The organism is Spirosoma utsteinense, from assembly GCF_014282275.1.
Lineage (GTDB): Bacteria > Bacteroidota > Bacteroidia > Cytophagales > Spirosomataceae > Spirosoma > Spirosoma utsteinense.
Map to the genome: position 1 here is coordinate 1 of NZ_VFIA01000039.1, position 47,360 is coordinate 47,360.

39 protein-coding genes are annotated in these 47,360 nt (G+C 54.2%); 26 read left to right on the forward strand and 13 right to left on the reverse strand.

Annotated features, from left to right (window positions below):
• Positions 1 to 328: 328 nt before the first annotated feature.
• Positions 329 to 928, reverse strand: a complete 600-nt coding sequence (locus tag FH603_RS22620) for a chemotaxis protein CheB (protein ID WP_186740325.1) — start codon at positions 926 to 928, stop codon at positions 329 to 331.
• Between the two features lie 476 nt (positions 929 to 1,404).
• Here FH603_RS22620 and FH603_RS22625 point away from each other — a divergent pair, with 476 nt between their 5' ends.
• Positions 1,405 to 1,572 carry a hypothetical protein gene (locus tag FH603_RS22625; RefSeq protein ID WP_186740328.1) on the forward strand — a complete coding sequence of 56 codons (168 nt, stop codon included), beginning with the start codon at positions 1,405 to 1,407 and terminating at the stop codon, positions 1,570 to 1,572.
• A 98-nt stretch (positions 1,573 to 1,670) separates the two neighbouring features.
• Here FH603_RS22625 and FH603_RS22630 read toward each other — a convergent pair whose 3' ends face one another.
• The 4 genes from FH603_RS22630 to FH603_RS22645 all read right to left on the reverse strand — a co-directional run bounded on the left by FH603_RS22630 (position 1,671) and on the right by FH603_RS22645 (position 7,337).
• On the reverse strand, positions 1,671 to 2,270 hold the full coding sequence (locus FH603_RS22630) for a biliverdin-producing heme oxygenase (RefSeq protein WP_186740330.1): 600 nt from the start codon (positions 2,268 to 2,270) through the stop codon (positions 1,671 to 1,673).
• Positions 2,239 to 2,697 carry a response regulator gene (locus FH603_RS22635; protein WP_186740332.1) on the reverse strand — a complete coding sequence of 153 codons (459 nt, stop codon included), beginning with the start codon at positions 2,695 to 2,697 and terminating at the stop codon, positions 2,239 to 2,241. Before FH603_RS22635 ends, FH603_RS22630 begins: the two co-directional genes overlap by 32 nt.
• Before the next feature lie 5 nt (positions 2,698 to 2,702).
• Positions 2,703 to 4,943: an ATP-binding protein gene (locus FH603_RS22640; RefSeq protein ID WP_186740342.1), complete on the reverse strand. Its 2,241-nt coding sequence runs from the start codon at positions 4,941 to 4,943 to the stop codon at positions 2,703 to 2,705.
• Positions 4,944 to 5,207: 264 nt separating this feature from the next.
• Complete coding sequence (locus FH603_RS22645; RefSeq protein WP_235985542.1) at positions 5,208 to 7,337, reverse strand: alkaline phosphatase; 2,130 nt, start codon at positions 7,335 to 7,337, stop codon at positions 5,208 to 5,210.
• Between the two features lie 310 nt (positions 7,338 to 7,647).
• On the opposite strand from FH603_RS22645, the gene FH603_RS22650 reads away from it, so the two are divergent.
• Positions 7,648 to 7,854 carry a hypothetical protein gene (locus FH603_RS22650; RefSeq protein WP_186740344.1) on the forward strand — a complete coding sequence of 69 codons (207 nt, stop codon included), beginning with the start codon at positions 7,648 to 7,650 and terminating at the stop codon, positions 7,852 to 7,854.
• Between the two features lie 51 nt (positions 7,855 to 7,905).
• Here FH603_RS22650 and FH603_RS22655 read toward each other — a convergent pair whose 3' ends face one another.
• Together FH603_RS22655 and FH603_RS22660 are read right to left on the reverse strand one after the other, a co-directional pair.
• Complete coding sequence (locus tag FH603_RS22655; protein ID WP_186740346.1) at positions 7,906 to 8,289, reverse strand: iron chaperone; 384 nt, start codon at positions 8,287 to 8,289, stop codon at positions 7,906 to 7,908.
• 112 nt (positions 8,290 to 8,401) lie between these two features.
• Positions 8,402 to 9,592 carry a glycosyltransferase family 2 protein gene (locus FH603_RS22660; protein WP_186740348.1) on the reverse strand — a complete coding sequence of 397 codons (1,191 nt, stop codon included), beginning with the start codon at positions 9,590 to 9,592 and terminating at the stop codon, positions 8,402 to 8,404.
• Between the two features lie 155 nt (positions 9,593 to 9,747).
• On the opposite strand from FH603_RS22660, the gene FH603_RS22665 reads away from it, so the two are divergent.
• The 20 genes from FH603_RS22665 (at position 9,748) to FH603_RS22760 (ending at position 35,102) form a co-directional block, all read left to right on the forward strand.
• Positions 9,748 to 13,185: a carbohydrate-binding protein gene (locus FH603_RS22665; RefSeq protein ID WP_186740350.1), complete on the forward strand. Its 3,438-nt coding sequence runs from the start codon at positions 9,748 to 9,750 to the stop codon at positions 13,183 to 13,185.
• A 282-nt stretch (positions 13,186 to 13,467) separates the two neighbouring features.
• A complete protein-coding gene (locus tag FH603_RS22670) occupies positions 13,468 to 13,881 on the forward strand; it encodes a response regulator (RefSeq protein WP_186740352.1) in 414 nt (137 codons plus the stop codon).
• Between the two features lie 29 nt (positions 13,882 to 13,910).
• Positions 13,911 to 15,080, forward strand: coding sequence for a sugar transferase (locus FH603_RS22675; RefSeq protein WP_186740429.1), 1,170 nt, complete (start codon positions 13,911 to 13,913; stop codon positions 15,078 to 15,080).
• Positions 15,059 to 16,009, forward strand: a complete 951-nt coding sequence (locus FH603_RS22680; protein WP_186740355.1) for a glycosyltransferase family 2 protein — start codon at positions 15,059 to 15,061, stop codon at positions 16,007 to 16,009. Before FH603_RS22675 ends, FH603_RS22680 begins: the two co-directional genes overlap by 22 nt.
• 21 nt (positions 16,010 to 16,030) lie before the next feature.
• Positions 16,031 to 17,227, forward strand: a complete 1,197-nt coding sequence (locus FH603_RS22685) for a glycosyltransferase family 2 protein (protein ID WP_186740357.1) — start codon at positions 16,031 to 16,033, stop codon at positions 17,225 to 17,227.
• A gap of 37 nt (positions 17,228 to 17,264) precedes the next feature.
• Positions 17,265 to 18,770, forward strand: a complete 1,506-nt coding sequence (locus FH603_RS22690; RefSeq protein WP_186740359.1) for an O-antigen ligase family protein — start codon at positions 17,265 to 17,267, stop codon at positions 18,768 to 18,770.
• A complete protein-coding gene (locus tag FH603_RS22695) occupies positions 18,757 to 19,968 on the forward strand; it encodes a glycosyltransferase (RefSeq protein ID WP_186740361.1) in 1,212 nt (403 codons plus the stop codon). The genes FH603_RS22690 and FH603_RS22695 overlap by 14 nt, the downstream gene beginning before the upstream one ends.
• A gap of 36 nt (positions 19,969 to 20,004) precedes the next feature.
• Entirely contained in the window at positions 20,005 to 20,865 is an 861-nt protein-coding gene (locus FH603_RS22700) for a TolC family protein (RefSeq protein ID WP_235985543.1), read from the forward strand.
• A 4-nt stretch (positions 20,866 to 20,869) separates the two neighbouring features.
• Positions 20,870 to 23,104 carry a GumC family protein gene (locus tag FH603_RS22705; protein ID WP_186740363.1) on the forward strand — a complete coding sequence of 745 codons (2,235 nt, stop codon included), beginning with the start codon at positions 20,870 to 20,872 and terminating at the stop codon, positions 23,102 to 23,104.
• Positions 23,101 to 24,537, forward strand: a complete 1,437-nt coding sequence (locus tag FH603_RS22710) for an MOP flippase family protein (RefSeq protein WP_186740365.1) — start codon at positions 23,101 to 23,103, stop codon at positions 24,535 to 24,537. Before FH603_RS22705 ends, FH603_RS22710 begins: the two co-directional genes overlap by 4 nt.
• On the forward strand, positions 24,534 to 25,493 hold the full coding sequence (locus FH603_RS22715) for a hypothetical protein (protein ID WP_235985544.1): 960 nt from the start codon (positions 24,534 to 24,536) through the stop codon (positions 25,491 to 25,493). The genes FH603_RS22710 and FH603_RS22715 overlap by 4 nt, the downstream gene beginning before the upstream one ends.
• A gap of 246 nt (positions 25,494 to 25,739) precedes the next feature.
• A complete protein-coding gene (locus tag FH603_RS22720; protein WP_186740367.1) occupies positions 25,740 to 26,612 on the forward strand; it encodes an alpha-1,2-fucosyltransferase in 873 nt (290 codons plus the stop codon).
• Positions 26,613 to 26,650: 38 nt separating this feature from the next.
• Positions 26,651 to 27,748: a glycosyltransferase family 4 protein gene (locus FH603_RS22725; RefSeq protein ID WP_186740369.1), complete on the forward strand. Its 1,098-nt coding sequence runs from the start codon at positions 26,651 to 26,653 to the stop codon at positions 27,746 to 27,748.
• 6 nt (positions 27,749 to 27,754) lie between these two features.
• Positions 27,755 to 28,864, forward strand: a complete 1,110-nt coding sequence (locus FH603_RS22730) for an acyltransferase family protein (RefSeq protein ID WP_186740371.1) — start codon at positions 27,755 to 27,757, stop codon at positions 28,862 to 28,864.
• The gene (locus FH603_RS22735) at positions 28,861 to 29,721 is read left to right on the forward strand and encodes a glycosyltransferase family 2 protein (protein WP_186740373.1); all 861 of its coding nucleotides are present in this window, start codon (positions 28,861 to 28,863) and stop codon (positions 29,719 to 29,721) included. The genes FH603_RS22730 and FH603_RS22735 overlap by 4 nt, the downstream gene beginning before the upstream one ends.
• A 3-nt stretch (positions 29,722 to 29,724) precedes the next feature.
• Entirely contained in the window at positions 29,725 to 31,281 is a 1,557-nt protein-coding gene (locus FH603_RS22740; RefSeq protein ID WP_317171312.1) for a T9SS type B sorting domain-containing protein, read from the forward strand.
• A 54-nt stretch (positions 31,282 to 31,335) separates the two neighbouring features.
• Entirely contained in the window at positions 31,336 to 32,184 is an 849-nt protein-coding gene (locus FH603_RS22745) for a glycosyltransferase family 2 protein (protein ID WP_186740375.1), read from the forward strand.
• A gap of 121 nt (positions 32,185 to 32,305) precedes the next feature.
• Entirely contained in the window at positions 32,306 to 32,992 is a 687-nt protein-coding gene (locus FH603_RS22750) for a phosphatase PAP2-related protein (protein WP_186740378.1), read from the forward strand.
• Positions 32,993 to 33,417: 425 nt separating this feature from the next.
• A complete protein-coding gene (locus FH603_RS22755) occupies positions 33,418 to 34,233 on the forward strand; it encodes a phytanoyl-CoA dioxygenase family protein (RefSeq protein WP_186740380.1) in 816 nt (271 codons plus the stop codon).
• 95 nt (positions 34,234 to 34,328) lie between these two features.
• Positions 34,329 to 35,102 (forward strand): SDR family NAD(P)-dependent oxidoreductase, encoded by a 774-nt coding sequence (locus FH603_RS22760; RefSeq protein ID WP_186740382.1) that lies wholly within the window; start codon positions 34,329 to 34,331, stop codon positions 35,100 to 35,102.
• Positions 35,103 to 35,159: 57 nt separating this feature from the next.
• Here the strand turns inward: FH603_RS22760 and FH603_RS22765 are convergent, their stop codons facing one another.
• A complete protein-coding gene (locus FH603_RS22765) occupies positions 35,160 to 35,816 on the reverse strand; it encodes a deoxynucleoside kinase (protein ID WP_186740384.1) in 657 nt (218 codons plus the stop codon).
• Positions 35,817 to 35,905: 89 nt separating this feature from the next.
• On the opposite strand from FH603_RS22765, the gene trhO reads away from it, so the two are divergent.
• Complete coding sequence (gene trhO, locus FH603_RS22770; RefSeq protein WP_186740386.1) at positions 35,906 to 36,871, forward strand: oxygen-dependent tRNA uridine(34) hydroxylase TrhO; 966 nt, start codon at positions 35,906 to 35,908, stop codon at positions 36,869 to 36,871.
• Positions 36,872 to 36,952: 81 nt separating this feature from the next.
• Here the strand turns inward: trhO and FH603_RS22775 are convergent, their stop codons facing one another.
• A complete protein-coding gene (locus FH603_RS22775; protein ID WP_186740389.1) occupies positions 36,953 to 37,927 on the reverse strand; it encodes a 3-hydroxyacyl-CoA dehydrogenase family protein in 975 nt (324 codons plus the stop codon).
• Positions 37,928 to 38,491: 564 nt separating this feature from the next.
• Here FH603_RS22775 and surE point away from each other — a divergent pair.
• Positions 38,492 to 39,268 (forward strand): 5'/3'-nucleotidase SurE, encoded by a 777-nt coding sequence (gene surE / locus FH603_RS22780; RefSeq protein ID WP_186740392.1) that lies wholly within the window; start codon positions 38,492 to 38,494, stop codon positions 39,266 to 39,268.
• Between the two features lie 67 nt (positions 39,269 to 39,335).
• Entirely contained in the window at positions 39,336 to 40,883 is a 1,548-nt protein-coding gene (locus tag FH603_RS22785; protein ID WP_186740394.1) for a GH3 family acyl-acid amido synthetase, read from the forward strand.
• Positions 40,884 to 40,975: 92 nt separating this feature from the next.
• Here FH603_RS22785 and FH603_RS22790 read toward each other — a convergent pair whose 3' ends face one another.
• The 3 genes from FH603_RS22790 to FH603_RS22800 all read right to left on the reverse strand — a co-directional run bounded on the left by FH603_RS22790 (position 40,976) and on the right by FH603_RS22800 (position 45,551).
• Positions 40,976 to 43,879, reverse strand: coding sequence for a PQQ-dependent sugar dehydrogenase (locus tag FH603_RS22790; protein ID WP_186740396.1), 2,904 nt, complete (start codon positions 43,877 to 43,879; stop codon positions 40,976 to 40,978).
• Positions 43,880 to 43,889: 10 nt separating this feature from the next.
• Entirely contained in the window at positions 43,890 to 44,849 is a 960-nt protein-coding gene (locus FH603_RS22795) for a sugar phosphate isomerase/epimerase family protein (RefSeq protein WP_186740399.1), read from the reverse strand.
• 105 nt (positions 44,850 to 44,954) lie between these two features.
• Positions 44,955 to 45,551, reverse strand: a complete 597-nt coding sequence (locus FH603_RS22800) for a YceI family protein (RefSeq protein WP_186740401.1) — start codon at positions 45,549 to 45,551, stop codon at positions 44,955 to 44,957.
• Positions 45,552 to 45,833: 282 nt separating this feature from the next.
• Here FH603_RS22800 and FH603_RS22805 point away from each other — a divergent pair, with 282 nt between their 5' ends.
• Complete coding sequence (locus tag FH603_RS22805; protein ID WP_186740404.1) at positions 45,834 to 46,232, forward strand: hypothetical protein; 399 nt, start codon at positions 45,834 to 45,836, stop codon at positions 46,230 to 46,232.
• A gap of 253 nt (positions 46,233 to 46,485) precedes the next feature.
• Here FH603_RS22805 and FH603_RS22810 read toward each other — a convergent pair whose 3' ends face one another.
• Positions 46,486 to 46,965, reverse strand: a complete 480-nt coding sequence (locus tag FH603_RS22810; protein WP_186740407.1) for an FKBP-type peptidyl-prolyl cis-trans isomerase — start codon at positions 46,963 to 46,965, stop codon at positions 46,486 to 46,488.
• Positions 46,966 to 47,360 lie beyond the last annotated feature (395 nt).

Consider the following 47,360-nt stretch of genomic DNA (forward strand, 5'->3'; position numbering starts at 1 on the left):
TACTAGACCGTTTGAGCACCAGCATGACCCATCAAATGGACCGCTTTAGCGACAGAATAACTGAATTATTCGACTTCATGAGAGTGAAAAGGCTTTTATGAGAAAGCCCTGCTCTTTTATATAAGTGGCGATATGTTAACTAGGGTGATTTACGCTTCTTTAGAAACCACCAGAGAGCTATTGCAAGAACCACTATCACCAAAATTGGCACAATAAAGCCGCCTTTGTACACAGTTCCGTAATAATCACCGGGGGCCGGTTGGGTTTGTCTGGTCGTGTTCATACTGTTTGAGGTCAAGGATGTTGTATAATCGCCAAAACGATTAGCTCATGCCTTAATAGACTTTGTTTCTTTAGAAGAAACAAAGTCTATTAAGGCATGAGCTAATCGTTTTGGCGATAAAATCTCAACCGGATGATCCTTCATAATGGCTGACTTAGGCATGCCACTGAACTCAGCCGTTTGGGGGTCCTGGACCATGACGATACCCTCTTCATCATGGATATGAATGGACCCTAATGTTCCATCCGAACCTGCTCCCGAGAGAATAATACCAATAGCATTGGCTTTTTCGCCCTTGGCTAGTGAGTGAAAGAAAATATCAACGGCCCAATTGCTGAGATCCGCTGGTTGTCTATCCTGAAGTTGTAAACAACCAGCTTTGATCGTCATCATTTTGTTAATTGGCAGGAGGTAAACGCAATTGGGTTTAACTTCCTGCTGGTCGTTGGCCCAGCAGACTGGCATAGTGGTATGCTTGGCTAAGAGTTTATCGGCTACACTGATATACTCCCGGTTTAGATGCTGGATGACGATAAAGGCAATTCCTAAAGTAGGGGGTATTTGGTCGAAGAAGCTCCATAAGGGTTCTTGCCCACCAGCTGATACACCAATAGCTGCGATATAGAACTTAGAGTCGTAGGCCATAAGAGAAGTAGTGTTATATAATCAAACCTTAGGTTAACCTGAGAGAAAAGTTAAACAAAACTTAGTTTTGTTTAACATGCAAAATTGCGTTTTTTATTGAATAAAACCTGGCTGTCAGCTTGGCAAGCCGTTTTCTCGACTGAAAAGTGTTCAGCTTTATTGATACTACTCATTAGTTAAAAAAGTACTATTTTCAGTTTTGCTTAAGTTATGAAATACAAAGGGGAAATTTCTTGCAATAACACAATTACAGATGCTTACTAGTATGTTCATGAAAACGCTCCCTTATTTTAGCCAACTGCCTGCCCCTGAAGTATGGAAAAAGTGCGTTTGCTGCCTTAAATTGTGAAGCATTTAGTTGGCGGTCGGGCTGCTTCAGTCCCCGTCGGGGAAGTAGCATTCCGGCCGCCAACTAAATGGGGAAACCGGCGGACTTGCCGCAGCGCGAAAGCCGGCTTACTCGACGTTTACATTCAATGTCAGCATCCACTTTCCGGTTATCTACCGTGGATACCGCTATACTCGACCAACTGCCCGACGGGGTAGCGTGTTACGAAGCGATACGGAATACAGCCGGCGTTATCACCAACTTCCAGCAAACTTACTGCAATTCACTTTTTGAACAGCTTGCTCCGCCAGCCTAAAAACAGCCTGCGGGTAGGGCCTTTCACCGATGGCATCATCCTGACCCCGATGAAGGGTCTGTCTTCAAGGTCTTCCTTCCCGTTTACCCAACAACGCCTTAGGCCTGGGGTAGTTCACGACGGCTGTCGGCCTGCGTTTGTCCGAACAGCTCCTGGTAGACCTGAAACGCCCGTCCGGCAGCTTCCACAACCAGATCGGCCTGTCCGGCACCTTTCTGCGAAATAAACGCCCCAAACTCTTTCCATTTAACGCCCGTTTCGGGGCCGTAGCCCCGGTAAAACCGCGCTTTGTGGAGTAGCGGTTCCAGCGCGGGGCTTTGCTGCAGGTAGAGCCAAACGGTTTTCCCGCCCAGCATCGACCCCTCCCCCACATAAGCAGCTCCCAGTAATTGAACGGGCGACCAGTCGGCAAATACCGATGGGTGCAAGGAAGGTATAACCAGTTGAAGTTGGGCCAGATCGGCCTGTAGCCAGGGTGTTTTTCGGCGGGTATCGGGCTTATAGGCGTCGAAAAAATCCGGGTGCTGGTCTATGGCCTGCTCCAGCGCTTCGTGATAGGCAGCATGGGTAAGCAGCAGGTGGCGGTAGGCGTCAGGTGAGAGTGTACCTGCCCGTAAGTCATCGCTGTAGAGAAGGTGCTCCGTCTTTTCGTGTGACAGACGGGTCTCAGCCCGCAGCCGGTCTAGTAATGTAGTCATGGGAATCGCTACGGAGGTTATCGTCCAGCCAGAAATGACATAGCCGCTGGAGTAAGGTTCCGGTGGCCTGGTAGGTACCGGGTTTTACGATATAGGCATTGGTACCGGCTTCGTAAGCCTTTCGGATGTCGGTTGGATTATCGGATGTGCTGAACGCCACAATGGAAAGCCAGCGCGTCCGATCGGTAGAACGTACCCACTCAAGCACATCGAAGCCGCTCATGCCAACTAGATTGAGGTCCAGCAACATCAGTTTAGGCAGTGGATTGACCTGGTTCAGGTAACGCCCCTGCCCCGAGAGGTACTCGACCGCTTCGGAGCCGCTGTTTAAAATTGTGTACGTAACGGGACGGTCCAGCTTCCGGATCAGGCGGCTGAATATATCGGCGTCGTCGACGTTGTCTTCTACATATAAGATTTCAGCCATCTCGTTCAATCGACCGCTATAAGCGGAAAAGAAACAAAAAAAGTAGCGCCCCGGTTTGGTTCGCTCTGGTACCATATTTTGCCGTGATGACGGGTAATAATCCGCTTCACAATAGCCAGACCAACGCCGGTTCCTTTGAAAGACCGGGCATTTTCCAGGCGTTTGAACAACTCGAACATTTTGTCGGCTTCTTTCATGTCGAAGCCAATTCCGTTATCGGTTATCGAATAAATAACGTCCTCATCGGTTTGCTTGCCACTGACCTGTATGTGCCCGGCCGGGGTTGACCGCGTATATTTGGCGGCATTCGTCAACAGGTTCATGAACAGCTGCGAGAGCATCGTCGGGTCGGCATTGATAGCCGGCGTATCAGCGATATCAATGGCCAGGGAGCGGTCTTTCTCGGTAAGCAGAATCTCGTCCCGCATACTGGTCAACAGGTGATTCATGTCAACCAGCTGGGTGTTGACCTCGGTGCGGCCCATGCGGGAATAGAACAGGATGTGGTGAATGAGCGCCCGCATCCGATCAGTGGAATCGATGACTTTCTGGAACAGCGCTCTGGCATCGGGATTGAAGTCGTCGCCATACTCCTCAAGCAAAATTTCCGAATAGCACCGGATCGAGGACAGGGGTGTCCGTAAATCGTGTGAAACGGTATAGCTGAATGCATCCAGCTCTTCGTAGGCGGCCTGCAGGCGCTGGTTGAGTTGCCTGATTTCGTTGGCCTGCCGGGTAACGATCTGGAGAATATCTTCCCGAAGTTTTATAGCAGCAGCGACCTCCGCCTGCCCCCATGGTTCCGACGTGTTGTGTACCATTTCGGTCCAGGCTTCAAAACTTTTCCGGGGGCCGATCCGATGCTGACCGTCGTCACTAACGGTCACCGCCTTCTGCGGATTACCGGCCCAGGTAACCTCCTGAATCCGTTCGGGCTTGAACCAGATCAGGTATTCGTTGAGCTCCCGGGAGAGCACGACGGCGAGTATGCCCGCACCCTGGTGCCGGAATATCCCGGCGGGTGGATACAGGGCGGGGAGATGGCTGGTCTCCAGAAACGTATCACTGAGGGTGGTTTTAAGCCACTCAGCCAGATCCCGTACCGCAGCTTCGTCGGGGGTTGTTCCCAGTCGGTGCTGCTGGTTGTTAAACAGCAATACCGCACCAGAGGCCGCTACCAGATCCAGCGCGGTTACCGAACGTCGGGTGAGCGCCCGCACCACATCCTCGTCGGCCAGCAGTTGTTCGTGCAGGCGCTGGCCGTTTTCAAGGCTATGCAGAAGCAGGCTCTGGTCTTCTTCTCCCTTACGAAATTCCAGTGCCGCCGATAGCAGTTGACTCACGAACTTAGCGGCCTGCCGCGCTGCATAATCGACAAAACGGGGTGCATGGTGATGACAGGAGATCAACCCCCACAACTCGCCCTGGTAAAGCAGCGAAATGCTCATCGATGCCTGAACCCCCATATTGTTGAGGTATTCGATGTGTACCGGCGAAACAGCCCGCAGGGTCGAATGGGTCAAGTCCAGCGGTGCATCGTTGGGCCAGCCAGGTTGCGACAGGATGGGCGACGGCACACTGCCAGCGTCGGCAATGAGCCGGACGAGATTGATTTTGTATAGCTCACGAGCCTGCCGGGGAATATCTGAGGCCGGATAGTGAAGGCCAAGAAACGGTTCCAGCTCCGGCTCCCTGGCTTCGGCAATGACCTGCCCATGCCAGTCGGCACTGAACCGGTACACCATTACGCGATCGAAACCAATGATGGACTTTACCCGCTGGGCGGTGTTTTGCAACAGATCGGCCAACTGGCGGCTGGACTGAACCTCGGTCAGGGCGTCGGCAATAAGCCGCTGATTCATGGCCACTTTCGGCTGTTCATCGGTGGGTTCCCATTCCAGCAGTAGCAACCCCTTGAACGCGTGAACGACCAGATTCCAGAACCGCCCGTCAAGCTGAAGCCGATAGGGATTCAGTGTATCCCATGAATCGTTGCGCTTGCCGACATTCAGTAGTTCGATGAGTGTGGCGGCTGGCAGGTCCGTTTTGTTCAGAACTTCCGCCAGTGACTGCCCCAGCACGTCGGCAATGGGTTGCCCTACCAGATCGGCCAGGTTAGCACTTGCATGAACAATCGTGTACGTATCGGGGTGGATAGCGCATAGATAACCATGCGATTGGATGTGTCCCAGAATATGGATTGGCTCCTGTTCGCAGTTGGTTATATCAACCTCAAAATAAGTCATTCGTTGAGAGAAACAGCGCAGGCGTGTCGGTAACGGCCTGCAAAACCGATCGATACCAACAAACCTGAATGGATGCGTTAACTAAATACGCCATCTAGTAAAATCAACTAGATTACAAAGTACACTGTATAGCCGCAAAATACCGGCCCGGTCAGGCGAATTGTTGGCAAGCGCTGACCTATACAGGTATATTACTGGTACCGGTTACCCGTTACGGGATAGCCGTAATTGATCAAGAGGATACGTCTCATTCCGGAAAAGTTATTAATGGGAAACGGGTTGTCTGGACGCCTGGTAGGTCTGTAGAATCGTCATGATCTTACGCTGTATTTCGGCGTTTTCGTAAACGCCCCGAAAATCCAGCGAGTGGGGGCCGTAGGCAAAGACCGGCACCATTATGCCCGAATGGTCGTTGGTGCTGAAGTTTCCGTCGACGTACCCCCGCTTCAGGTTCCCATCCAGCAGGCTCAAACCACCCGTTTCGTGGTCGGCCGTGATGATGACCAGCGTCTCCCCGTTCGAATCGGCAAAGCGAATGGCATCCCCAACGGTCTGATCGAAATCCAGCATTTCCCGGACCACATAGCCCATCTCGTTGGCGTGGCCACCATAATCGATCTGAGCGCCTTCTGCCATCACAAAAAAACCGGCGGGGTTACCTTCCAGCTCATGCAGCGCTTTTTGAAGGCTTTTCTGTAAGAAGTCGGTCCGTCCTTTGTGGAGGGCAACAACCGACTGATCGTCGAGGAGCACGAAGGGGCGTTTCAAACCGGCCATCTGCTCGAACACGGTTCCCACCTGATAGCCCCGCTGACGCAGTGTGTCCAGCACCTTTTCTTCCTTGAAATACCGGTAACCGCCCCCAATCAGGATGTCGACCGGCTCGCGCAGGAAATCATGGGCAATTTCCCGTTCGAACATCCGGTCGGGCTGATGGGCGTAAAAAGCAGCCGGGGTTGCGTCGGTGATAGCACCCGAGGAGATGAGTCCACTGACCATGTTCCATTTCCGGATCAGCGTCGGGATAGCCGGCAGAGACCGACCCGTTGAGTCGACCCCAATGGCGCGGTTATTCGTTTTTTGCCCGGTCGCCATGGCCGTTGCTCCGGCCGCCGAATCGGTGATGTAGGTATCTGCCGCGCTGGTCTTCGAGAAACCGATATTGAGAAGCTTCGCCAGGTTCAGGTCACCCCGGTTGGCAGTCAGACCAGCGTAAATCTGGGCCAGGCCCATACCGTCGCCAATCAGCAGAATCACGTTCCGGACCCGGCTGCGGCTGTCGTTGTTGCGGTAGGTAGGCTGGTATAACGAATGGGGTGTGGGGTGTTGGTATTCAGCGGTCTGGCGCTGCCGCAGAAACTGCCCAAGCCCGGCTATCTGGTCGGTGTTGATGTAGTCGACATCCAGGTTCATCAGGGTCTTCCAGGTATTGATATTATCGGGTGTTGCCCAGAGCCGGATTTTTTTGCCTTGCTTGTGTACCTGCTCAATGACCCGCTGAATCGCTTCCCGCTCTTTTTTGACAATAAGTCCTTTCCCGTTCCAACGCGTATAGGTCGTGAAGGACTGACTAATCAGGCCAACGTGCGCCAGTTGATCGGGTGTGTAGGCCACATTGGGGCGTCCATCGAACTGAATCCAGGCCGGGTAACGGTCAAACTGGTCAGGGGCCGGAATATTGCCGCTCACGACGACCTGTATCTTTCCACCGGCACCAAACACGTCGGGATACGCGCTGAGCGAACGCACCAGCAGCGGTAATGAAATGTGAGCCGGTGTTTTCAAGTCGATGAGCCATTGCAGCCCATAGGCGGCATCGGCGTATGCCTTCCCCTTGTTGGCGCGCACTTTTTCAACCATTGGATTGACATAAAGAGCCTCCAGCGTCCGGTTGGCCGTGATAGCCGTAGAGTCATGAGCCACGTAAAGCCGACCATCGAGGGCATATATGTCGGCTTCGAGGGACCCGAACTGCTGGTCGTAGGCTTTCCAGAATGGAATAGTCTGCTCGTAATCATTATGCGAATGCGCCTGAGCCGGCGAGTAGGTTCGTGCCGGCTGGGCAACGGCCAGGCACACCGAGCCGAACCACATCAGCAGGGCCGGCAAAACGAGCTTATACATGGATTTATACAGGATTACCTTAGTTGTATTCGGGAGACGAATAGCCCGCTGATCGTTGAAGCCGCCTACCTCCGGCGATATACCTAACCGGTGATCGAAAGACCGATTTTCCGGCATCAGAAAAACAATGTGCCCGGCATCGTAAAAAGTACTGTTAACGGCCGGGTTGATAGCCAGTGCTTTCCCGATCGCAGGTGGCAAGGTGTTGGTCAGCGTGGCACCACCCGTGAGCAGGGTAGCTTTCTTTAAAAAATTCCGATGATTGTTCATTGATTACTCCTGTTCCTCAGCCCTTGTTTTTGGTAGGAACACAGGGCCAATCATCTGTTTGGTTGAGGGCTTAAAACTAACGCCGGGGAAGAGCAAACGAATCGAACAAGGTGTTACGAAACTATTATGTTATCCGGTTGCCAGATGGGTGCGTACGCCAGACTGGCGCTACCCAGCGATCACAACCGGTTGGTATCGGGATAAACACCCCCGATGGGCCGGTACCGGCAAGCGAATGATAATGGTGGGGTAACACCAATTGATACCCGGCCTGTGTTATCTCCCCAGCCAACAAAAAATTTGAATTCCAATGAATCTAGAAGAGGTGATTTATAAAGTAAACCGGTCCACCTTGTCGCACGATCAACAGCAAAGCTTTACGAGCTGGCTACAGGAGCGGCCTCATATGCAGACCAGTATCAGGCAGGCGCTCGACAAGGGCCGATCCATCAAAGCCCTGCTCGTTGGCCGATCGATTCCCGGTCGAGTCGACTACATCCTCCAGATTGAGCCTTAACCAACGATGTGTTTCCTGAACACGTTGGCACACGGAAAGCGTTTTACGACCCTATGAAGCGTTTACCTTGTTTTTCGTTGCCGATCGCTGGCGATTCTCCTCAACTCTGAACAGGACGAGTTTACGGATCAGGTCCAACGGCAGCGGTTTGTCAAGGGCAAAGCGGATTGACCCTTTCCCTGTTTTATACGGCGTTAGTTCTTCCGCGAAGGACTTGATACTCGTTGGTAACGAGTAAAAGCCGATATGCTGCCTGAAGGCCGCATAATGCACCAGGTTACCTTCCCAAACCAACGTTGGGATGGCATATTTAATGGTTTCTTCAGCCGCCGGAACCAGATCCCGCAGAAATTGACGCAGCTCTTTCAGTTTGTCCTGAGCGGGAACAGGGAAGCTGTCGATGTAGGAGTCGATGTCGGTAAAGTGGGTGTCCATACGGGGTTGACGTTAGGCCTGTTAACACGATAGCTACGGCCTGACCAGGCGATTTACGACAAACATACTCATCCAATACAGCCTGTACCAAACGCCGGCAGTGACAGCTTTCTCAACCCGGCTCCGACGTTTCGGCATGGGGCGTATGCAGAAATTTTTTGCCGGCCTGCTTAAACTTGAGCAGTGATTTGAACATGCCGAAAATGAGCGAGGGCAGGACAAGAAAATCCCGTGCCGATAGCTTTTGCCACAACGCCGACGGGATCGACAGCAACAAGCTGCCCAGCAACAGGGTCAGCAACCCACCGGTATACACTATCCAGGCGGGATTACCGATCAACAACGTCAGCAGGAACAGCACGCCCAGAATAGCCAGCAAAATCATGCGGGGAAAAAGCAGCGCCTTGACCAGCGCATTGAACGCATCCCAGTTACCTTTGCCCAGTTGCTGCATACCTGTCTTGAAGTACGCCTTGACAAAATACAATTGAGCGGCTACCCAGCGGGTACGCTGTTTGTGAAAGACAGCTACATTCTGAACTTTTTCATCGTAAATAATGGCATCCTGGAGGTACCCGATCCGAATACCTTCCAGCGCCAGCAGCATCTCAAGTTCCTTGTCGTAACCGCCTACCGTCTGAATCCGGCTTAGTGCCTGTTTCAGCAACGCCGGCTCGAACGCCATGCCCGACCCGATCAGGCTTGCCGATACGCCCAGGGCCCGCTGCCCCGCCCGAAAGAGGTTGTTGTTGACCTCTTCATTCATGGCGTCGAAAACGGCAACGCTGGTATTGGTATTCTTGGCCGTCCGATGCCCCTGAACAGCCCGCCAGCCCTGCCCAAACGCCCGGTTGATGCGCGTTAAGAAATCAGGAGCCATATGATTGTCAGCATCGGAGATCAATACGATGTCGTACCGGTTTTCGGGGAGCTGGTTCAGGGCGAAGGCGATGGACTTTTGAACGGTAGACTGTTCGAACTGGACCGGAACAACCTGAATAGGGTATTGAGCCAGTTTTTCCAGCGTGGCCGGTAAAAACGAATCGGCAATGACGATCAGATCATAGCGATCAGCGGGATAATCCTGCTGTAAGTTCACGATGACCGATCCGATAATGACTGCGTCCTCGCGGTAAGCAGGAATCAATACAGCAATTCGCCGGACTCGATCGACAGCCAGCGAATCAGGCTTATCGTCGGCGTTCCCCAAACGACCCGCTACGGCCGACACGAATAAATAGAGGGCATTGAAGGTCAGATAACCAACTAACACCAGGCCAATAAAGAGTAGTAAAGGAAACATTTATCCAATATAGGTTTCAACAAACTGACTTTAATTAACCAAATAAACGACTTAAATTAATATTACATGAAATTAATTACCTAATACGTTACTTTATTTCTTAAAACAAACAAAAAGGTTAATTTTTGCCTTATGATAATCCAACCATTCAATCCATGAAAAAAAATTTACCGACTATTCTTTTAGGTTCTGTACTGGTTGCCGGTGTATTACTGTCTGGCAGAAGTGCTTCAGCACCCGATGGATCGTCCTGGCCCTTCGCCCGCCCGACAAATATAGCGCTTCCTGGTCGGGTTGAAGCGGAAGCCTACTCCGCCATGCAGGGCATACAGTCCGAAACAACAAATGATGCCGGGGGTGGCCAGAATATAGGCAGCATCGACGCAGGTGACTGGCTGGATTACGCGATCAGTGTGCCGCGTACCGGCGTTTACTCATTCCGCTTCCGGGTCGCCAATGGCTACGGCGACGGCTCGCGATTACAGCTGCGGCTGGCAGATGGTACCATCCTGTGCACCGTCGATGTACCCCGTACGGGCGGCACCCAAAACTGGGAAACGTTCGGTACAACGGCCCGCCTGAACGCAGGCAATCAAACCCTGCGGATTTATGTCGTGAAAGGCGACTGGAACCTGAACTGGTTCGAAGCGACCGAAAGCCGCCCGCTGCCGGCCAAGCTGGAAGCCGAAAGTTTCGATACGGCAACTGACGTTCGACCTGAACAGACCGAAGATGCCGGCGGTGGAGCCAACCTGAGTTATATCGACGACGGCGACTGGATGGATTACAACGTATCGACCCCGGCGGCTGGCACCTACACGTTCAAACTTCGCGTGGCTAATAGCTGGGGAAATGGCCGGATCGATATCCGGAACCAGTCGGGGGCGGTGCTGAGCAGTGTCGACGTTCCCCGTACGGGTGGCTGGCAAAGCTGGTCTACCCTTACCACCACCGCTACGCTACCAGCCGGGAGCCAGATCATCCGTATCTTTTCGGTACGGGGTGCCTGGAATTTCAACTGGATGGACATAACCCAGGGAGGTACCGTGCTGTCACCAGCGGTGATCAACTTTGCCGCATTACCCGATAAAACCACCGACGACGGTGATTTCGCCCTGGTTGCTACCAGCATCAATACACAAACACCCATTACGTTTACATCGTCGAACCCATCGGTCATTGCCGTTTCCAACGCGTCGGGAACCTGGCGGGCGTCGGTGGCAGGTGCTGGCACCGCTACCCTCACGGCTTCTCAGGGGGCTTCGAGTTCCTTCCTAGCAGCGGAGAATGTAAACCGGACACAAGTCGTTCAGTCGTCATCAGCACTGTCGGCCGGTAGAAAAATCCCGATCGATCCTAAGCGCTGGTATCAGCTCACGAACGTGAGCAACGGGCTGGAAGGGCTGTTCGATGGCGTCACCAACACCAACGTCGAAACTGGCTGGGGTAAGGTCTTATCCCAGTACGATGCGTATTACCCGCTGCTGCCTGGCGAGACGATTACGCTGGAGAACGTAAAGTTTTACGACTTTACGGGCACCTGTACGGACAACCCGATGACCTTGTCCATCATCACCGACCAGTGGCAGCGGATTCCCGTTGCCACCTTTACCGGCGAGCAGTATGGCTCGTGGGTAGGCCCCTACCCCAGCCGCCAGACCACCGGAAACGCCCAGTTCAAGCTCGATCAGCCGATCAGCAACGCCCGCTATCTGGTAATCAATACCTACGGTGCTTTTCCTACCGAGATCGAACTGTACGGGTCCTATACCCCCTCAACGCAGGCGGTCACGCCCGCCCCGCCCAAAGCGGTCAAGCTTAAGGATATGCTGGGGGTAAATGCCTACGAGTGGAACTTCGAAGACGGTGACTCGCCCTGGAAGATCAACGAGACCAAGATGAACGTCATCAAAAGCTTTTCCGGGATCCGGCATTATATGGACTGGCATAAGCTCGAATCGACCGAAGGCAACTATTCCTTCAACCCTACCCTGAGCGGGGGCTGGAACTATGACGCCATCTACGAACGCTGCAAAGCTGAAGGCATTGAGGTGCTGGCTTGCCTGAAAACACTGCCCGAGTGGATGGTCGATACCTACCCGTCCGATCAGCGGGACGGCGAAAATAACCCGCTGCGCTATGGAAAAGACGTTTCCGACCCACTCTCCTACCGAGAACAGGCCAAAATGGGCTTTCAATACATGGCCCGGTATGGTAGCAATCCGAATGTGAACCCGGCGCTGCTGAGCGTAAACTCAACCCCCCGCTGGCCCGGCGACACCCCGAACTCGATCAAAATAGGGATGGGACTCATCAAGTACATCGAGTGTGAGAACGAACGGGACAAATGGTGGAAAGGCCGAAAAGCCTATCAGACAGCCCGCGAATACGCAGCCAATCTGTCGGCGTTTTACGATGGCCATAAAAACAGCATGGGTCCCGGCATCGGGGTCAAAAATGCGGACCCGTCGGTGAAAGTAGTAATTGGGGGACTGGCCTCGGCATCGAGCGGTTCCGACTATATAAAAGGGATGATCGACTGGTGCAAACAATACCGGGGCTACAACGCCAACGGAACCGTCAATCTGTGCTGGGATGTGATCAACTACCACATGTATTCCGATAACACGTCGTCATCCCAGAGCGGTACGTCCACCCGGGGCGCAGCTCCGGAGGTAACCCCTATCCACCGCATTGCCGAGGATTTCCGCAAGACCGCCCACCTCCAATCCTATGATATGCCGGTCTGGATTACCGAAGCAGGCTATGACGTCAACCAGGGCAGTCCCCTGCGGGCTATTCCCATTGGCAGCAAGTCGGCTCTGGAAACACAGGGCGACTGGATCCTGCGAACGGCCCTGCTTTATGCCCGGCAGGGTATCGAGAAAGTGTTCTTTTACCAGCTCTACGACGATAACTCGACGGGTGGCATGTTTGGCACGTCGGGGCTAGCCAACGGCGCCAATACCACCCGCCGGCCAGCCGCCGATTACTTATACCAGACGAACAAACTTTTTGGCGAATACACGTACCGGGAAACCCTTAACCGCGACCCATTTGTGGACCGGTATGAACGGAATGGCGTATCAGCCTATATGTTGGTCGTTCCCGATGAAGTAGGCCGAACAACGGCCTACACCCTGGACCTGGGAACGGCCACACAGGCCCGTATATACCGCCCAAAAGTTGGCAGCTCCGATATGACGATGGAAGTAGTCAGCACGATCCAGGGCAAGCTGGTTGTGCCCGTAACCGAGACGCCCCTGTTCGTTATGGCTGGTGGAGCGCCTAACGCCCGAAAGGAAGCGATGGCGCTGACAGACGTGAAAAGCCTGGAGGAAGTTGTGCAGGTATACCCCAATCCAACAACCGATTTTGTGACCGTTCAGTCGGAGCGGGCTTCAAAATCGTCGCTGAAGGTGAGTGTCTTCAACGCTGGCCTTAGCCAGCTGCACCTACAGGTGAAAATTCCCAGAACGGGCGACCAGTTTTCGGGCAAAGTCGATCTGTCGTCACTACCTGTTGGCACTTACCTGCTGGAAATAAGACAGGGTGATGAGCGAGTGGTACGAAAAGTATTAAAAATGAATTGATCCGGTAACAGTATCGACACAGACAGCACTGGAGGGTGGGGAGCTTTTAGAAAGTTTCTTGCCCTCCGGTTCTGTTTAGGGGCCAGGTGAACGGCAGTTACTATTGGCGGCTAATACCACTGAATAGTAACTGCCTTGGTTTATAGTATCCTTTTTCAATTAAAAGGGATATTTTATTTACGCTAATCAAAATTCATAAACATTTAATTATCTTTACAAGCAACAGTACCCCACATAATCATCGCAAATCAAACGTTCCTCGTACAATAACAGCTGTTTCGTATGCAACCACTTTACCATGTATTGATTGCCGAAGACGATCCTTTCATCCGCAAGGTTTTGCGGCAGACGTTAAAGGATGAGTTCACGGTTATCACCAAAGAGAACGGAATTGAAGCCGTAAGCTGGCTGGAGGAGGGCAACCCTGTCGACATCATTTTATCTGACATTCAGATGCCGCATATGGATGGGAAAGACCTGCTACGGACACTCCGCGCCAGTCCGACTTTTCAGAATTTGCCTATTATCATTCTGTCGACTTTTGCGGACAGCGCCACGCGTATTTCCTGCCTGAAACTGGGTGCTGATGATTACATCGTCAAACCCTTCAACCCCATTGAAGTCAAGACAAAGATTTCAACCGTACTACGCCGACTCGAAGCCACTAACCCACGGCTGCCTTTAAGCCATTCCTAATTATTAACGAGCTATAACCTGTGGCAATCATGCAGGCCGTGAAAGAAGTTGCTCAACCGTTTCGAGTGCTCTACGTTGAAAGCAACAACCAGTTGGTTGAGTCATTCCAGCAAGCATTCAGTGCTCAAATCGAGGTAACCAGCGTTCCCGACGGGCAGGCTGCTCTGGCCTATTTAAAAGAAAACAGGTTCGTCGATCTTGTTCTCTACAATGAAGACCTGGGCAGCAGTGTTTTTCTGAATGGATTGGCCCTTTCACGCCATCTGCCGCATGTACCGGTCGTGCTGCTAACCGATCGCCCTGGCATCGACCTGAAAGCCGACCCGTTCCATGGGCATTTGATCGATGCTTTTCCGCATAATTACGCTGAAGACGCCCTGCGTATCCGGCTCAGTTACCTGATCCAGAAAAAGGAGTACAGTCAGGACGGTCATGTAGTGCATAAGTCAGACTCGATGCGTATTCCGGTGGGAAAACGGGCGTTCGACATTGGCCTCTCGCTGCTGATACTGCTGATGATTTCGCCGATTCTGCTGGTGGTAGCGATCCTGATCAAGTTCGACTCCAAAGGCCCGATTTTCTATAGCTCCAAACGGGTTGGAACCGGCTTCAAAATCTTCGACATGTACAAATTCAGAACCATGAAAACCGGTTCTGATCAGCTGCTGGCCAGTATGGCGTCACAGAATCTGTACAACACAGCCAGCGAAGAGAAACCGGCCGATACACGATGCGAGACCTGCCAGCTGGCCAATACAACCTGCCAGCGGCCCCTTTACATGGACCAGCAGGAAATTTGCGAGGTCCTTTACCAGCGGGAGCAGAATGCGAAAGCCATGTTCTCGAAGTTCAAAGAGGATCCACGGGTAACGCGGCTGGGCAAGGTACTCCGCAATACCAGCATCGATGAGCTGCCCCAGCTGTTCAACATCCTGCGGGGCGACATGTCGTTTGTGGGTAACCGCCCGCTTCCCGTTTACGAAGCTGAAAAGCTCACCACCACCGGCTATGCCCGCCGGTTTGCGGCCCCCGCTGGCCTGACCGGCTTATGGCAGGTTACCAAGCGGGGCAAAGCCAGCGTATCCGATCAGGAACGTATCCAGCTCGACGTGCTGTATGCTAAAAATTTCTCGCTTCGCACCGACTTACTGATTCTTCTGAAAACGCTTAAAGCAGTATGGCAGAAGGAAAACGTATAGAGCCAACGCCCCTCATTTCGCTCATCACGGTCAATTACAACCAGGCCGCCGTAACCTGCGACCTGCTGGAGTCGACCCGGACGCTCACGTACCCCCGTTTTGAAATTATCGTTGTCGATAACGGCTCGAAGGAAGACCCCACCGAACGGATCAGGCAGGGTAATTACCCCAACGTGACGGTCATCGTCAGCCCCGACAATCTGGGCTTTTCGGGCGGCAACAACCTCGGCATCCGGCACGCACGGGGTGATTATTATTTCCTGCTCAATAACGACACCATCGTTACCCCCACCCTCCTGGAGCTTCTTCTGGAGCCTTTCCGGCAGTTCCCTGCCGTTGGGGTTACCTGCCCCAAAATCCGGTTTCACGATCAGCCGAACATCATTCAGTATGCGGGCTACCGGCCATTGAACGAGTATACGGGGCAAACCTGGGCGGTTGGTCTTATGGAACCCGATGAAGGGCAGCATGACAAGTCGGGACCCACTTATTTTGCCCACGGTGCGGCCATGATGGTTAGCCGGGCCGTGCTGGAGAAGGCCGGTACACTCGATGAAAGCTTCTTTCTGTATTATGAAGAACTCGACTGGTCGGCCCGGATACGGCGGGCCGGTTTCCAGATTTATTACCAGGCCGATGCGCTGATTTTTCACCGCGAGTCCATGAGTGTGGGCAAGGCCAACGCCATGAAAGTCTATTATCATACCCGCAACCGGCTCTGGTTCATGCGCCGGAACGTGGTGGGGTTTCCCCGGCTGATCTTTTACCTCTATTACTTCTGCCTGGCCCTTCCCAAAGCGCTCGTCCAGTATACGCTGCGCTGGCAACCGGACTACCTCAGGGCCATACTCAGGGCAATTGTATGGAACGTAACCCACACCCGTAACCAACCGGCATCAACTACCCCATCCGTTGCGATGGCTGCCTGATACGACATCATTGACCAACGTATGGAACTACTATTACTGATCAGTATAGTGCTTGTACTTTACACCTACCTCGGCTACGGCCTGGTCGTCTGGGCCCTGATCCGGCTGCGGCCACGCCGACCGGCGGCAGCGCCCGCATCGGACGAGTTTACGCCCGATGTCACGCTGATCGTGCCTGCCTACAACGAACTGGGTTGCCTGGCGGCTAAAGTGACGAACTCACTCGGACAGGTGTATCCCCGCGAACATATTCAGCACCTGTTCGTGACCGAAGGCTCAACCGATGGGTCGGACAACTACCTGCAAACCTTCTACGCCGACTCGGTAACCATACTGGGCGGCACCGAACGGCGGGGCAAAGTAGCGGCCATGAACCGCGCCATGCAGCAGATCAAAACCCCTATCGTCATCTTTACCGACGCCAATACCCAGCTGAACCCTGAAGCGGTGCGAAATATTGTTCGTCATTTCAGCGACCCTAACGTGGGGGCGGTAGCGGGCGAAAAGCGGATTCAGACAACCGACAGCGATTCGGCTGCGGGCTCAGGCGAAGGTATTTACTGGAAATACGAATCGCAGCTGAAGAAATGGGACGCCGAGCTTCACACGATCGTCGGCGCAGCGGGCGAACTGTTTGCCGTTCGAACAGAACTCTACGAGGCCGTACCGCCCGACACGATCCTCGACGACTTCATGATTTCGCTGCTCATTGCCAAACGCGGCTATCGGGTTGCCTACGCCCCGGACGCCTATGCCCTGGAGCGGCCTTCGTTCTCGATCATCGACGAACAGAAACGCAAGATCCGGATTGCTGCGGGCGGCTTTCAGTCGATGGCCCGCCTGACGAGCTTGCTGAACCCCTTCCGGCACGGCTGGCTGGCGTTCGAATATGTCTCACACCGCGTGATGCGCTGGGCCGTAACGCCCCTGTGTTTGCCACTGATCTTTCTGCTCAGCCTGGGACTCGTCCTCCGCGACGGCTGGCAACCGGTCTGGACGATGCTGCTGGCAGCACAACTCCTGTTTTACGGGGCGGCCTGGCTGGGCTACGGACTCGAAAAGCGGCAACTGCGCTGGAAACCTACGTTCATCCCCTTCTACTTCACGTTCATGAATGTCTGCGCGCTGGCCGGGTTGGTTCGCTACCTGCGGGGCAATCAGTCAGGCACCTGGGAAAAAGTGCGTCGGGCCGAAGCCGTCGATGTCCTTACCCACTGAGTTCATAGGCATCTTTTCCCTGCGGCACTAATCAGCTATGGCACAATCCGCTTTTTCGTTAAACAGACCCGTCTCGTCGAACCAGTTCTGGTTATACAGTCTCCTTGGCGGACTGTATACCGTTGGCGTGGGCTACCTGATTAGCAAAGTGGGGGCCGTAGGAGTCGTACTGGCCATTGGCGGACCTATTGCCGGTGCGCTGGCGGTTATGGTCTTGCTACAACCCCGGGTTGGGTTACTGTTATACGTGCAGTTAAGCTTTATTGTAGGGTTTGCACGCTTCGCCCAGGTCGATGTGCCCGTTGGATTATTCGTCGACGGCTTGCTGGCGCTGACGTTACTGAGCCTGTTTGTCAATGGCCAGCAAATGGCCTGGCATCGCATGCGGAGTCTGGCCTTTGCGCTGATCGCGCTGTGGTTTCTCTATACCGTCATTGAGTTTATCAATCCGGAAGCCCCTTATCGCCCCGCCTGGCTTTACCACGTGCGCCCGTTCTCGATGCACTGGTTCATGGTAGCCTGTATCGTTCTGGTGGCCCCCATCACCCGCAACGACATCCGTATCTTCGTCAACTCCTGGCTATTCTGGTCGTTTCTGGCTGCTCTCTGGGCGTTCAAGCAACAGTACATTGGCCTGACCCCGGCCGAAAACCAGTGGCTTTTCGAAGGGGGTAACGCCAAGACCCACATCCTGTTCGGGCAGTTGCGCAGCTTTTCATTCTATTCCGATGCCGCCCAGTTCGGGGCCGAGATGGCCGGGGTAACCCTGGTCTCCATTATCCGGATCTTTGAAGAGAAGAAGCTGACGCTGAAGCTGATCTACGGTTTTCTGGCCCTGGTTTTCTTCTGGGGGTATGCTGTTTCGGGTACCCGCTCGGCCCTCTTCGTGCTCATAGCGGGCTTCCCGTTCTACCTGCTGCTGAAGCGGGATATCCCCAAACTCCTCATAGGTCTGGCGGTAGCCATTCCGTTGTTTCTGTTGCTGATGTATACCAGCGTGGGCAGTTCCAACTACCAGGTTCAGCGGATGCGGTCGGCGCTTACCCCGATGAATGATCCGTCATTCATTCTCCGTCTGCAAAATCAGGAGAAGCTCAAGACCTACCTTAAAGACCTGCCGTTCGGGGCGGGTATCGGCACCTCTACCGACATGGGCGCGCGGTTTTCACCCTGGCACTGGGCGGCTCAGATACCACCCGACAGCTGGTATGTCGAGCTTTGGATCGAGACGGGCCGCGTGGGTGTCTCCCTCTATATCCTGATGCTGCTGGGCCTGGTCGGCATCGGGGTTTACAGGGTCTGGCAGTTGAAAGACCCGTGGCTGGTCAAGATCATGTATGCCTTCCTGGCCGAGTTCGTCGGTATTGCCCTGATGGGGTACTCCAACCCGGTACTGGGCCAGTTCCCCACCAACAGCGTGGTTTTTATCAGCACCCTGCTGGTGGCTACCTGCTACCGATGGGACATTGCCCCGCCCGGTGCTGCCGAAATCGCCACCGCCCATATCTATCCACTCAACGACACCGATCATGAAGCAATTTGACAGCATCATCTGCATCGCCCAAACACCCTGGAAAGGCGATTTCCAGAAAGCCGCCGTACAGCTTATGACCGCCCTGTCGGTGCGGCATCGGGTGCTCTTTGTTGACTACATGTATACCCTCAAAGATCTGGCGGAAGGACTGGCAGGCCGTAAGGATGTTCCCGTGAAGGCGCTGCTGCACCTGACCAGTTCGCTCACCAGCATACCGACCCAGCCGGGCGGGGAGCTTTATGTCTGGATGCCCCCGGTGATGATGCCCTTCAACTGGCTTCAGGCTAAAGCACACGATCAGTTGCTGCCCCAGAACACCAACCGGCTGGCAGGAGGTCTGCGCGCTGTGATGAAGCGGTTGGCCATGCAGCGTCCTCTGGTCGTGAACGCCTTCAACCCGGTCGTGGGCCTGCCCCTGCTGGGCCGACTCAACGAGTGTGCCACCATCTACTACTGCTTCGATGAGATCACAACGGCAGGCGACTGGATGAGCCGCCACGGACAGCGGTACGAAACCGATTTCCTTCAGCGCGTCGACGCCGTGGTAACCACCTCCGAAACCCTGCGGCAGGATAAATCAGCCCTGCAACCCCACACCTTCTGCGTAAAAAACGGCGTCAACTTCGATCTGTTCAACCAGGCACGTCAGCTGGCCAAACGGATGCCCCCGATCAAACAGGTCGTGGGCTACCTCGGCACAGCCGACAACCGCGTCGACCTCGACATCATGGAATACTGCGCCCGGACGATGCCGGAGGTGGAGTTTCAGTTTATCGGCGAAGTCCATGAACCGCAGCTCACCTACCGGCTGGGTGTTCTACCGAATGTAACCTTCATCCCGCCCCGTCAGCCTGCCGATCTGCCACCCCTGCTTGCCGGGCTCAGCGTTGGCATTATTCCCTTTGTCTGCAACCGCCATACCTATACCATCTACCCGCTCAAGATCAACGAATACCTGGCTGCGGGCCTGCCGGTTGTATCCACGCCGTTCTCCATACTGGATGAGTTCAGGGATATTATCGAACTGGCCGACACACCCGAACGGTTTGCCCAGGCCCTCCAGCGAGCCCTCGCCGACAAGGATAGCCAGCGCCTGCAGCAACGGGTCGACATGGCCCAGCGCAACACCTGGGAGCAACGGGCGCTGGAGTTCGAAGCGGTTATCGAACAAGTACCTAACGCCTGGAAACAGGATCAGCCAGTTTAAGCCTACGTCAATAAACGCTGCTTTACTCAATCACCAATGGGTTCATTTAACGTGCAGGGTCGCCCGATAAACATCGGCCTGGCCCACTTCAACCAACAATTCAGGCGGGCCATCCCGGTTGCGCTGGGCATGGCACTGCTCGTGGCAGCAGGCCCGGCAGCCCACGCCCAGAGCCAGCCATTACCGGCGGCAGCGGCCAAACCGGTGGTAACGGCTGCCGATGGCCTTCCTGTCGACAGTATGACTTTCGATTTTAACCGGGACATTGCCATTCAGCTGGTCTCGTTCGAAGAGATGTACAAACTTGCCCTCGCCTACGCCCCCTCGGTGAAGTTTGAAGGAGCCGTTTCCAGCGCCCAGCTGTCGGCCTTCCAGCTCTCCAAACTGCAGGTGCTTCAGAACGTGACAGGCTTTGCCAACTATTCGACGGGCAACCAGGCCATTCTTTCTACCGGCACGAACGTTACCGATCAGCTGGGGCAAATTTCGAACGGCTACCGGGCGGGTGTCAACGTAGCCATCAGTATTCATGACGTGTTCGGCAGGCCGCATCAGATCCGGCTGGCCCGGGCTACCTACGAAGCGACCCGGGAACGTCGGCGAACGGCCGAAATCCAGCTAAAACGCGACCTCTTCAATCTCTATCAGGATCTGATACTGGCCCAGCGGGTGCTACAGATCCGGCTGCGTGACGATCAGGCATCGCTGGCCGCTTTCCGAATCGCCGAAGTAGAGCTGCAAAAGGGAAAGATCGCACCCGAAACGCACGCCTTCAACAGCAACCGATATGCCGAAACCCGGACAACCGTGGAGCAGGCAAAAACAAGTTTCATCAAAAGTATTTACGCCCTCGAACTGATGGTTGGAGTGCCTATTCATCAACTGAAACGCCAATAGCCATATGACACTACAGGGACTCGGGCGGCTTTTAAAGCAGCACCTCATCTGGTTTATCGTGTTCCCCTGCCTCGCTGGCGGAACCGTCTTTTATTTCATGCGCAATGAAGCCAAGATATACAAGACCAGGGCTACGCTCTATACCGGCTTCACGTCCGGTTACTCACTGCGGTCGGCCGAAGAGAACTTTCACGTCGACTACTCGGCCGTCAGCAACGCCTTCGACAACATTCTGACAACGCTCAACTCCAACCAGACGCTTTATCACGTTGGGGTCAATCTGCTGAGTCAGCACCTGCAACTGAGCAAGCCGTCGAGACAGGAATTGTCGGAAACCAGTTTCAAGCGGCTTCAGCAGGCAATTCCGGCCAGTCTTTGGCAATCGCTGGTACGGGCGGGCAATATCGCCTTTACCCGCCAGATGGTCGACAGCCTTGCCCGGAGCCAAACCGACAACCCAATTCGAAAGCTACTGATGTCGCCCGATTCGTATTACTCAGCCGGCTATATCGGCAAAATGCTGAAATCGACCCGAAAAAGCGCCAGTGACATGCTCGACATGGAGTATGAAACGGGTGATCCGGCCGTGGCTCAACAGACGCTCGCGTTGGCCATCACCGAACTGAACGAGCGGTATGTGGCCCTGAAACGGGGCGAAACCAATCCCGTTGTCAACTATTACGAGGACAAAGCCAAAGCCGCCAAACAACAGCTCAACAATGCCGAAGCTAAACTGCGGGCGTTCAACGTGCAGCATAACGTACTCAATTTCGAGGATGAGCTGAAAACCCGCTCGGCTACCCGCGAAGCACTGGTTGCCGAATACAATACCGAGGTGATGAGCAACCGGGCGGCCAAGGCAGCTATGGATGCCCTGAACCAGCGCATGGCGGGTGGCTCAAACCTGCTCAAGATCAACACAGCCCTGACGGATAAACAGGCCGAACTCACCGAAGCCGAAGCCCAGTTGATCAACGCCCGAACCAACGGGCAACCCCAGCCCGTGCTGGATCGGTACCAGGAAAAAATCAACCAGGCATCGGCCGAGCTGAAACAGATTGCCCAGAATTATTTTGCTGCCGACAACACGAGCGAGTCTGTCCCTAAACTGAGGCTGGTCAATGAGTGGCTGGGTAAGGTGCTGGAATTCGAAGAGTCCGGTGCCCGCATGACTGTAGTCAAGAAGCGGCTGGATGATTACCAGGCCGAATCCACCACCTTCACCCCGCTGGAATCGGAGCAGCGGCAGCTTACCCGCGACATGACCGTTGCCGAAAAAGAATACCTGAACCTGGTTCAGTCGCTTAATCAGGCTACCACCCACCGGCAGGATATTGCCATCGACGGATCGATGTCGGTACTGGACCCGCCCGCCTTCCCGTTTTCGGCGCAGGCACCCAAACGCGGGCTGTTCACGGCTATTGGCGCGGCCGCTGGTCTGGTGATTGCTCTGCTGCTGGCGGCTATCCGTTTCTGGACCGATAAGCGGATCAACTCCCTGGAGCAGGCCGAGCAGCGGATTGGTAGTCCTGTTACAGTCGTTTTTCCGGCGGTCAAAAAGTTTGCCGCCAATTCAAAGATCAGCCGGACGGCGGTCAGCATGTTCGAGCAGCTCAGCAACGCCATCAATATCGACATCGAGTACCGCAAAAACCCCACCTTTCCGCCCCTCATTACGCTGTTCAGTATGCGGGGAAAACAGGGAAAAACCTGGCTGGCCCACGGGCTCGTTCGCCTGTATGCCGAGTCGGGCGAACAGGTCGCCTATTGCTACCCCCGCACGCTGGAAACCGACCAGCCATTTGAGCAGAACGGCATTCATTTCTTCCCTTACGACCTGCATCCCAACTTCATGAACGTGCGGGAGCCGGCGGGTTTGCTCGACGACCGGGACGCCCTGAACCGGACGTCATTCGACAAGATCATTCTGGAGTTACCGGCGCTGGTGGGTAGTCCCATTCCGCTGCACCTGGTGAGCCGCAGTACGGTATCGCTCATGATCCTGAGCGTACATACGATCTGGGGCCGCCGGGACACGCAGTTGTTCGAACTGTATAGCAAAGCCGCGAAGCACCCGGTTCTGATCGCGCTCAACAAAGCCCGCGAAAACGACGCCGACGCGCCCAGCCTGAGCGATATCGAGCAGGGGCTTCTGCGTACCAAGCGGTATGCCGAACCAAATACCGTATTACCCCAGGCAGCTACCACCGAGAAAATCCTTGATCGACAACCCAAATGAGTCATAAGCAAGAGGCCATCAGCGGGGGCAAGTGGATGAGTGCATCGACTGCCATATCCACCATACTCCAGTTTGGCCAGGTGGCTGTTCTGGCCCGGCTGCTGGAACCGTCGGTTTTCGGGATCGTCAGCGTCAGCACGCTGATGATTGCGTTCTTCAACATATTTGCCAACCTGGGATTTTCCAATTCCATCATTTACAAACAGGAAGAGGACCGGCAGGTGCTGTCGACGATCTACCTGCTCAATCTGATCCTGGGCCTGGTCATTGGTGTGGTGGTTTTTTTCAGCTGGCCGCTGGTGGTTGGCTATTACAAGGAGCCCCGGCTGGAGCAGGTAATCAAGCTATCGTCGCTTTATTTCATCATCGTATACGTTGGTCAGCTCTATCTGTTTCTGCTGCAAAAAGAACTCCGGTTCAAAGCCGTTGCCAGTATTGACATTACAGGAACCGTGGCGGGCACCCTCGTTACGGTGGTGCTGGCATTTAACGGATTTGCAGAACTATCGCTGATTTATGGGCAGCTGGCGCAGCAAACGGCCAAGTCTATCCTCCAGATGGTTTATGGAGCGGGGCTTTTTTCGCCTACCCTTACATTCGACCTGAGCCTGATCAAGGACCACCTCCGGTTTGGCCTTTACAATGTAGGCGACGGCATCGTAGGCTTCATCCAGGCCAACTCCGACAACATCCTCGTTGGCGGGATGCTGGGCGTCAAACAGCTGGGCTATTATACGCTGGCGTCGCAGCTGGCGGTCTTCCCCATTGCCCGGCTCAGCCCGATCGTGCTGCAGGTGGCCTACCCGATTCTGGCGCGGCTGAAGGGCGATACGGGCGAACTCAAGAAGTCGTACCTCACTATTCTGGACCTGCTCAGCTATGTCAACCTACCACTGCTGGCCGGTTTGTTCATCACCGCCGACAGTGTTGTGCCGCTATTCTACGGGCCCGGCTGGGAGCCGACCATTCTGCTCATCCGGATCTTCGTGTTCGTCAGCATCTTCACGTTTCTCATCAACCCGCTGTTCACGCTGGCTTTCTCGAAGGGGAAACCCAAGCTGCTCTTCTACTTGAATCTGATAACGCTCTTCATCAAGGTTCCGCTCGTTTATTTGTTTGCCCAGCAATGGGGTGTGGTGGGTATTGCCTCCGCTTTTCTGGTGGCCACCGCGGCAAACCTGCTCATCAACTTCCGGATCGTTCGTTCGCTCATCGGTCCGTTCTTCGGTGAGTTTGCCCGGAATATCAGCAAGCCAATTCTGTTTTGCCTGGCGATGGTGGGAGCCATTTTCCTGTACAAATCCTTCGCCGATTCGATCAGTGTGCTGAATACAGGCGTACAGATAGCCATTGGTGCGCTCATTTACTGTGGCCTGACGATCCGCTACAAATACCCGATCACTGAATTGAAAGCGCTTCGCAAAGCCGTATGATGCAACGACTCCTCCTCAAGTCCCTGTATGTGGTAGCCCGGATCAAGTATCCAAAACTCCGCAAGGATCTGGGCTATTTTGTACGCGACAACTACTACTGTAAACTGGTTCAGGCGCGCTACGTGCTGCGCGACTACGTAGTAAAAAAACGCTATAAAGTCATCAGCTACCAGGGCGAATTTGACCAGGAACTCCGGTATGTACTGCCTTTTGCTTACTGGCATCACCTCAACGGGACGCTGGACAAAACGATTTCGGCCCAGCATACGAGGGAGTTTTATTTTTTCAGCCCGGATCATGAGGAGCGATTCAAGCAGCGCATCTGGACGGAATCCTACGCCCATTATGACGTACCGAACATGACCCATAGTAACGTGTACAGCTTCCGTAACTGGGCGCAGGTTCCTTACAAACAGCAGTATAGCAACGAGGTGTTCGTCTACAGCAAACCGTTATTGATCATCGCCAATAAATATAATATCGAGTGGGATCAGCCCCCGATCAATTTTCTGGACATCCCCACCCTCGACTACATCATAAAAACCTACGGATCGACCTACCAGATCGTATACAACCGCCCCCTGCCCAACCAGATCGTACAGGACAACAGCGAAACCATGTCCCTCGACGAACACGCCTGGCTGCGGCAGAACCATCCCGATGTGATCCTGATGGATGATCTCTATCGGCAGCACCACCCATCGACCATCAACAATTACAACCACCTCCAGCTGATGGTATATGCCAACTGCAACCATTTTATTTCCATGCATGGGGGCACGGCAGCCCTGGCCAGCTGCTTCGGGGGTACCAACATTATCCTCTCGGACCCCAACTGGGGTATGGAGCATCATTTCAATGAGTATCAGAATCTGTTTCCCAGGCTATCCGGTGCTACCATTCTGCACGCCCGCAACCGGGCCGAGGTACTCTCTTACCTAAGTAAATCTTACTGAATACAGCTGTGTACCCTGGACGGGTGTTGACCCAACCAACGGATACGCAAGCGACTCAATTGATATTTCCAACGGCACTCAATTAAATTTTAATTATTTTATATTCACTACTAGTTTAGTGTTAGTTATAAATAGTATTTTTAAGTTTACAAATAAACTAATAGAGTACTTTACTTCCAGATGTTGACTGAGCGGTATCAAACGCCATATATCAGCAGCGAAAGAAGGTAATCTGGCGGTGCTACTATGATTATCAGCAGAATAACCAGCGGCTTAGGGAATCAGCTTTTTCAGTACGCAGCTGCCCGGCATCTGGCGCTGAAAAACAAGACAGACCTGTATCTGGACCTAAGTTATTACCGCCAGACCTACGCTACCGATACCCCGCGCTCATTCAAGCTGGGTCAGTTTTCGGTGCCGTACCGGATGCTCCACCAATCGCCACTCCGGTACGTTTCCAAGGCGACAAAGCTCCTGCCGAATCGTAGCCTGCCGCCCGTCTTTCTCTTTTTGAAGGAAAAGCATTTTCATTTCGACGAACAGGTTGTCAACGCCCGGGCCAACTGCATTACGCTGGATGGTTTCTGGCAGTCTGAAGCCTATTTCCGGGATAATGCAGAGACGATCCGGCGCGAACTAACCCTTACCGGAACGCCCAGCCCTGAGTTCGGCTATTACCAGCAGTTGATTGCCAACACCCCGATACCGGTGTCGATCCACATCCGGCGGGGCGACTACGTCAATCATCCTGAGTTCAGCAAGACGTTTGGTTTTGTTGGCCTCGACTATTATGCCCAGGCCCTGAATCAGTTGACGGAGCAGTTCGACACCATCCGGTTGTTCGTCTTCAGCGATGACAAGGCCTGGGTGCGGGAGAACCTGCCCCTCCCCGACGACACGGTCTTTGTGCAGAACACCGGCCCCGACAGTGACGTTGCCGACCTGGTCCTGATGAGCCATTGCCGCCACCATATCATCGCCAACAGCTCCTTCAGCTGGTGGGGAGCCTGGCTCAACCCCAACCCGGATAAGCTGGTCATTACCCCCCGGCAGTGGTACAAACAACAACCTACCTGGAACACCAAGGATCTGCTGCCATCTACCTGGCTGGCTCTGTAATACAGCCTTCAAAACTACCTGGCAAACCGTTGCCTGCTATGACTAAAGTATTTATCGATCATCAGAAATTCAGTACCCAGAAGTACGGCGGCATAAGCCGGTACTTTGCCAATATCATCCAGGGTATCAAGCGTACCAGCGACATTAGCTATCAACTGGGCGTCATGCACGCCAAAAATCACTACATCCAGAGCGAGCCGCTGCCTATCAAAGGTAGTTTCAGTGACCGGGTGCTGAACCGAAACGAACGCTACGACTACCGCCTGAATCAACTCTACTGCAAACGGCTGCTCGACAAAGCCAACTTCGATGTTTTCCATCCCACCTACTACGATCCTTATTACATCAAGCACCTCAAGAAACCGCTCGTCATCACCATTCACGATATGACCCACGAGCGGGTACCGGAGTATTTCTGGGCGCAGGACCCGCTGACGCAGCAGAAGCGGATCAACATCGACCGGGCCGACTCCATTATCACGATCTCCAACACAACGAAGAAAGAGCTGATCTGCTGCTTCGATGTTGACCCGGCCAAAGTATCGGTCATCTATCATGGACTCGACATCGACGCCCCGTTTATCGTTGAGCCGATAGCGAACCTGCCCGAACAGTACGTTCTGTTTGTTGGCGACCGGAGCGGTTACAAAAATTTTTACCTGTTTCTGAGCGCCGTTCAGAAGCTGATACCGCGCTTCCCGGACCTGCATGTCGTACTCACCGGCGGTGGAAAGCTGCACGTGGCCGATCGGGAATTCATTGAGCGGCTGGGGCTGACAGACCGGGTTCATCACCTCAATGCTACCGACGAACAGCTCAATTACCTCTATCAAAATACCCAGCTGTTCGTATACCCATCGCTGTATGAGGGCTTTGGTCTGCCCATCCTCGAAGCGTTCCGGGCGCAGTGCCCCATGCTGCTCAGCGATACCGAGTGCTTCCGCGAAATAGCAGCCGATGCGGCTGTGTACTTCAGCCCCCTGAGCCTCGACGACCTTGTCGAAACGATGGGGGCTACCCTGATGGACCCCGCGTTGAAAGCGCAGCTTGTCGAGCGCGGGAACCGTCGACTTGCCGATTTCCCGCTTCAGAAATCCATCGACGAAACCCTGAGTGTGTATAAATCCCTGGCCTGACAAACGATGCGATTCAGAGCAGTTGATTCATTTCGGGGTATGGCGGCTATTATGGTCATTCTATTCCATTTGCAGCATCTCGACCTGCTGTCGGGCAATGCCTTTATTGCGAAGAGCGACATTTTTGTCGACTTCTTTTTTGTGCTGTCGGGTTTTGTCATGACCCATAGCAATTTCAACAAGCTTACTTACCTGACCAGCCTGAAGCCGTTCATTATCAAACGGTTCAAGCGCCTGTACCCGCTTCACCTCTTCACGCTGGTGCTGGTGTTACTTTTCGAACTGTTCCGGTTTGGGGTCGATCGATACGTCGTTGCCCTGTCCAATCCGGTCTTTGCCGACGATAAAACGCTGGTGTCTTTTCTGGCCAACCTCACGCTTACCCAATCACTGGGCCTGTTTGATCGGGTTACCTGGAACGGGCCAAGCTGGAGTATCAGTGTAGAGTTCTACACGTACATCGTCTGGGCGCTGGGGCTGATCATATTCCGCAAAAACCTGTTGCTCCTGTCTATCATCAGCTTCAGCCTGCTGGCCTGGTTCATCGTTCGGCACAACGGAAGCATCATTTACAATTACGACTACGGCTTTATCCGGTGCCTGTACAGTTTCCTGATCGGGATGCTGACCTACCGGCTGAGCCAACAGGTGCCGACGGGCTTTCGGGCCTGGCAGCAGACGGCAGCCGAACTGTTGCTGCTGGGAATCACCATTCTGGCCGTCAGCTCGTTTTCCCATGCCGAGAGCTGGATGATGCCGCTCCTGTTTGCGGCAGTTATCCTTGTCTTCTCCCGCGAAGCAGGCACGATCTCAACCTGGCTGGCTGGCGAGCGTTTCGCCTTCCTGGGTAAGCTCTCTTACTCCTACTACCTCAACCATACGGTCGTGCTGGCCGTACTGGACCTGCTCCTCTTCAAACTGATCAAGCTGCCTCACACCACCGCTGGCGAACTGTTCTTTGTGTTCATCTGCCTGGTTTGTATTCATGTGATGTCTGTCTTCACCTATCGGTACGTTGAATTGATCCTGCAATCTGCTTCACCGGCCCGAACCAGTTCACCGGCAACCCAACCGGGTACCACCTCCGATTCGTCTCTTATCCGATTTATGCCATGAATCTCCTAAACGCCCCCGCCTGGACCCGTCAGGTCAATTTCCCGTATGCGTCCTTTGAAGACATTCCACAGTCTGTCTTTGACACCATCAATCGCGACCTGAAAGGGCTTCAGCACCCTGAGCCGCTGGTGAGCATTGTTATACCGGCCTGGAACGAAGAGGTGAACATCCTCAAAAGCATTGCTTCGCTGGCTAAACTAAAAACATCGATCCCGGTGGAAATCCTGGTCGTCAACAATAACTCGACCGATAACACCCAGAAAACGCTCGATAAGCTCCTCATCCGGACCGCTTTTCAACCCATACAGGGGTGGGGGCCGGCCCGGCAGATGGGTCTGGAACAGGCGCGGGGCAAGTATCTGCTCACGGCCGATGCCGACGGACTCTACCCCCCCACCTGGGTCAACGAAATGATGGCCGTGCTCCGGCAGCCGGGTGTGGTTTGTGTCTATGGCCGCTACTCGTTTATTCCCTCACCGGGATTTTCGCGCTGGAAGTTATCGCTGCTCGAAACGATGAAAGACACCATCGCCGAAGTGCGTCACCTGAAACGGCCTCACCTCAACGCCTACGGCATCAGCATCGGCTACATTCGGGAACAGGCGCTGAAGGTTGGGTATGTGATGCACAAAATCCGGGGAGAGGACGGCCGGATGTGTTTCGACCTGATGAACTATGGCACCGTCAAGCAGGTCAAGTCACCGCAGGCCCGCGTCTGGACCGGCACCCGGACCCTGGAAAAAGACGGGAGTTTCTCCAAAAACCTGTATGTAAAAATAGGCATCGAGCTCCGGCGTCTTAAAAGTATGTTTGTTGCGCAGCCACCCCACGACACCAAAACGTCGTTGAATAACTAACCTGTGGCGGTTCAGGTACTCTGTAGCATAACGGAAAGCGCCCGGCTTCCAGCCACATCGGCCGCGCCCGTTCGTCGGCACCAGTCGGGCTGGCGCTACGGGCTCGTCGTCATCCTGATCTGCTGGGTAAGTAGTCTCGTCGGACACGCCCAGTGTAGTCCGGGTTCCATTCTGTGCGAAACGTTCGGGAGTGGGCCGAGGGGGGCGCTGGCACCGGGAATAACCAATTTTTCCTACCGGGCCAGAACCTGCCCCGACGATGGCGAGTATAACCTGATGGATACCGTATCGGAGAGCTGTCACGGGCAGGCATGGCACCGCGTTCCGGAAGATCATACGCCCAACGATGTGCGGGGCAATATGCTGGTTGTCAACGCATCGTTTCAGCCGAGCGAATTTTATAGCCAGCAGGCTATTGGGCTGTGTCCGGGCGTTACGTATGAATTTTCGTTGTGGACACTCAATCTGAACCGGATTATGGAGGCCGGTGCCTGCGATGAGTACAGTCTGCGTAATCCGATCATTGCCATGCGGATCGAACAGCCGGATGGTACGCTCATCCGCGAAGAAGTGCAGCCAGCCGTATCCCGTACCACCACGCCGACCTGGGTTTTTCTGTCCATGCGGTTTTCCATACCGACGGCCAGCAACGATATCGTGGTCAAACTGGTGAATAAAGGACTGGGCGGCTGCGGCAACGACCTGGTCATCGACGACATCGGTTTTCGCCCGGTTCACCCGGCCCTGACCATCCGGTTTCCGGATATAAGCAACACCGAAACAACGGTATGCGCCGACACGCCACTGAGGCTGACCCTGGGCACAGCAGTTGGTTACCCAAACCCGGTTTATTTGTGGCAGCAGAGTCTGGATAACCTCAACTGGACACCGGTCACTAATCCGGGGCAAACCACCTATACCATCAATCGGGTACGGGCGGGGCGCACCTATTATCGGCTCAGAAATACACAGCCCATCAATGAAGCTGCCGTTGGCCGGGCGCAGTGTTCGGCTGAGTCGAACGTCCTGATCGTCAATGGCCGGGCCAATGCTCCCTTCAGCCTGGGCGATGACCTGGCGCTTTGCGAAGGGCTGTCGCAGGTGCTTACGGTGCCGGCGTCGCTGCCAGTCGGCACTACCTTTATGTGGTCCGACCAGAGCACGAGCCCGCAACTCACCGCCACCGCACCCGGCCCCTACTGGCTGGAGACAGACCTGAACGGATGCACCTACCGGGATACCATCCTGATCGAGAGCCGCAATTGTCGACTGAACGATATTTATGTACCCAGTGCTTTTTCGCCCAATGCCGATGCCACCAACGACCGGCTGCTGATTCTGCATGCCGGCCGGTTCGCCACCTACTCGTTTCGGGTCTACGATCGGTGGGGAAACCTGATTTTCGTGAGCGACCAGGCCGAAACAGGATGGGATGGCACCTTCCAGAACCGTCCCTGCGCCGAAGGTGTGTATGGCTGGACGGTTCATTATAGCTTACAGGACCCCGTGAACGAAGCAGAGCAATTTGTAAGAAGTGGCCGGGTCGTACTGGTACGCTGAACTGATGATAAGAAGTATATACCCTCAACGCCCCCGTATTAAACTGAAAGGTCTATGTCTGCTCCCACCGTTAGCGTTTTAGTGACGACCTACAACCGTCCGGACGCACTGGAGCGCTGCCTGATCAGTGTGTTTCAACAGAGCCACCTCCCAACCGAAATCCTTGTCTGCGACGATGGGTCGGGCGATGTGACCCGGCAAACGATCGCCCGTCTTCAAGCCCGCAGTCCGGTTCCCCTACAGCATATCTGGCAACCGGACGACGGATTCCGGCTGGCCCGTATTCGAAACCAGGGATTACTGGCGGCAACCGGCGCGTATCTTATTCAGGTGGATGGCGACGTAATTTTACACCGGCAGTACATTGCCGACCACCTTCGCCACGCCCGCCCTGGTTATTTTTTCTCGGGTAACCAATATCACATACCCCTCAACATTGCCAATAAACTACTGGCCGACCCGACGATTCCGGTTCAGTCGGCGCTGGTTCAGTCGGCCTGGAACTGGCGTCGGCTCTGGAGCGTACCGCTGCAATGGCTTATGGTTCGTTTTTACCATTGGGATACCCATTATGAATATGTACTAGGCTGTAATATGGGATTCTGGCGGCAGGATCTGATGCGCGTGAATGGGTATGACGAGGAGTTCAGAGGCTGGGGCTGGGAGGATACAGAACTGGTCCTGCGGCTTATCAACCTGGGATGCACCTTTCGGTTTATCCGCTTCGGTGCCATTCAGTATCACCTCGACCATCCCCACTCCTGCCGCACGTCGGAAGGGGAGAACCGGGCGCGGGCTATGGAGACCATCCGGCAGAGAAAGATCGTTTGTGCGCAGGGCGTGTCGCAGCATATTCCGTCTCCCGACAGTACAGATGAGCCACCGCTGCGGGAATGCCACTGAAGCGTTGATCCCGTTCCTCCAGGGTATCTTGCCTGGACGAGACGCCGGATGGGTTTGCTAAAAAACTCTATTTGGTGCATGCCCGGCTCCTTTCGTACCTTTGCGGCCTTTTAACGTATAAATGGGCATTCTATCACCTGATCCAACCGGCGATCTGGCCTGGCGGTCAGCCTGGCGGCACCCGGTCTTTCGCTGGAAGTTATTTCTTGGTTTACTGGGAGTCGGCCTGCTGTTGGCGACATTTACCCCGTTCTTTCAATCCATTGAGCGGCATACCGGCCCTGTTCTCAACGATTGGCTACTCGACCAGTTACCACCCCGGGACGTATCGCTGGGTATCTTTCTGACCATCTGGGCCGCAGCCCTGCTGATTCTTTTTCGCGCCCGAAAAAGTCCTGCTATTTTCATGCTCTTCATCTATGGTTACATCCTGGTCAGCCTGGCCCGGATGCTGACCATCAATCTCTTTCCGCTGAACCCGCCGACTGGCCTGATACCGCTGGTCGACCCGCTCAGCAACGCATTCTATGGCAAGACCTACATTACGAAAGATCTGTTTTTTTCGGGCCATACCTCCAGCATACTCCTTATTTTCCTTTCCCTCCGCCGATGGTGGGATCGGTTATTGGTGCTGATCGGTTCGTGCCTGGTAGGTAGTTTGTTGTTGGTGCAACATGTTCACTATACCATCGATGTAGTGGGCGCGTTTGTCCTCACCTACCCTCTCTACTGGCTTGGCAAACGAATTGCCCTGAGTGGGTGGAATGAGGTAGAGGCCCCCGAAAAGCAGAACGACTGCCCTAATTGAAACTGAACGGTTAGATCAATACGTTACCGGGCTTTACAGCAGATACCGTGGTAGAAATGATCGGGGAAAGCGTAATCAGAAATTTGTACAATAGTGGCCAGAAAATTGATGGCGACCCGAATTAATAACCAGCCATCGGTTGTAAAAATGACTTGTACTTTACGAACAAACGAACCTGTTTATAGGGTAAAAGAAGTAAATTACGCCCCAACACCCTCAAATACGTCCGTTCATCACGCCAATTTGTCATCAGTACCCGAATCCTTATCTGTTAAAGTCGCATTAATTAAATTGCGATAGAGTAATCCTAAAATTGTAAATTTTGTAGATTTGGGGCTTTATAATACCATCGCAGCGAATCCGTCCTATAGGGCAACCGTTGCCGGTTAACCCGAGCCAGGATACCCGCTTAGTAAACCACCGATATGAGCAAAATAACCTTGCCGCCCTTTACCCTGGGCGAAACCATTACCCCGGAACAACGGCAGTTTTTTAATAAAAATGGGGTTATCGTTTTCCGTAATTTCATTAACCCTGAAACCGTCAGTCTATTTATCAGTGAAACCGAGCGAATCGAAAAGGAATGGCTGGCCGAAGGTCGCGATAAAGTAAACGGGGTTCCGTTGAAATTCGGACAGGGTGAGGACGGCACGCCAATGATTCAGCGTATGTGCTTTCTGTCGCAGTACAGTTCGGCCCTGCACGAGTTCCTGCAGGACCCCCGTTTGCAGGCTGTCGTCGATCTGTTGCAACCCTATGAAGGGCGCATCGCTGAAATTGAAAAGGATGGGTTGATTATGAACCACTACATCCGGACGCCAAACAGCAAGTTCTCCCAGATGGGCTGGCATACCGACAGCCCCCGCGACATTTTCCTCGGTCAGCGCATCATGCCCATGCTGAACGTGGGTATCCATTTGAACGCCACGCCCTTCGAAAACGGTGGGCTGCGCGTCATTCCCGGTACGCACAAACAGGGTCTCCTGAAGATGCTGTTCCGCAAGAAATACTTCGTCGACAACGATCCCGACAAACATGAGATTGGCTTCGATATGAACGCTGGTGACCTCTCGGTCCACGACGGACGTATCTGGCACCGGGCGCAGCAATCGCCCCTGCTGGGAGAAGGCAGCCGTCGGCGGGTTATGTATGTACCGGTTGTAACGGGTAAATACATGCCTAAGGATGAGAACAGCAAAACGCCGTTCTACCACCGGTTCATCTCGAAAGTAAATATCTGATCGTCGATAATCAGTTGGTGAGTCGGTCAGTTAGTGAGTCGGTGAGTTACTGATCGACTCACCAACTCACTAACTGACCGACTCACCAACTTTGTATGGCGTATGCCCTCATTACAGGAGCCAGTAAAGGGATCGGTCTGGCCATTGCCAACGAACTGGCCCGCCGTAAATTCGATCTGCTGCTGGTAGCCCGTTCGGAATCGCTGCTTCAGGAGCAAACCCACCGACTGACGGCGACTCATGGTATCAAAGCAGATTTTCTCGCTATCGATCTGGCCAGAGCCGATTCGGCCCAGGCCGTATTTGACTGGTGTTCGCAGCATGGGTATCCGGTTCAGATGCTGGTCAACAATGCGGGCTATGGACTCAGCGGGCTGTTCGAGAGCCATGCCCTGGCCGAGCACCTGAATATGCTCAGCGTTAATAACGGAACGCTGGTCCAGTTGTGCTACCTGTTTCTTCCTCAGCTCAAACAGCAGCCCAAAGCCTATATCCTGAATATCGGGAGTTCGGCAGCTTATCAGGCCGTACCGCGCTTGAGCTTATACGCAGCCTCCAAAGCATTTGTCCTTCAGTTTAGCCGGGGCCTGCACCAGGAGCTGAGACGTACATCGATATCCGTTACCTGCGTTTGCCCCGGTGCTACCGACACGGGTTTCGTAACACGGGCGCAGATCGGTGAGAAAGGCCGTAAAGCAGCCGAACGCGTCAACATGACCCCGGCCGATGTTGCCCGTCAGGCCGTTGACGCCACCCTGTCGGGAAAAGCCGAAGTGGTGACGGGTGTCATCAACAAACTGGGCAAACTAATGGCCTGGCTGCTTCCCAAAGGCATTGTGGAGCAGACCGCCGGGAGCATTTATGAGTAATATTTTTAGCCATGGTCTGGTGGCAGGCCCCTCTGAGGGGGCGCTACCAGACCATGGCTAATTCCCTTTCCCGGCCAGCGCTACCAGGCGCTCATCGATCTGCCGGACGACTTCGGCAAAATCGTCGGGGCGACCGGCATAGTCCAGTTCATTCACATCCAGGACCAGCAAGGGTCCTTCTCTGTAGGCAGCCGAAAACTCATCATAAAGCCGATTCAGGCTATTCAGGTATTCGTCGCTGATCGACTGTTCGAATAAGCGCCCGCGCTTGCGGATCTGCGCCCGTAGTTTGGGCAGGTCGGCCCGGAGGTAGATCATCAGGTCGGGTGGCCGAACCAGACTCTTCATATTCTCGAACAGGGTTTGATACGTTTCATAATCGCGCTCGGTCATACTGCCGCTCTCGCGCAGGTTACGGGCGAAAATAGCTGCGTCCTCGTAGATGGTCCGGTCCTGAATAACCGCATGGGTGTAATTATTGACGTGTCTGTGGGCCTTTCGAATTTCCCTGATTTTTCGGACCTGATCGAAGCGGCTATTTAAGAAATAGACCTGCAGGTTGAAGGCCCATCGGGGCATATCGTCGTAAAAATCAGCGAGATAGGGATTGCCTTCAACGGCTTCATACAAAACGTCCCATCCGTAATAGGTAGCTAATTGGGCGGCCAGCGTGGTCTTGCCGGCACCGATATTTCCTGTAATGGCAATGTGCATAGAACGAGGGGTAGTGGGTACTGGAGTCATTCTCTGGGAACGAAGTTTGGAAAAATGCGTTTAATTTTGTTGAAAAGTTAACTTTTGGCATGAAACCGTACCGCGTACTCCTTTATTATATTTATTCGCCCATCGAAAATCCGGCTCAGTACCGCGAGGAACACCACTTGCTGTGCCTGCGACTGAACCTGCTGGGGCGTGTAATCGTAGCATCTGAAGGGCTTAACGGAACGGTGTCCGGACTCACAGCCGACTGCGAGGCTTATATGGCCACACTCCATGCCGATCCCCGGTTTGCCAGCATTGAGTTTAAGGTGGATGAAACGGAAGGCCACACGTTTCAAAAATTACATGTTCGCGTCAAAGACGAGATCGTTCACTCCGACCTGCCCGTTGACCCACTCCGCCAGACCGGCATTCACCTTGAACCGGAGCAGTTCCGGCAGTTTAAGAACGACCCCGACGTGGTGCTGGTCGATATGCGGTCGAATTACGAACATGCTGTTGGCCGGTTTAAGAATGCGGTGACGTTCGACATGGAAAACCTGCGCGACCTGCCCGATCACATCCACGAGATCGACCACCTCAAAGACAAGAAGATCATCACGTACTGCACGGGCGGTATCAAGTGTGAGAAGGCGAGCGCGTATCTGTTGTCGCAGGGGTTCGAGAATGTGTATCAACTCCACGGCGGCATTATCAAGTATGGCATCGAAGCCGGTGGCGATGATTTCGACGGGCAGTGTTACGTATTTGACAACCGTGTGACGGTCGAGGTGAACCACGTCAACCCAACCATTGTGTCGACCTGTTTCCGGTGTGGAACCCCCGCCAGCCGTATGATCAATTGTGCCAGCCCACTCTGCAACAACCATGTGGTTATTTGCGAAGGCTGCGGTCACGCGCATGGCGGCACCTGTACCGATGCCTGCAAGCAAGACCCCGACATCCGCCCCTACGATGGTACGGGTTACTACGGCAAATTCACCCAATCTTACTCTCCCTTGCAAGGCTACAAAAGCCGTTCAGGACAACGGGCAACAGCCCCGAAATAAGTCAACCCAATGGTCCCGCTTAGGAGTACCGTTACCTTGAGTAGTGGCACTCCTAAGCGGGACCATTGGGTGTTCAGAACCTTATATATCGGTATCGAGCTGACTCTTGACCACATCAGCCGGATAGCGCAGGGCGAGTTCGCGAATTTCGAAGCTGAACCGCTCGAACGTTTGTCGCCAGGCTTCGGCCTCACCGGGTGCGTAGTCGTAGAACCCTATCCCATTGGCAACCCCTCGCCCACCCCGATCCACAATATCCTGAATCAGGGGCGGCACATCGGTCCGGTTGCTCAAGGTAGGAAAGAGGTCTTTGAGTACGTTCAGGTAAGCGGGAACCCCCGTCAGATCCATCCACCGAAATACGCCGGCGAGCGTCATCCAGTAGCCCGTATTATTGCGGCAGGCGCGGTCAACGTCTTCCACAGTGGCATAGCCTTTTTCCACCAGATCGAACGCTTCGCGGTACATTGCATACATCAGCCGGTTGGCAATGAACCCGCGGATGTCTTTCCGAACCAGCGTAGGTTCCTTGCCCCAGTGCTGAGACAAGGCGTAAAAGAATTCGGCATAGGCCACGTCGGTCTGGTCGCCACAAATAACTTCCAGAAAACGCGTCGTATGCGACGGTTCGGCCCAATGCAGGCCAATGAATCGTTGCGGTCGGCGCGTAAGTTGCTGCAACTGCGAGATAGGAATAGCCGACGTGTTGGAGGCAATGACCGTTTCGTCACCAACTACGGCTTCGATCTGTTCATAGACCCGACGTTTGATATCGGCATCTTCAAGCGTACACTCGATCACAAGCTGACACTGCTGCAGATCGGCGTAGGCTTCGGTAACGATCAGGCGGGATAATACGGAAGTCGGCGTGCCGTCCAGAATACCATGGGCTTCTAGGTCGGCCAGGTGGTGACTGATACGGGGTTCGGCGGTGGGGACATCGGCAGGGATCGGAGCAACAGCCACTACCGGGTGGCCGGCAGCCAGCAGGCAGGTGACGATGCTGCATCCCATCAGGCCGAGGCCAACGACCCCAACGGGCATAGTGTGGGTCATACGAGCGAAGGAACGTTTGTATTGAGTAAGGGTACGGTCAGCAGCCTGCGGTGTATCATCTACTGATTGTTAGTAGCAGCCATTGGCTGCACAGTCTAAACCCGGATTAGTCAAAAGGGTTACAGGAACCTCCTGGTATTCGGAAAACCTCACGGAAATAAGTTGTGACGCTGGCTCTTTTACCCGCTTTCTACCAGCTGTCCAGACGCGGCAACTTGCGGCCCGGAGGGGATAGCTCGGCTGTTCGACAGCGGATTTCCTCCCCGTTAAGCGGGTTGCCGGGGAAAGCATATTCTCCGGAGGCCTGCCGGTCGCGCCAGGACATAACCCGCTAGTGAGGCAGGGCTTCGTTGTCTTCCTGAGCGTGTATCATGGAGATGGACGGGGCCATGCGGACCTGACAGCCAACGATTATTGGTTGAAAAGCCTGGGGCTGGTCAGCAAAACCTACCGGCAAAAACCCCCTTCCGTTTGGAAAACGGCACCAGTACGGCGAAAGTATCGGCTAAGTTCAGGCGGTAGTTGTGTAGCTTTGCGCCATCAAAATCCAACAATCCTGCATTCATGGCGGAACATAAACCCCTGATTTTAGTAACCAACGACGACGGCATCACAGCCCCCGGAATTCGAACACTCGTTGAGTTGATGCAACAAATTGGTTCGGTAATGGTAGTGGCTCCCAACAGTCCCCAGTCGGGTATGGGACATGCCATTACGATCGCTGACCCGCTGCGGCTTTACCCATCCGAAATTTTCGGCGACGTGCCGTCTTATGAGTGCTCCGGCACCCCCGCCGACTGCGTTAAATTAGCCAAACATCATATCCTTAAAGATCGCACGCCGGATCTCGTTGTCAGTGGCATCAACCACGGCAGCAATACCTCGATCAGCGTTTTGTACTCGGGCACGATGTCGGCCGCTATTGAAGCGGCCATCGAGGGCATCCCCGCTATTGGCTTCTCACTCGGCGATTTCACCCGCCATCCTGACTTTACGCATGCACACGAGCACATTCTGACCATTGCCCGCACCGTACTGGAGCGCGGCATGCAACGCGGCACGGCCCTGAACGTTAATTTCCCCAGCCGTGCTGCCGAACCCCTGAAAGGCATCCGCATCTGCCGACAGGCCAACGCCAAATGGCAGGAGGTCTTCGAAGAACGACGTGACCCCAATGGCCGGCGCTACTTCTGGCTGGCGGGCGAGTTCGTTAACTTCGATACCCATGCCGAGGACACCGACGAGTATGCGGTATCACAAAACTATACCTCAGTAGTGCCCTGCCAGTATGATCTGACGGCTTATGGGATGATAGACACGCTGAAAGACTGGAAGCTATAAACTGATGCTAAGGGATGGATACTATGTACCCCTCATCCCTTAGCATTCATCCCTTATCATTCGAGACATGGCATTACTAGGCAGCATGCTCAAAAACGGCATTCGATTAACAAATGCCGTTCGGTTACGTAAACTCAACGCACATCGGCAACAGCGCAAATCATTCCGTAAGCTTATCGGGAAAGCCCGGTTCACCGAGTTTGGCAAGACATATCGCTTCGAGGAACTCCTGAGCGCTGCCGAATTTGGCACTGAGCGCGAGTATTACGAGAAATTCAAGCAGTATGTCCCCATCCATGATTATAACACGATGTTCGATCGGTGGTGGAAACGGTCGCTGGCGGGCGAACGGGATATTGCGTGGCCAGGCCGGGTCAAATACTTCGCGCTGAGTTCGGGAACGTCGGAGGCAGCCTCTAAATACATCCCCGTTACCAAAGCCATGTCGAAGGCGATTCAGCGAACGGGTGTTCGCCAGATCCTGACCCTTGGCCGCTATCAGAACCTGCCGTCGACACTGTATGAGAAAGGGTACCTGATGCTCGGTGGCAGCACCCAGCTCAACGCCCGGGAAGGGCACTACGAAGGTGATCTGAGCGGAATCACGGCCAGCAAAATTCCGTTCTGGTTCGAGCGGTTCTACAAACCCGGCAAGGAAATTGCCCAGGAGCGCGACTGGGCGCTGAAACTGGATGAGATCACTGAGCAGGCAGGCGACTGGGATATCGGTTACGTCGTGGGCGTTCCTGCCTGGATTCAGCTCTTGATGGAGAAGATCATTGCGCGCTACAAGGTCAAAACCATTCACGATGTGTGGCCCAACCTGATGGTGTTCTGCCACGGGGGGGTCTCCTTCGAGCCGTATCGGCAGGGATTTGAAAAGCTCCTCGCCCACCCCATCACCTACATCGAAACCTACCTCGCGTCAGAAGGCTTTATCGCTTACCAGTCCCACCCCAACGCGGAAGGTATGCAGTTGGTACTCAACAACGGGCTGTTCTTTGAGTTCATCCCCTTCAACGAGCACAACTTCTCGTCTGATGGCGATCTTATCGACAAGCCCGAAACGCTGATGATCGACGATGTGGAAGAAGGCAAAGAATACGCCCTGCTCCTGTCGACCTGCTCGGGTGCCTGGCGCTACCTTATTGGCGATACGATCCGGTTCGTAAGCAAACGAAAAGCCGAAATCGTGATTACCGGCCGGACAAAACATTTTCTGAGTCTGTGTGGCGAACACCTCTCGGTCGACAATATGAACAAGGCGATCGAGATGGTGTCGGAAGAGCTGGGCATCTCGATCCGTGAATTCACGGTCGCCGGCGTTACCCACGACACCTTGTTTGCCCACCATTGGTATGTCGGCACCGACGATGCCGTAGACGCAACCGACCTACGCAACCGTATCGATGCCCGCCTGGTTGAGCTTAACGACGACTACGCCGTCGAGCGGAAGCATGCGCTCAGGGAGATCACCGTTACGGTACTCCCGGCTGCTACCTTTTACCGATGGATGGAAGCGCGGGGTAAGCTGGGCGGTCAGAACAAGTTTCCCCGCGTGCTCAAAAAAGGCCTCATCGCCGAGTGGGAAACGTTTTTAGCCGCTATCAAATGAGTTGAGTTCGATGGGGTGTATCGATAAACAATGAATGCCATTACTTCCGGTAATGGCATTCATTGTTTATCGATACAAAAACCAGACTGACACTACAGGTTCAGTACATTCATAAACCGAACGCTGGACAAAGACAACAATGGCTGGATAGCTTTAGCCTTGTCATTCTTAAAAACAAAGTAGACATCGTGCAGGCCCTCGGTTGCTTTCAGGGCAAGCTTTACCGGCGGACGTGAGAACCGGCCCGGTCCGGGTGGCGGGGTAGCGGCTTTAGCACCAGCTGCCGTAGTCCCGCTGGCCGGAGCAGCCGCAGCGGGCGGAGCCGCCGACTCCATTTGAGCCATCAACTTCGTCATGTCTACTTCGGGTTCCAGTTCAAGCGTCGTTTCCCCAATGAGCGGACCGGTAGGCGAGTCGAGCCGCACCTCGATGGTACCGCCCGCACTCCCCTGGCGTCTCTGCGCCTGAGCTGCCAGCTCCAGTTGCTTGATGCCGGTCAGGTCGAACTGCCGGAAACCAATATAGGAGTTATGATACGGGATAACGTTTTCACCCTTGCCCATTCCCTTCGCTTTGACGTCGGCACCCTGAATAATACTGGCGGCCGATGCTTCCAGCTGCGGGCTACGCAGGATCAGTACTTTCTCCGCCGTTTGGGCCGGAACGGGCCGGGCACCCTTAACGCCCAGATCGGTATAAGCCGCGCGGATCAGCACCGAGCCTTTGCCGTTATCATCCTGAGGCAGTTTGATGGAGTAAGCCCCCTGGGTGGGTAGCGTGCTGTAGGTTTTCTCGTTTATGTGAAGAATGTAGTTGACCAGATTACCCGCGTCGGCAGTTGACATAGCCGGGTGGCCGGGCATGGCCACATCGCCCCAGACACCAACGCCACCCTGCCGGATTTTCGTTACCAGCCGGTCGTGGGCACCCGCGTCCCCTTTGTATTTCGTCGCAATAGCCGTGAACGCCGGACCGACCGACTTGGTAGCAATCTGGTGACATACCTTACAATCGCTCTGGTTGATGAGCGACTGTGCTACTGCGTACTGCGTGGAAGCATCGACGCTTCGCTGGCTCTGCATCACTTCGGCATAATCGAACCCTTCGGAGGTGTAGTCGATGCTCATTGCCACGCGGGCCGGGCTGATTTGTCCCGGAGCCGCGTTCGACTTCGCCAGACTGCCGTCTTCCTTATCAGATACCTGAACGGCATATTGGATCGGCTGATCGGGGAAGAAGAAGGTGCGGTTGCTGGTCAGATTCACCGAAACGGTGGGCGGCTCGTTCCCCGCAATGATCCGCACAGACTGGCTGTTGGCGGCTCCTTTGTTATCTTTCACGGTCAGCGTAGCGGTGTATACGCCCGCTTTGTCGAACGTGACCGATGGGTTCGCCGTGGTGAAGACCCGCGCGGGGGCACCCGGCGATGTTACTTTCCACTGATACGTCAGCGCATCGCCGTCAAAATCTTTGGTCCCATCGGCCAGGAGCGAAAGCTGGAGCGGTACGGTACCACCGGCTTTGCTGGCCGATGCCTGCACAACGGGCTTCCGGTTGCCGCCATTGTACTCAATCCGAACCAGCCGGGCGTTGTCACTCTTCCGGAACCAGTTGCTGCCATATTCGAGCACATACAAGTCGCCGTTAGGCCCGAAGTCCATATCGATGGGTTCAACCGGGTGGTAGCTGGGTAAGACGCGCTCCATGCTTTTGTAATTACCCTCGGCATCCATCGAGATCGCCATGATCCAGCCCCGCGAAAAATCGGTAGCCAGCCATTTCCCTTCGTAGTAAGCAGGCCAGGGGCGTGGGGTACCCTTAAAATCTGCCTGCCGGTATACGGGTCCGCCCGTCGCTGAACGGGAACCCGTACCCACCAGCGGAAACTCCTCCGAAATGGCGTAGGGGTAATAAATGAACGAGGGTGCCGTGGGGGGCAACTCGGTCAGACCGGTGTTGTTAGGCGACGTGTTCATTGGTTTCTTCGGATCTTTTACGCCCAGGGGCTTCTTCTCCCCGTAGTCATAGACCGGAAACGCCTGATCGTTACCTACAAACCAGGGCCAGCCGAAATTGCCCGGCTTGCGCGCCTGGTTCATCTCATCATAGCCTCGTGGACCAATCTCCGAATCCTTCGTGGCATCAGGACCGATTTCGCCCCAGTATACGTAGCCCGTCTGGCTGTCGATCGAAATACGCCAGGGGTTCCGGTGGCCCATCGAATAGATCTCGGGACGGGTTTTTGGGGTACCCTTCGCGAATAGGTTACCGTCCGGAATAGTATAGGTGCCGTTGGCTTCGGGGTGAATGCGCAGGATCTTACCGCGTAGATCGTTGGTATTGCCCGCGTGGCCCTGATCATCCCAGCTACTGCGGTCCGGCCGTTCGTCGGTTTGGGCAGCCTGCTGGTTACCCGTATTGTTGCCCACCGTCAGGTACAGGTTACCCGCCCGGTCCCAGGTCATGCCCCCGCCGGTATGGCAGCATACTTCACGCTGGGTAGGCACCTCCAGCATCACTTTTTCCGATTGCAGCTTATTGTCGCGCAGTTCCCAGCGGGTGAGCAAATGCTTTTTCTCGGTGGGATGAGCGTAGTACAGGTACATGAAATGATTCTGCTCGAACTTCGGATCGAGGGATAAACCCAGGAGCCCTTCTTCGGCTTCCGACACCTTACCCTGCGCCGAGGTGTATTTGGTGTTGACGGGCAGGGTTGCGATCAGGTCGACCGTTTGCGTGGCTGGGTCCCATTTTTTCAGCGTCCCTTTCCGCTCGATGATAAAGGCAGTACCGTCTTTAAGAACCTCGAACGCCATAGGCTCATCAAGGTCTTCGGCAACCACTACGGGCGTGAAGCGGGTTTCGTCCGGTTTCTCGGGGCCATCCTGCATCACAAAAGACGCCAGCCCGGTCAGGACGAGGCCGTTAATAAACATCGAAACGGTCTGACCCATAAGGCCAGCCCGTTTCGATCGGGTAAAGTTTCGTTGACTCATGGAAGACGTGCTAAGCTAGTATTTTTTTCAGGTTTGTATAGCTGGTTGTGATATTCGCGATCGGGTCGGCAGCCATGTCCTGCTCCACGAAAATATACTTCAGTCCGGCCGTTTTGGCCGCCGAAAATGCTTTTTTGAAATCCACGATGCCGTTGCCGACTTCAGTAATGGTCTGTTTATCCGATTTGATATCCTTGATGTGCCACAGCGGGAAGCGGCCCGGCTGCTCCTTGAACAGGGCAACGGGGTCTTTGCCGGCTTTGGTTGCCCAGGCCAGATCGAGCTCCATCTTCACCAGGTCCTTGTCCGTTTGGGACAGGATCAGCTCATAAGGCGTCTTGCCCCCTTCTACCGCATCGAACTCCGTGGCATGGTTATGATAGGCGAAAGCAATGTTTGCCTTTTTGCAGGCTTCGCCCGTTTTCTGAAATACCTCGACAGACTGCTGGATTTCGGCGAGGGTGCTGACGGGTGTACTCGAGCAGACCAGGTACGATAACCCACCTTCGGCCGCCTGATCGACCAGTTGCTGGTAGTTGTCGCGCAGGTTGAGCATGGGCGGCATTTTGGAGAAGTCCATTGGCGGGCGGCCACCGGCGGGCGCGGCCCCACCGGCTGCTGGTGCGGCATCGGCGGGGCGGGGACGACGGGGTGCGCCACCCGCGTGGTGGGCCCGCCATTTCATCCCCAGCCCTTCGACCAGGGCTTTAAATTCTTTAGCGGTATAGCCGTAATAGCCACCCCGCGTGTTAAAAGCCGACTCAACTTCCTGATACCCGACGGCAGCCACCTTTTCGAGGGTCCCTTTTGGATCGTCGTTCATCGACTTGAACAGCGTGAACAGCTGAATACCGATTGGGTAAGCAGTCGCTTCAGGATACAGCGTACCGGCATTTGCCAGTTGGGGCAGGACAAGGCTGCCCAGGGTCAATGTTCCGGCATCGCGGAGAAACTGTCGTCTGGTTGTCATTCGGGAAAGAATCGATTTGAGTAGAAACAGATTGTCGCTGACCTGGCAGGCAGGTTCAGCAACAACCCGAAATGGTTACGGCCCGCCAGCAGCGGGTAAATCAGCTTATTTTTTTTCGGCCATAGCCGCATCCTGCTTGGCGAATTCGGCGTTACCCTTTATCTCCACCTCATCACTGACGACGGCTGTCGACGTACCACCTACGCCGAAATCGGCCCGCTTGATGGTACCACTGATTTTAAACCCGACTTTCTCCTGTTTGCCCTTCGGGGTGTCATTCGTTACAGGACCGTTCATGGTTACGTCCAGCGTTACAGGTTTCGTCACACCGTGCATGGTCAGGTCGCCCATGGCTTTGTACTTTTTGCCTTCTACCTTTTTAAAAGAGGTGCTTTTGAAGGTTAGGTTGGGAAATTTGGCTGCGTCGAAAAAGTCGGGGCTTTTAAGGTGTCCATCGCGCCGTTCGTTGTCAGTATCGATGCTGTTAATATCGGCCGTTAGCTCAAAAACGGCATCCGACAGATCAGGTTTGGCCGCCGTAATCTTGGCATCAAACGTCTTGAAATTTCCGTCTACTTCAGACAGCATCAGGTGCGTTACGGTAAAGCCAACTTTCGTATGGGCTTTGTCGACGGTCCAGGTTTGGGCATACGCAGCAAAAGGGGCCAGCCCAATAGCCAGGCTAATGAATAGTTGTTTCATGAATTAAGTGGTTTGACTGTGAGCAGATTATTTATAACAGAGTAAAGATGTAGCTGGCCGGTGAAGCACTGAAGTAAAAGTTGCTGAATACCGTTTTTTGCCTTCCGAATTGCCTTTCCGACCTTCCGAAAACCAGATCACTTTTCAGGATAAATACCTAGTATTTATCAGAAGCCGGGCCAGCCGGGCCAACCTGGACGATTCTGGCCTGATTAGAGACAGCACTCAGAAATAGTAGTATCTTCGCCAGCTTAGTTTCAACGTTTTTAGCCAGCCTTTCAGATGAAGACCCTTACATTAACCTGCCTGCTCCTTATTGGATTTACCAGCCTGACCGTTGCCCAGACCAAATCGGTCGAAAACGAAAAATTCGTGTTTCTCAACAACGGGGCGACCGTCGGTATGATTGTCAAATCAGTCCTGAAGGCCGACCAGCAGCGGCTGAAACTAACGCCCGAACAAATTCCCAAGGCAAAACAAATCATTACCGATGCCACCGTCAAATACAACGAGGGGGTAAAAAAGATGAAAGCAACGGGGCTGAACCAGAAGAAACTGCGGGTGTTCGCCATTGAGGTGGAAACCGAAAAAGCCCGCAACTACAAAGCCATTCTGACGCCGGCGCAATACGCCATTCTACAGGCCCAGCACAAGAAGATGTACCCCGAAAGCAAGGTGTAATTCACCCTCATCGATCGCTTTAACAGCAACGCCGGACGCTCTATCTCACACGAGTAGAGTGTCCGGCGTTGCTGCGTTACCACCACTACCAGGGGCTACGCCCACTGGCAGGGTGCGCTTTCAACCCTGCCAGTGGGCGTAGCCCCTGGTAGTGGTGGTAGTCCCTAGTAGTAGTTATAGCCCCTGGTAGTGGTGGTAGCCTGATGTAAGGTGGCGATTATAAAGCACCCATCTTATCCTTACTTCACACCTACTAATTAATGCTCGTCAGGTCGATGGTGAAAACGAGGATTGAGTTGGCGGGAATGCCATTCGTAGCCGCGGAGCCGTAGGCCAGACTGGGCGGCAAATACAGGGTGATACTGCCACCGGACGCAATCAGGGGAATACCTTCCTGCCACCCCAGAATAAGCTGACTTAAGCCGAAACTGACACCGTTACCCTGATCAAACGTACTGCCATTGGTCAGCTTACCCACGTAATTGACCGTCACATTCGAGCAGATCGTTGGTTTGCTGCCCGTGCCCGGCGACTGGATCGTGTAGTAGAAACCCCGGTCGTCGGCCGTAGCGGTAATTTTATTGGCGTCGATGTACTGTTTGAGAGTTGCCACCTCGGATGCCGGTGCTTTGGTGGTAACCGGCGTAGCGGTGCAGGGTGTCGTGTCGGTCTGCTGACATCCGCCAGCGAACATCGCTACCGCCAACAACAACGCAAGTGTGTATTTTTTCATTGAAGAATGTCCGCTCTAGCAGACCGGTTTTATTTTAACAACAAAGATACCAACCGAACGATAGCGCCGGTCAATGTTTTAAACTACATGCCCTGGAGGAAACACAAGCAGTACGGGTATGCCGGGAAGTTGACCAGAACAGCGATACACAATAGTACAATAAGGCTGAAAAGTGGAATTTTATTTTCTCAACTGATCAGTATAGAAAATAAAAGCCTTATTTGGGCCTGGTTCCTACCCTGACCCGTCGAGCCATACCGCGCACGTTGCATTTGTTCTATGTACTAAGAGTATGTTTGGGACTATTATTTGGCCAGCCTATTGAGCAGGATTGAAATAAAGCCAATTCGTAGCATAGCCTCCGAACTTTCTATGGTTTTGTCTACGTCTCGGAA

Coding starts and splice junctions, on each gene's coding strand:
- FH603_RS22620 (WP_186740325.1), bottom strand. CDS start 928: ATGGCCTACGACTCTAAGTTCTATATCGCAGCTATTGGTGTATCAGCT.
- FH603_RS22625 (WP_186740328.1), top strand. CDS start 1,405: ATGTCAGCATCCACTTTCCGGTTATCTACCGTGGATACCGCTATACTC.
- FH603_RS22630 (WP_186740330.1), bottom strand. CDS start 2,270: ATGACTACATTACTAGACCGGCTGCGGGCTGAGACCCGTCTGTCACAC.
- FH603_RS22635 (WP_186740332.1), bottom strand. CDS start 2,697: ATGGCTGAAATCTTATATGTAGAAGACAACGTCGACGACGCCGATATA.
- FH603_RS22640 (WP_186740342.1), bottom strand. CDS start 4,943: ATGACTTATTTTGAGGTTGATATAACCAACTGCGAACAGGAGCCAATC.
- FH603_RS22645 (WP_235985542.1), bottom strand. CDS start 7,337: ATGAACAATCATCGGAATTTTTTAAAGAAAGCTACCCTGCTCACGGGT.
- FH603_RS22650 (WP_186740344.1), top strand. CDS start 7,648: ATGAATCTAGAAGAGGTGATTTATAAAGTAAACCGGTCCACCTTGTCG.
- FH603_RS22655 (WP_186740346.1), bottom strand. CDS start 8,289: ATGGACACCCACTTTACCGACATCGACTCCTACATCGACAGCTTCCCT.
- FH603_RS22660 (WP_186740348.1), bottom strand. CDS start 9,592: ATGTTTCCTTTACTACTCTTTATTGGCCTGGTGTTAGTTGGTTATCTG.
- FH603_RS22665 (WP_186740350.1), top strand. CDS start 9,748: ATGAAAAAAAATTTACCGACTATTCTTTTAGGTTCTGTACTGGTTGCC.
- FH603_RS22670 (WP_186740352.1), top strand. CDS start 13,468: ATGCAACCACTTTACCATGTATTGATTGCCGAAGACGATCCTTTCATC.
- FH603_RS22675 (WP_186740429.1), top strand. CDS start 13,911: ATGCAGGCCGTGAAAGAAGTTGCTCAACCGTTTCGAGTGCTCTACGTT.
- FH603_RS22680 (WP_186740355.1), top strand. CDS start 15,059: ATGGCAGAAGGAAAACGTATAGAGCCAACGCCCCTCATTTCGCTCATC.
- FH603_RS22685 (WP_186740357.1), top strand. CDS start 16,031: ATGGAACTACTATTACTGATCAGTATAGTGCTTGTACTTTACACCTAC.
- FH603_RS22690 (WP_186740359.1), top strand. CDS start 17,265: ATGGCACAATCCGCTTTTTCGTTAAACAGACCCGTCTCGTCGAACCAG.
- FH603_RS22695 (WP_186740361.1), top strand. CDS start 18,757: ATGAAGCAATTTGACAGCATCATCTGCATCGCCCAAACACCCTGGAAA.
- FH603_RS22700 (WP_235985543.1), top strand. CDS start 20,005: ATGGGTTCATTTAACGTGCAGGGTCGCCCGATAAACATCGGCCTGGCC.
- FH603_RS22705 (WP_186740363.1), top strand. CDS start 20,870: ATGACACTACAGGGACTCGGGCGGCTTTTAAAGCAGCACCTCATCTGG.
- FH603_RS22710 (WP_186740365.1), top strand. CDS start 23,101: ATGAGTCATAAGCAAGAGGCCATCAGCGGGGGCAAGTGGATGAGTGCA.
- FH603_RS22715 (WP_235985544.1), top strand. CDS start 24,534: ATGATGCAACGACTCCTCCTCAAGTCCCTGTATGTGGTAGCCCGGATC.
- FH603_RS22720 (WP_186740367.1), top strand. CDS start 25,740: ATGATTATCAGCAGAATAACCAGCGGCTTAGGGAATCAGCTTTTTCAG.
- FH603_RS22725 (WP_186740369.1), top strand. CDS start 26,651: ATGACTAAAGTATTTATCGATCATCAGAAATTCAGTACCCAGAAGTAC.
- FH603_RS22730 (WP_186740371.1), top strand. CDS start 27,755: ATGCGATTCAGAGCAGTTGATTCATTTCGGGGTATGGCGGCTATTATG.
- FH603_RS22735 (WP_186740373.1), top strand. CDS start 28,861: ATGAATCTCCTAAACGCCCCCGCCTGGACCCGTCAGGTCAATTTCCCG.
- FH603_RS22745 (WP_186740375.1), top strand. CDS start 31,336: ATGTCTGCTCCCACCGTTAGCGTTTTAGTGACGACCTACAACCGTCCG.
- FH603_RS22750 (WP_186740378.1), top strand. CDS start 32,306: ATGGGCATTCTATCACCTGATCCAACCGGCGATCTGGCCTGGCGGTCA.
- FH603_RS22755 (WP_186740380.1), top strand. CDS start 33,418: ATGAGCAAAATAACCTTGCCGCCCTTTACCCTGGGCGAAACCATTACC.
- FH603_RS22760 (WP_186740382.1), top strand. CDS start 34,329: ATGGCGTATGCCCTCATTACAGGAGCCAGTAAAGGGATCGGTCTGGCC.
- FH603_RS22765 (WP_186740384.1), bottom strand. CDS start 35,816: ATGCACATTGCCATTACAGGAAATATCGGTGCCGGCAAGACCACGCTG.
- trhO (WP_186740386.1), top strand. CDS start 35,906: ATGAAACCGTACCGCGTACTCCTTTATTATATTTATTCGCCCATCGAA.
- FH603_RS22775 (WP_186740389.1), bottom strand. CDS start 37,927: ATGACCCACACTATGCCCGTTGGGGTCGTTGGCCTCGGCCTGATGGGA.
- surE (WP_186740392.1), top strand. CDS start 38,492: ATGGCGGAACATAAACCCCTGATTTTAGTAACCAACGACGACGGCATC.
- FH603_RS22785 (WP_186740394.1), top strand. CDS start 39,336: ATGGCATTACTAGGCAGCATGCTCAAAAACGGCATTCGATTAACAAAT.
- FH603_RS22790 (WP_186740396.1), bottom strand. CDS start 43,879: ATGAGTCAACGAAACTTTACCCGATCGAAACGGGCTGGCCTTATGGGT.
- FH603_RS22795 (WP_186740399.1), bottom strand. CDS start 44,849: ATGACAACCAGACGACAGTTTCTCCGCGATGCCGGAACATTGACCCTG.
- FH603_RS22800 (WP_186740401.1), bottom strand. CDS start 45,551: ATGAAACAACTATTCATTAGCCTGGCTATTGGGCTGGCCCCTTTTGCT.
- FH603_RS22805 (WP_186740404.1), top strand. CDS start 45,834: ATGAAGACCCTTACATTAACCTGCCTGCTCCTTATTGGATTTACCAGC.
- FH603_RS22810 (WP_186740407.1), bottom strand. CDS start 46,965: ATGAAAAAATACACACTTGCGTTGTTGTTGGCGGTAGCGATGTTCGCT.